The following is a 52,500-nucleotide window of genomic DNA, read 5'->3' on the forward strand; positions in this document are numbered from 1 at the left end:
CCGACCATTGTTCTCACCATAGGAATTCCTTCATTTTTTCTTATCCCTTCCTGGTCCTAGGGTTTACATCTGTTTCCGTGAGCGTATGATGGTGCGCCATTTCGCAGGACCAATCAAAAAGGGAGGCATGGACGCCATGAAGAGAGTATGTGGGCTCTTTTTGTTGCTATTTGCGATTCCGTTGCTTGCGCAGGAAAATTTCACCGAGGGTCCGGTGTGGCGGGTGACCATCGTGAAGATCAAGCCAGCACAGTTCGATGCGTATATGACTACGCTGAGGCAAACGACCAAGCCCCTGCTGGATGAAGAAAAACGCCAGGGCATAATCGTCGATTACAAAGTGTTTCTCAAAGAAACCCAGGCGAGTCCGCACGATTGGGACATCGCCCTGGCCGTCCAGTACAAGAATCATGCCGCGATGGACGGGCTGACGGCTAAGGGGGAAGCCATCCGTGACAAGATTCTGGGAGGCAAACAGCCGGCCCAGCAGGTAGCGGAGAAACGGGTAGAGATGCGTGAAGTCATCAGCTCCGAGTTGTTGCAGGAGATCACATTGAAATAAGAGGGCTTGAGTTCGATGGGCGGCCCCGTTGGCCAATGAAACGGGGCCTTTTTATAACTTTCCCGAAGCGCCGTAACCTTTCTTTGGCTCGGCAGTTTACCTGAATGAGAGAGGATGATGGCGGCCGGCAAATCTGCACCGACGATCTCCCGCGGAGAAGCTGAGGAGCGCCTTCTTGTGGAGGCCGCGCAGAAGGATCCGACCCGTTTTGCCGAGCTCTATGAAGACAATTTTGAACGGGTTTATGCCTTCATTCGGCGGCGTGTCCGCCAGCGTGAGGTTGCGGAAGACCTTACGGCAGATGTGTTCCACAAAGCGCTGGTGCATCTTCCCAAGTTTGACTGGCGAGGCATTCCGTTTTCGGCATGGTTGCTGAGGATTGCTTCTAATGTGATTGTCGATGAATGGAAGCGCTCCCGCCGTGAGGTGGTGGAAGACCCTCCCGAGCAGGCAGGCGGCGAAGTCGATGTGGAGGAGTTAGAGAACCGTGCCCGCCTCTTTCGCCTGGTGGAGCAGCTCCCGTCTGATCAGGGGCGTGTAATCGCAATGCGCTTCGCCGATCAGAAAAGCATTCGTGAAATTGCTCACGAAATTGGACGCAGCGAAGGGGCAGTGAAACAGCTGCAATTTCGCGGGCTGAAGATGTTGCGCACTCTGTGGGGTAGCAAGCATGGCTAAGCGACCCTTGTCGGAACAACTCGATGAGCTGGTACAGGCGATGCTGGACCGCCCAGATTCCTCGCCTCCGCAAGTGGACGCCAAGGTAGCTCCGTTGCTGCCAGTGCTGAAGGAGTTGCGAGAGCTGCCACGCCCATCATTCAAAACCCAACTCAAGTCCGATCTGCAAAGGAGGATTACCATGATGACGCAATCATCGGCTGTAACTGCTGAGGCAAAGCGTACGATCAACCACCTACCCGAAGGTTTCCACACTGTGACGCCCTATCTGATAGTGAGCGGGGCAGCGCGACTGATGGATTTCCTGAAGCAAGCTTACGGTGCGCAAGAGAAACTGCGGGTGCCAAAGCCGGACGGCAGCATCATGCATGCCGAGATGCGGATTGGCGACTCTGCACTCGAGTTGGCGGACGGCAACGAGCAGCATCCGCCACAAGCGGTAGCCTTGCACTTCTATGTGGAGGATGCTGACGCGGTCTATGAGCGTGCATTGCAGGCGGGAGCTACGTCCTCACACGTGCCCGTGAACCAGGAATATGGCGATCGCGAAGCGTCGGTGAAGGATCCTTCCGGAAACTCCTGGTATATCGCCACCCATCAGGGGGCTCGCTATATTCCGGAGGGGTTGCATAGCATCACGCCTTACCTGCACCCTCGCGGAGCGGCAGCGATGATCGACTTCCTGAAGCAAGCGTTCGGAGCGGAAGAGGAAGCCCGCTATCAGAGTCCGGACGGCGTTATTCAGCATGCGAAAGTCAGAATTGGCGATTCCGTTATTGAGATGGGCGAGGCGCACGGGGAATATCAGCCCGTGCCAGCTACGCTGCATATGTATGTCCAGGATTGCGATGCCCTCTACGAACGCGCTCTGGGCGCAGGGGCCAAGTCGCTGATGGCGCCGAAGGACGAACCTTACGGAGATCGCGCCTCCGGAGTGGTGGATCCGTTCGGGAACCGCTGGTTCATTGCCACGCACATCAAGGATGTGCAGTTCTAGATTGGCAAAGGGCGGTAACAGGCGTACCCAGGTTAGCGCCGGACTGCATGGCGCGAACCTGGGGCACCTTCTGGGGATGCTAATGCCGGTGGGTCAGGCTCTTGAAGAGAGTCGGCCAGTATTCCTTCATCAGGTTGGCGCCAGCGTGCGTAGCCAGCAAGACTCCATAACGGCTAAAGGTCCTGCCAACGGTCCGCTCATTCTCCGGGAGGTAGCTGTTGGCCAGCCCCGAGGCCATCAGGGGTCCGACTAATCCTCGCCAGTTGACAGCATTGCCGCCGCTATCGGTGCGCGTCACTACGACTCGGTACAGCGCATACTTCAGGCTCTGGCCGAAACTGCCGTTACCCATCACGAAGAAACGGGGATCCTGGTGCAGGGCGGAGCTGATTATGAAGGTTCCGAAAAACTGGTCGGAAGAGTTCAAGGCCAACCCAGCTCCAAAGCGTTTGAAGTACCCGCTCGCTCCCTGCCCGTAGCCGCTGGGCGAATTGGTGGCTTGCGCGATTCCCGCCCCGAGCGCCGCCCCGACAAATGCCGCTCCGGAGGTGCTATTGCGAAGGAATAGTCCAAATTTTTGTCCGCTGGTCAACGGCTTATCACTGGTGGCGAGGTCGGGGAAGAACATGGACTGTTTCGTCAAGAATTGGAATTCCCTGGGCACCGGCAGATTGGACTTCTGTTTACTGCTGGCTGCGGGGGATGGCGGGTCATTCACGGTGCGGGAGCTATCCTGAGCGACAAGCGAGCAATTCGCGAATAACACTCCCACCGCCAGAAAACGCAAAAGTGTCAGAGGCCCTGCTTTCATAGTTGGCACCTTTGACCGCCTTAGCGGTCCTTGGGAGATTTCATCCGACAAGCGAAAACGTCTTTAGAAGAAGACTCCTGGCCTAAGTAGTTCGGGGCACGTTCTTACTATATCTGCCGCTAAAGGAGGAGTGGCAAGCCTACCACAGCCCGGCAATGAGCATGCAAAATTCGTGATCTTCGGTTGCGACTCAACCTAGCAGGGCAATGCGAGAGTTGGGCAGGCGGAATGCTGTCAGTACGGAAAGCAGGCGTGAACGAGTGAGCGGTTTGTGCAGGAAACAGCTGGCGCCAGCAGCAAAGGCCCGCGACAACGCCCCCAGTTCGTCCTCCCCAGTCACAACAACGATGTGAGCTTTACTGTTGGTGATCGACTGACGGGCGAGCTTGGTCAGATAGAGGGCGTCAGGCCCAGGTAAGCGAAGGCCGATCAAGATCAAGTCGAAAGCTCTGGCCTGGATTTCTTTGGCTGCAGCCCAGCCTTCGTCCGCTTGCACACAATGAAATCCTTCACCTTGCAGGCATTCGCGAAGAAACTCCAGGGTTGCTGTATCGTCCTCTATGAGGAGAGCGGTTGTGGGGGCTTCGGCGCGGGCTGGAGGTTTTCGCAACCGCTCATATCGAGCGCGCCTAAGGCTCGACCAGACCTCGCTGGTCAACGATTCGAGCAGCACAAAACCGTAGCGAGTGCCGCGCCGGTTTGCCACCAATGCCGGGACTTTGCGGCGAGTAGCGGCACTTTCAGCGTCGTAATATTCGAGACTAACGCGTTCGCTGATGTCCAAATCAGCGCTGATCACGATTGCGCCGACGCCGCCATCACTGACATCGCGGCAAAGTGCGCGGTAGCGTTGGCCGCTGGCAGTGATAACCAGCATGCTCTCGCGCGTCTTTCGCCTGGGGAATTTGCGTCGATCGCGGCGTGCCACCGGCATTCGCAGTGGTCCTCGTGAGTGGTTAATTATCCGATATCAAAGGGCCCAAACTGCTTATGTGAATTCTTCTTCTTCTCGGCTTGACGGCCTGAGATCGCCGAAGATATCAGCTCGCGGGTCCCTCATCCGGTTCCCTGCGAAGCAGGTGATGTCGGCGGAGTCAAATATCAGTTCGCGGACTGGGGGGAGGTTCTGAATAGGGAACGCTGCCCGCCCGCCTTCTTGCTCAGGATTTTGCGGCGAGAACCGAGTTCTGCAAAGTAAGGTGACCCGCAGCCAGTGCATAGCATGCTCTTTTTCCAGACGCCGTACAAGATAGGACGCTAGCGTCGAAGCAATTCTAATCCGGTCAGGATTCGTTTTGCTTACGAAGCGGCTGCTTGATGAAGACCACCTTCTGATCGATCCCCTGCTCTCCGCTATCGATATGTCTTTGAATGGTCAGCTCTTTACCATCCCCGGACAGCGACCATCGGCTGGTCCAGCGAACACTGGGCGTTTGCTTCAGACCCCGAGGCTTGACGCGCGACTCATTAACCAATGTCCGACCGTTCCAATAGCTACGGGTCAAGGTATCCCCGTCCTCGTTAGAGTCTGTAACCCTCTCCTCACCATCAGCGGTTAACTCTGTTCGGGTGCGGCGGCCATCCTGGATGTAGTCAAATTCCAGCTTGGCTCCAATATGTCGAATCACGTACTGTGCCGCCATTGGGGGTGTAACTGGACCAAAAGAGCTTTTGTCTGGATCGAGGTTCCAGATGCCGGAGAAGTTCGGCTTGGTCGTATCCTGAGCGATGGCAGGCAGGAAAACAGCCAAAAGGAAGAGCAGGCCGACTACCAGGGACAGCGCATACCTGGCCGGAAAGAAACGGGAATGCCAAACAGCCTTGAGCATCAACACTCTATCGTACCGTATTCTCGCGCAGTTGCGCACTTGTCTGCCAGCGAGGCCGGCAACTTCCTAATGGGTAGGATGAGCGTGAAACGACCCAGCTAATGGCGTCCAGCAGTTGGGCGAGCAACTTTGCTCTTTGTTGATAACAGGCTAAGGATTTCCTGCAGCTGCTGACGGACTCGGCGCAGGCCATCCTGCTTGACAATGGCTTGAAAGGGCAAGGCTGGCTGCGACTTCGACGGCTTGCCTTCCGCCTTGAGCAAATGACGCGCGCCCGCGATAGTGTAGCCATCCTCGTACAGCAGCTTGCGAATTCGTACCACGAATTCCACATCCCGACGCCGATACATGCGCTGGCCAGTGCTGCCCTTGGCAGGCTTGAGCTGAGGGAACTCGGTCTCCCAAAAACGCAAAACGTAGGGTGGCAAGTGACACAAGCGGCCAACTTCGCCGATTCGAAAATAAAGTTTGTCCGGAATATCGATCTCTTCGCCCTTTTTTCTGTTGTCGGATTTCCGGGTGGCAGTGCTCATGAAGATACCCTTCTAGCGAAGCTCTGGCGCGCAGCGGTGAAGAAGTCTACGTCAGACCACAATCGTATCCGCTTCTTCTAGCACGGAGTCACTCGCAAGAACAACTTGAAAACCGGACAGGCCCACAAAAAAGAAGGACAGGTACCGATTTCCACCGCAAAAAGGGCCCCCAAATGGAGGCCCAACCCTTTTCCGAGTTTCGGATGACCCTGTACAGTCGGGCTCCGGTTATTACTTCTTTTTCTTTGTGGCCTTTTTTGCTTTCTTCTTTGTAGCCATGGTCAAGCCTCCGTTTTTTGTCCCTGACACGCGGTCCGCATGTAAAGGAAGTTTTCTTGCTTCTCCCAATCTAGGGCCCTGAAAAGCTGCACCTTCGCCCCATTACTTGGAGCAGAGGTCGCACTAACGCAAGATATTGCGGTGTATCAATTGAGCTTGTCAAGAAAAATGTATTGTCAAGTCTGACGCTTTCTGCTAAGTCGGCCCGATTTCGTGGCTGCATTGGGTAGTTCAAATCGCGCGCGTGCCCGGGCGGGAGTTTTTCTGGCTACAATCTGAAGCTGATGCCTCGCCGCGATCCCGTCGAGCTTGAGATCTTCAAGAACCTATTCCACTCTATCGCCGAGGAGATGGGCGCCGCACTTCGCCGCACTGCCTTTTCTCCCAATATCAAAGAACGCCGCGATTATTCGTGCGCGGTATTCGATGCTCAGGGCGATGTGATCGCAATGGGCGATCACATGCCCGTTCATCTCGGCTCCATGCCCATGTCGGTACGGGCGGCAATCGAACAGCTGCAGCTGGGGCTGGGCGATGTGGCCATGCTCAACGATCCTTTCCGGGGCGGCACGCACTTGCCCGACATTACCCTGGTGGCTCCTGTTTTTATCGGCAGACGCGGCGAAGGCAATGGCAGGAGTCAACCACTGAAGAGACTGCCAGAGCGGAAGAATAATCGGGCTAAGCCTGACTTCTACGTCGCTTCGCGCGCGCACCACGCCGATGTTGGCGGGACCTATCCCGGCTCGATGGGGATTTGCCGGGAGGTGTATCAGGAAGGGTTTCGTGTTCCTCCGGTCAAGCTGATCCGTGGTGGGACGATTGACCGTGATGTCCTCTCATTGCTGCTGGCGAATGTGCGGACGCCTGGCGAGAGGGAAGGAGATCTGAGCGCACAAATCGCTTCCTGTCACACGGGCAGGGTGAGGCTGGAAGAGATCTGCTCCCGCTACGGGCTGGCGCGTGTACGCCGAGCTGCCCAGGATCTGCTGGCGTACTCTGAGGAGATCATGCGGGCGTTTCTGGCCCTGGTCCCTGCTGGCACCTATAGGGCGGAGGATTTTCTTGATGACGATGGAGTCAGCGATCAGCCGGTCCGCATTCGAGCCTCGATAGCCTTCCGAGCGGCTGCACCGGTTGGCCGCTATTCCGCTTCAGGCAAGGCTGGGGAGAAAATCGTAATTATTGATTTCCAGGGCAGTGATGCACAGGTTGCAGGCAGTCTCAACGCAGTGGAAGCGGTCACGTGGTCCGCCTGTTTCTATGTGTTTCGGTGCTTGCTATCGGAGGATGTTCCAGCGACAGCGGGATTGATGCGTCCCATCCGCGTGATTGCTCCCGCAGGGACGATAGTCAATCCTGGTCCTCCTGCCGCGGTGGCCGGCGGCAATGTCGAAACTTCGCAAAGAATTGTGGACGTTCTGCTGCGAGCGCTGGCCCAGGCGCTGCCACAGCGCATCCCGGCGGCCGCCTCGGGAACGATGAATAACCTGACGGTTGGTGGCATTGATCCGAGAAGCGGCGAACCTTTCGCGTACTATGAAACGGTCGCTGGGGGGATGGGGGCACGCCCCTCTAAGGCGGGAGTCTCGGGCGTGCATACCCACATGACAAACTCTCTAAATACACCGATAGAGGCGCTGGAATACGCGTATCCTTTCCGGGTAACCCGCTACGCCCTGCGGCCCGGCAGTGGCGGTATTGGAAAGTACCGGGGCGGGGAGGGCATCATCCGCGAGATTGAAGTGCAAGTCGAAAGCGAGGTTACGATTCTTTCTGATCGCAGGAAATTCGCGCCTTACGGTCTGGTGGGCGGAGGGGACGGCACTCTCGGAGAGTCTGTGATAGTGCGTCGAAACGGCGCGAAGGAACCCCTAGCGGGGAAATCGCATGTCCGGCTGCTTCCCGGAGAGCGCATCCGCATCGAAACTCCAGGCGGGGGCGGATGGGGGTCAGCCTGACAGTGCAAGCGTTCTGTCAAAAAGGAACCACATGACCGACATTGCCGCTCACTATCTCGATGAGGCTCTTCGCCAACTGCGTGGCTACAAGCGTCTAGGGGACAGCGCTTTTGCGCAGCTCCGGGATGAAGAATTCTTTCGCACTCTTGATTCCGAATCGAACAGCGTGGCCATCACGGTGAAGCACCTGGCAGGCAACATGCGCTCCCGCTTCACCGATTTTCTCACCAGCGACGGCGAGAAGCCCGATCGCCAGCGCGACCAGGAGTTTGAGCTTTCCACTGGCACTACGCGCGAGGAAGTAATGCGATGGTGGGAACAGGGCTGGGCCTGGGTCTTCGATGCTATTAACCCTCTTAAGCCTGAAGATCTGGGGCGCACGGTGACCATTCGCGGCGAGCCGCACAGCGTGTTGCAAGCCATCAATCGACAAATCGCGCATTACGCCTACCACGTCGGGCAGATCGTTATCCTGGCAAAGCACTTCCGCGGGCGGGATTGGAAATCGCTGAGTATTCCCCGCGGCAAATCCGAGGAATATAACGTTCGCAAGGCCGCCAAGGACCCTACTGCGCGACAAGAGATCAGCGCAACTCCCGCGGGCTCGAAAGAGTGAACCGGTCATGGGTAGGCGAGCAAGTACGCTGTTGCCGGCTGTAGCAGGTCTTCTGTTGTTGGCGGCGAATCTTCAGGCCGAGTTGAACCCTCCTTAGCGTCCGCAGCGCCGAGCGGACGCCAGTGCAACCAGCGAATGCCGACTCGTTGTAGAATTTTTGTTCTTGTGCCGTCCGGAATTCAATGCGTGGAGCTTTGATGCCGACCCAGACGCCGACTCGCACCAATCCGCTCTCCTATCTTGGTGATCAACTTCAAGAGCTGAAAGTTAAGGGCACGTACTTCCGCCTGCGAGTGCTGGAAGACGAACAAGCGCCGGTCTGCACCTTCGATGGCAAGAGGGTGATCAATCTGGCTTCCAACAACTACCTGGGATTGACGACGCACCCGAAGCTGCGCGAGGCGGCGCTGGAGGCCACCCGCAAATATGGAGTGGGATCAGGCGCGGTGCGCACCATTGCGGGGACGATGTCGCTTCACATGCAGCTCGAGGAGAAGATCGCGCGTTTCAAGAACGTGGAAGCCTGCGTCGTTTTCCAGTCGGGGTTCACGGCCAATGCGGGCACGGTTTCAGCGATCCTGGGCAAAGAGGATTTCATCATCTCCGACGAGTTGAATCATGCCTCGATCATCGATGGCGCCAGGCTCTCACGGGCCAAGATTCTGGTTTTCCACCACAAAGACATCGCTCATGCGGAAGAGCATCTTGCCAGCGTCAAGGACGAGCCGGGGCGAAAGCTGCTGATCAGCGATGGGGTTTTTTCCATGGACGGCGATATCGCGCCGTTACCTGGGCTTTGCGATCTCGCGGAAAAGTACGGCGCCATCATGATGGTGGACGATGCGCACGCCTCCGGGGTGCTGGGACGCAATGGCCGTGGCACAATCGATCACTTCAACGTGCACGGACGGGTAGATGTGCAGGTGGGCACGCTTTCCAAGGCCATCGGCGCGCTTGGGGGCTACATCTGCGGATCCCGCGAGCTGATCGAGTTCCTGTACCATCGCGGGCGTCCGTTTCTGTTTTCCACCTCACATCCGCCGTCGGTTGCTGCTACCTGCATCGCCGCCTTTGAGGTGTTGGAGCAGGAGCCAGAGCGCATCGAGAAACTCTGGGAGAACACACGGTATTTCAAGAAGGAGCTGGGCAATCTGGGGTTCAATATCGGTGGACGGAACACGCCCGCCAGCGAGACGCCGATTACACCCGTCATTGTTGGAGAGGGGCGACTGGCAATGGATTTTTCCCGCGAGCTCTTCCAGGAAGGTGTCATGGCAACCGGCATCGCTTTCCCGACGGTGCCCGAAGGCAAGGCTCGCATCCGCACCATCATGACCGCGACCCATACCCGACAGGAATTGGACCAGGCGCTGGAAACATTGAAGCGGGTTGGCAAGCGATTGGGAATCATCTCCTGAGCTTGTGACTACGACGATACTTCGAAGTAAGAATCTCCAACTCGCAAGTTTCGCAGGGATGTTGGCCATCGCAGCCGTGGCCGCACCCGTGCTGCTTCATTTCAATTTCCCATTTGCAGCCGTGAGCTTGCGGCTCTTCTTCGCGAGCGTGTGTCATCAGGATGCAAACCGCTGTTTCGCTGTTTTCGCCATTCCGATTGCGGTTTGCGCAAGATGCCTGGGGATCTATGCGGGAGCGGTGGCGGGCTTTTTGCTGAAAACCGAGCGCACGACAGCGGTTCAGGCATTGATCGGTTTCGCAGTCATCAATCTGGTCAGTGCGTTGGCAGAACTGGCTGGACTGACAGTAGGGAACAGGTTGCGCTTCTGCCTGGGAGTTGGATTGGGAGCAGCAGCAGCGAATCTGCTGGGGAGCAGGCCGCGGATTACGCGGATAGAAGCGGTTGAGAGTCAATTCATTGGGAATTGAATCATTAGAGCTCGGCATCTTCCTGCATCTGGTCCTAACTCTTGGAGACGAACTGCAAGCTCAGAATGAAGTTTCGGACCTGAGAACACGGCTAGAAAGTCGTTGGCCACCGATGACACGGATCTCCACGGATTTCTAGAAGTCAGTCGTCGACCCGGTACACGACCTTCCCGCCCACGATTGTGGCTACCGCCATGCCGGTGAGCTTCCAGCCGTCGAAGGGACTGTTTCTCGATTTCGAGCGCGAGCGAGCGGCTTCGAAGGTCCAACGCTTCCGCGGGTCGAAGAGGGTGAGGTCGGCTCGGGCGCCTTCTTCCAGGCTGCCGCGATCGCGGCAGCCGAGAATGCGAGCCGGATTTGTGGAGAGTAGTTCCACAATTCGCTTCAAGGAAACATGGCCGGGCACGTAGAGCTGAGTGATGGCCAAAGCCAGTGCCGTCTCCAGTCCGGTGATTCCGAAGGCAGAGCGCTCGAATTCGACTTCCTTTTCGTGCATGGCATGAGGGGCATGGTCGGTGGCGATGGCATCGATGATGCCGTCACGCAATCCCGGAATGAGCGCATCCCGGTCGGCACGCGAACGCAGAGGAGGATTCATTTTGAAGCGCGTGTCGTAGTCGCCGACGTCCTCGTCGATGAGGGTGAAATGATGGGGCGTGACCTCGCAGGTGACATGAATGCCCTGGCGCTTGCCGCGACGTACGGCATCCATCGCTTCTGCCGTGGAAAGGTGAGCCACGTGCACATGGCCGTCAGTCTGGCGGGCAAGTTCGATATCGCGCTCGACGATGCTCCACTCCGAGCGATTCGAGATGCCCCGCAGGCCCAGGCGAAACGCTACTACTCCGGCATTCATTACCCCGCCGGTGCTAAGACGGGTATCCTCGGCATGTTGGATTACCGGGAAGTCCACTCGGCGGGCTTCCCGCAGAGCCATCTCCATAATGTTGTCAGCCAATACCGGGTGTCCGTCGTCAGAAACGGCGACAGCTCCAGCCTGGCGCAAAGCTGCATAGTTGGTAAGCCGTTCGCCCTTACTCTCAACCGTAGCAGCAGCGACCGGGAATACAGTGACGATCGCGTCTCGGCCCGGCTCCTGCATCCAACTCGTGATCTCGGGCGAATCATTTACTGGAACGGTATTCGGCATAGCGCAGACCGCGGTAAAGCCGCCAGCTGCGGCTGCCGCGGTTCCAGTGGCAATGGTCTCCTTGTAGTCCTGACCGGGCTGGCGCAAGTGAACGTGCAGATCGATAAAGCCCGGCGCCACGATAAGCCCACGCGCCTCGAAAACCTCGCCCGCGCTCTGCTGCAGGTTGCGGCTGGGATTGATGGCGGCTACCTTGCCGTCGCGCAGCAACACATCCACAAGATCGTCGAGATCGGAGGCGGGATCGATCACGTGCCCGCCGCGAATCAGCAGCGAGTTCGCGCCTTCACTGCTGGACGTTTTCCTGGCCACGCGTTTCGTCATCTGCACCACAGGTGTCATCGTACGTGGCTGGCTCCGAGCGCTCGCGCCAGAATCGCCATCCTCACCGCCACGCCATTGTGAACCTGATCAAGAATTACCGACTGTTGGGCATCGGCCACGTCGGAAGTCAGCTCGAGACCGCGAATGATCGGCCCGGGATGCATCAGTAACACACCCTTTTTGGCCCAGGCGAGCCGGTCGAGCCGTATCTGATAGCGCTCGATGAATTCGTCGAGACTAATTTGCAAGCCAGCCAAACGTTCTTTTTGTATTCGCAGAGCAATGATGACGTCTGCGCCTTCCAGGGCGGTCTTCAACTCGCGCGTGATGCTGACGTGTGGCGCCAGACTGGTGGCCAGCTCTGGTACCAGCTCCTGTGGGCCGCAGAGCACCACTTCTGCCCCTGCCTTGGTAAGCAGATGTACGTCAGAGCGCACCACCCGGCTGTGGAAGATGTCCCCCACCATGGCAACTCGCAGTCCTTGCAGTTTTTTCTTCTGTTGGAGAATGGTAAAGGCATCGAGCAGGGCCTGTGAAGGATGCTCGTGCATTCCATCTCCGGCGTTGATGACCGGCACGGGAACGTGGCGCGCCAGCAAATGCGGCGCCCCGGATGACGGATGGCGGATCACGATGGCCTGTGCTCCAAGGGCGGTCAAGGTATAGCCGGTATCGATCAGGGATTCCCCTTTTTCAATGCTGGAAGCGGCGGCAGAAACCAGGGATGTAGTAGCACCAAGAGCCTTGGCCGCGAACTCGAAGGAGACTCGAGTGCGAGTAGAAGGCTCATAGAACAACAGGACGAGCCGCTTGCCTTGCAAGAGCGATGACCGAGGAGAAGTCTTGAACTTAGCCGCCTGATGGAGGATGGCCAAAATCTGGTCCCAAGAGAGCGGTTCGATTCCGAGCAGGCCTCCAGGGTGCACAGTGCGAGGGTGAAGAGCGTTGGAGGAATCGCGAGCGGCAGGAAGGGTGGGGGTTTTTCGCGAACTACGCGCTGGTTTAGAAGCAGTGCGTCCAGTCGCCTTCATGCCCTTCTAATCCTTGGGAAATGCAGCAGGATAAAACGAGGGATCGAACAAAAAAGGATTCTTAAACGGAGTGCCTGCCTTACCAGCAATGCACGCTGCACGGTCAGACTTGCTTCTCCACGAGCAAGACTTTTTCCATATTGTCAGTCTCATTCAGCTTGACTTCGATAATTTCGTTATCGGACGTTTGTACGTATCGGCCCACGAATGCAGCTTCAATAGGCAGCTCGCGGTGACCGCGATCGATGAGCGCGAGCAGCTGTACACGACGCGGGCGTCCGTGGTCGAACAAAGCATCCAGTGCCGCCCGCGTGGTTCGCCCGGTGTAGAGGACGTCGTCGACGAGGACTACGTTCATCTCCACGATATCGGCTCCGAGGTCACTCTTCTGTACCAGTGGCTTAGGGCCCACGGTGGAAAGGTCATCGCGATAAAGGGAAATATCCAGAGTTCCGACCGGAACTGGCTTGTTCTCGATGCGGCCGATCAGCTTAGCGATGCGCTGGGCGATAGGTATGCCGCGGCGCTTGATGCCGATCAGGACAAGCCGTTCGGTGCCATTGTTCTTTTCGATGATTTCGTGGGCCAGCCGCACAAGCGTGCGCTCAATTTCGGAGGCGGACATCAGCTGGGCTTTTTCGCGCAGATTAGCTCGGATCGCAGTCTCGGGGGTCATCCCGCGCATGATACGCGTTGGGCAGGGAGGCGAGCAAGGCAGAGCGCCCCGCAATTGACTTACACGAAGACCCGTCCCGATTTAAAACAAAAGGCCACCTTATCGGGAGGTGGCCCTCTATCAGTCTTTAGTCCTTGGTCGCGTTGGAGATTACTGCGGCTTAGTCGTAGCGGGCGGCGTAGTCGTCGGCTTTGAACTACTGGTTCCCGGGGTCGCAGGCTTGGCACCGCCGGTCGCCGCTCCACCACCAGGTGTGGGCCGCACGGCCGAGGTTGGCGGTTTTGCGCTGCTGGAAGCCCCGACGGGAGCGGCAACCCCCGATTGCGCGTTATATAAATCAACGATCTCTTTCGTGATGTTGGTCGACTGGCCCGCCCAAACTACCGGGCTCTGCTGACCGGAAACGTCCAGAATAAGGCCGTAGTTGTTCTGCTTGGCGAATTTGTCCACTACGTCCATGAGCTTGACGCCAATTTTTTGCGCCAGTTCGTTCTGCTGGGTCTGGTATTCGTTTTGGGCATCCTCGAACGAGCGCTGCAGATTCTTTTGCTTGGATTCGATATTCTTGACCAGAGTGGCGCGGGCGTCATCGTTCATCTTGTCGCCCTGGGTGTTGAGCTGCTTCTTCAGGTCGTCGATTTCCCTATTCAGGTTCGCCAGTTCAGTCTGCTTAGGTTCGAATTTCTTTTGCAGCTGTTGGAAATCGCGCTGGCCCTCATTAGTCGCCAGGATCGCGTCCTGAATACTGATAATACCAATCTTGTTGGACAGCTGAGATGCTGACGGCGCTGCAGGCGAAGCCGCCTGCGCAAAACCGGCAGCCGATAACAGCAGCAAGGGCAGAAGTGTGCGTTGAGCGTAACTAGTCATTGGTTGTGTCGTGGACTCCTTGGAGAAACCCATCCCGGGAACGTCGAACCTTCAGAGGCGGACCTGAGTCCGCCACTACCCTCTGATTTGGAGGTGTGGAATAACCGAGCAATTATAGGTTGCGCAATTGTCCAGCGTCAAACCAAGGGAACCCTCTGGCTCACTTCCGGAGAGCGCTAGAACGTGGTGCTCACAGTAAAGCGGAAGGTCTTTTTGGGCTCGCTGATGGTGTAGTTGGGATTCAGGTTTCGCTGCACCAGTTGGAACGTAGTGTCGCCTGCGCCCCCAACCGGGAACATGCTGCGAGTAATGGCGTTGGGAGTCACTGTGACCTGGTCGATACGTAGCGGGTTATAAGCGTAGTAGATGCGGAACGGGGCATTGATTACCGGCATAATGACTTGCAATTCGAGCCCGGTGGACATGCGGGGAGCGTAATTGGTCCCAGAAGCAATCTTCAGTTGGCCATTGAAGTTCAGATTGGAGCCGCCAACGCAGTTAAACGTAACATCGAGCGAAGGACAACCAAATGCGGTGGAATTGAGGCTTGCCAGTTGGGTCTGATTGATCTGCAGCTGGGATTCGCGCACCACGAAGTTCATGCCGAAATCGACAAAGGGCGCCAGGGTCACGGGGCCGGCAATGGGCATCCGGTATTCCAAGTTGCTGACCAGGCTGGTGTCGCCGCCCGGAAAAATGATGCGGCTTACGGGCAAGGGTATGGCGACCGTACCCCGCCGGGGATTATTTGGATCCTTCAAGACTCCAGTGCAGCCGGTGGGATAAGTTCCCTGGCTGACGCAGGGATCGCTGGCGTTCACCAGGGGAACGTCCTGCCGCTCGACGAAAAAGGCAACCGGGGAAACGGTGCGGATGTCGAACCCGCGAAGGTCAGTATCTCCACCAAGGTAGAAGCGCTCAAAAGGCGGGGCTACACGTCCGCCGTAGCCGGTCAGGAAGCTGCCCTGCAAACGAAATCCCAGCGCCTGCCTGGCATCCTGCCTGGCAACATGCTTCAGACCACGCATGGGAATGAACTGCTTGTATTCGACGATCGGCCGTATGGCCGAGACATTACCCCCAAGCCCAGAGATTTCCCCGCCTAAGAAAATGCTCCTGCCATACATGGGGTGCTGTGGATTGTTGATGGTATTCATGGTGAAGCTGGGAACGACTTTGCTGGTGATGATCCCTTTCAGAGCATCCGGACCAGACACGTTGCGGAAATTCAACTCCTGGAAATAGAGGCGTGAGAAGTCGCTGAAGACTTCAATCGATGATGAGGAGAACGAATAAGTGATGCCCACGCTCTTCAGGGAGCGACGCAGTGGATAGCTCGCCGACACGGTGAATCCGGTGCTCGACTGGCTGTAGTTCTGCAGAGTCTGCAAAACGCTTTCTGGAAGATTGACTTTCTGCCCGGCAACGACCTCGGTCTGTTTAGCCTGGTTGTAATCATAGCGGTTGGTGAAAACCGTGAAGCCTAAGCGCAGCGGCCGATCGAACATGTAAGGTTCGGTGAAACCAAACAGAACGTTGCGCGAGAGGTCGCCTACCGAGGCTTGGACTGTGAGGGTCTCGCCCAAACCAAGAAAATTGTTGGTTTCATAGGTGATTCCAATAAACGAGCCGGACAGACCACTCACACCGCCATTAAGACCGATGCTGTTTTTGCCTTTTTCCTTCACCTTCAGGGTAAGGTCGACGGTGCCATTCTGATTGTCCTGCTTGATCTCAGTGTCCTGCTCGGGTTTGAAGGGTTCGAAATAGCCTAACTGATTCAAGCGAAGCAAGCTGAATTCCCAGCGCTTGCTGTTGTAGACGTTGCCCTCTTCCAGCGCCAACTCACGGCGTATCACTTTGTCGCGAGTGGTGGTGTTGCCCTTGAACTCAATGCGGCGGACGAAATACTGCTTTCCCTCATCCAAGTCAAACTTCAGGTTGATTACTTTCTTGTCTTCGTCTATCTCAGTATCGGGAACCGGGGTGAAGTTGATGTATCCCAGCTCGCCGTAGGCATCGCGCAGGTTCTTGATGCCTTTGCGCATCAGCTCCACATTGAAAATGTCACCATCTTTCATGGGAATCAGTCTGCGAAGCAGGTCAGTGTTAGTGACTGCCTTGTTGCCACTAAAGCTGATCGTGCCCAGGCGGTAGCGGTCCCCCTCCTCTATAGGCATGGTGATATCAACTGCCTTGCCGCCGCCTTTCTGAACGATGGGGAAGTGGAATCCACTGGTGTCGTGAATCTCGGTTTTAGGGGTCTGCACTACGGCTTTGAAATAACCCTTTTGCTGGTAGGCATCTCGTACCCGCTCGGCGTCCTCCTCCAGCTTGGAGGCGTCGTAGGTTTTGGAAAATAGATTTTCCAGGAAGATGCTATGCGGGATGCCGATGGGCTTCAGGTTTTTCATCGAGCTACGCAGGTAGCGCGAGCTCTCGTGGGGGTTACCTTCAAACTTGATGTTGCCCACCTTGACCTTGGGGCCTTCCTTGATGACGAAGGTCAACCCGACAGCGGCGGGGGGTATAGGCCGCACTTCCGAGCGGATGGTGGCAAATTGGCGGCCGTGCTCGGCCAGGAGCTCCTTCAGCACCACTTCCGCTTTTTTTACCTTGGTCGGATCGTACTGGCTTTCCTGGGTAAGACTGACCTTGCGTTCCTTGAAACGATCCAGGACGTCGGATTGTGAAACCGAACTGAGACCTTCGTACTTGATTTCGCGGATCGTGGGTTTTTCTTTTACATAGACGTGAAGAATCCAGCCGCCCTCAGGCGCTTGTTCCCGCTCGATGCGGATGTCCTCAAAATAGCCGGTGTTCCAGAGCGAATTGAAGTCACGCTCTACTTCGATTGGGTCATAAATATCACCTCGCTTCACGGTGAGCCGGGCATGGATGGTTTCCTGCGGAATGCGGCGGCTGCCGTGGATCACGATATCGCGAATGACGTCCTGTTGGGCGCCAGCGAACTGAGCCAGGAGAAGCAAGACGCTCAAAAGGAGGGGAGCGAGGCAGCTACGCTTCTGCACCCGGAGAGATGCGAGGGCGACGCTGAGTAAACCGCTTGAAGGCTTGGGAGCGCAAACCTGCGCGCTCTTCTCTTCCTCGCTGGGCAAACTTCGGGAGCTAAGAATAAAACCCACCCTCACGGAACAGCCGGGATGACAGAATTGTGAATTATAAAGTCCCGCCGCCTCTCACGCCAAAGAGAACAAACACAAGGAGTAACAGAAATCCCCGGCGGGCCAAGACGTAGCGATTGTGGGCTGCAGCGCGCAGTCCGCGAAATAGTTTTTGTAAGTTGGAAGCGAGGCGAAGGTCTTTGGGATGCCCGAGGCAATCAGGATAGCGAATCGCTAGCTGCCTGGCTGAAGCGCCCGCAGGTCGAATCGATGGGCATGTTCCTCGATGGCGGATTGCACGAGCAGGGCCACTTCCAAAGCGCGCCGTCCTTCCGCAAGCGAGACTTCTGGCTGGGTACGGTGGCGAACTGCCTCGAGAAAAGAGCTTAACTCCGCTCGTAGCGGTTCCTGCTGCTCCACAGCCGGCTTGGAGAAGGTGATCCCCGCTTGTGCCAAGACCGCGGCGCCGGTGAGCATTGCGGAAGCCGGCCCGAATTTCTGCCCAGCCATGGCCGGGGTTCCCGCGGCCGAGGGCGAGTTAATCCTACTGGCTGAACCGGCCGGTTGTGCGCTGTCGATTAATGAATCAGGGCCAGCGGTAACAGTGAATGCCAGAACCTCCTGTCGCGAGTAATCGATGGAAATATACTGTCGCGGCTGAAAAAATCTCAGCTTGCGCACTCTCTCCGTGCTTACCCGGCTGGCGGTGAAGTTGGCAACACAGCCGGACTCAAACTCCATTCGCACATTTGCGATATCCACTTTGTGGGAAAGAATTGGCAATCCCACAGCCCGTATCTCGCGCACCGGCGACTTTACGAAAGCCAGCACAATGTCCAAGTCGTGGATCATGAGGTCAAGCACGACGTCCACATCCAGTGAGCGGGGACTGAAGACGCTGAGCCGATGCACCTCGAAGAACATCGGCTGGGTCAGCAGAGGCAAGGTGGCGCGTACCGCTGGGTTGAATCGCTCCAAATGCCCAACCTGCACCAGACGTCCGGTATGTTTAGCTATGGCCGCGATTTCGTCAGCCTGTGCGAGGGAGGCGGCCAGTGGTTTCTCGATAAGAACGTCAATGGAATTTTCCATCAAGGCACGAGCGACCTCGAGGTGGCGGTCAGTGGGAACTGCCACCGAGGCAGCGTCGATCTTTGCAGAGCGAAGCGCTTCCCCGAGAGATCCGAATGCCAGAGCCCGAAATGGTGCGGCAACAATCTGAGCACGAGGGAGATCCGTGTCCACCACCGCAACCAGTTCGACTGGATATCCCGATTCCTGCAGTTCGTGATAGACGCGGGCATGGTTGCGCCCGAAAGCGCCGGCTCCGATGACTGCGACAGGCAGGTTTTCAGCTTCCATAGAGGCAAATGTGGGAACGGATGTCTCGTCCGTTCAGGTTGATGTCCCGCCTCGACAATCTTGCGGCGGCTTACCAGCGCTCCAGAGAGCTGGCCTTCTTCAAAAGTGCGATCTGTCCGGCGTGATAGAGATCGTGCTGGACCATGCCGTGCAACATAAACCAGATGTTGTGAGGACGGTTCGGCACTGGATCACTCAAACGTGCCTCCGGTAGAGCTAAGGTTGCCTCATGTAGCCCGCGATGGGCGGTCTTCAGATTGTCCAACGTCGCCTGCCACGCCGATTCGCCGACGTCTTCCACCGGAGGCCAATCCTGCTCGCCTCGCAGTTCGATAGCCTCCCCCCGCATGCGAACCGGGATGGCACGCTTCCAGGCGGTCAGGTGATAAACGATCTCCCAGATGCTGTGGACCTCATTCACCGGATGAGCTGCCGCGGTAGGTGCATCCACATCCCCGAGCAACTCCAGGAGCGACGGACCATGCCAGGCCTCGCGCTCGAAGGCACGCTGCATCTGATCGGCAATTCGCTTTACTTCGCTCATGTTTTCCTCCCACGGGTGCCGCGACCATGATCAATCGGCCTGGATAGCTATTCCCGACAGGTTGGCAGCATTAAGGACGTTATCTCCATCGATCAGCAAACATTTTCCGGCATCCACGGCCAAGCAAGTAGCCCCAGCTCGCTGCATTACCTCCATTGTCCTTACGCCGATTACCGGGACGTCAAAGCGCATATCCTGTTTTGGTTTGGCCACTTTCACCACCACCAGGTTGCGATCCAAAGTGGAGGCTGCTCCTGCTGGGGCCAGTGTCGCCATGATCTTTCCAGCTCGCTCTATGGTAGCGTCGGTTCCCTCCATGGCTTCGAGGGCAACGCAGGCTGCTCCTGCAACCACCACGGTCTGCCCGATGTCATATTGCGCCAGGTGGCGTGCGACCGCACGTCCGTACTCGATATCGGCGCGCTCCTGTTGGCTGGGGCTGCGGGCTGTCAGGATTCCGGCTTTGGCCAGCAGCGGCTCGAGCATCTCGGCGGAGTTGACCAGCGTGATGCCTTCGTCGGCAAGTACGCGAGCCACAGCGCCAATAAGGGCATCGGTATTGCGGGTTCGCAATCCCAGAAGCAGCTTAGCCAGCCGCCAATCAGGACGAATGCTGGAGAAGATCTGCTTATGTTTTACCTGCCCAGCCATTACAGCGCGTGCGATGCCCGCCTGCTTGAAGGTTTCGATCAGGCGGGAGAGCTCCCCTAGCGAGAGCCAGTGCACTGCCGCCGCACCCTGTTGTTCAATCTCGGGAGAGGCCTCTTCCTTGATGGCCGCTACCACTACCTCCAATCCCCGAGCCTTGGCAGCCTCCAGGACGAGAAAAGGGAAACGTCCATTTCCGGCAATCAGACCCAGCCTGTCCATGCCTGTCATTATTTGATCACGCCACGCTCAGAGGTTTCGATGAAGCGGATGAGCATCTCCACATCTTCGCCACGATCCGGCTCTGCCTTGAGCTTGGCCAGCGCCTGGGAAGTGTTCATCCTGGAAGCCAGCAGGATCTTGTAGGCATGATGAATTTTGCGGATCCTCTCGGGCGAAAAGCCCCTCCGTTCCAATCCTACCGAATTCATGCCGAAGGCATGCACGTCACGAACGGCGCTGGTCCTGGAAAAAGGCAGCACGTCCTGGGTAATGGTGGTTCCTCCGCCGATGTAGGAATGTGCACCGATACGCACAAACTGGTGTACCGGGCAAAGCGCGCCTACCACCGCCCACTCTTCCACGGTGACATGGCCAGCCAGGGTAGCGGCGTTGATCAGCATGGCATGATCTCCGATCTGGCAATCGTGGCCGATGTGGGTGTATGCCATGATCAGGACATCGTTCCCGATGCGCGTGACCCCGCCACCCTTGAGGGTTCCGCGGTTGATGGTCACCGACTCGCGAATCACGTTGTTGTCGCCCATATCCAGCCGTGTGGCCTCTCCGCGATAGCTGATGTCCTGCGGTTCGATGCCTACCACGGCAAAGGGAAAGATTCGATTGTTCGTGCCCATACGAGTGGGGCCGTGGAGCACGACATGGGAGATGAGCTCGCAGGATTCACCTAGCTCCACGCCAGCACCTACGATGCAGTATGGACCGATTGTGCAAGATTGCGGGATCATCGCATCCGAATCGACTATCGCTGTAGGATGAATGGGCATCAGGAGCGCGAGACAGGCAGCATTGACAGTTGCAAGAGTAGCGCAGGTGCGAGACAGGTGTTCATTCGTAATTTGGATGCGTGATCGACGGTTTCATCCGTGGACGAGATTGGTTATTCCGTTTCCCTGGAAGATTCCGGTTCCCGGGGCACCACACGGCAGGTGACTACGGCTTCTGCGACCAGTTTGTCGTCCACAAAGATGTCTCCCTGCATACGCACGGCCACGGTACGCCAGGCCAGCACGGTAACAACGATTTTCAGCTGGTCTCCGGGAATTACCGGCCGCCGGAAGCGAGCCCGCTCGATACCGGTGAACACCATCAATTTGGCGTCGCGGTCGGGAATCTCAGTCAACAACAATGCTCCGCCAGCCTGCGCGATGGCTTCCACCATCAACACTCCTGGCATGATAGGAAAGCCGGGGAAATGGCCGGCGAAGTAAGGCTCATTGATGGTCACGTTCTTAAGCGCGACGATGCGCTGCTTGCGCGTCAGCTCAGTTACCCGGTCAATGAGCAGAAACGGATAACGATGAGGCAGGATTTTTTGGATTGCATTTATGTCGAGCACAGTCTTGCCCTCACCGCTGTGGTTGACCGGCGGAGCTGGCGCCATAGTCACGGATTCAGAATCGGACGGCATTGCGAGATGGATGCTTTCGCGACGCTATGCCTGAACCCGGCTGGCGCACAGCGCGTGAAACGGGCATTATAGCGAATCCAATATGCCACCTCGCAAAAGCAACTCGCCCGAAGGGCGTCCCAAGCTGGCGAAAGGCAAGACGAGGACGTTGAATCGCTTGGCCCTTGCGGGCACAGACCGTGGCTGCGGAGGCGGCTCCGAGGCGTCAAGCAAGCTCCTGAGATACGTGGAAAATCGCCAGGGGGCGATGATCGAGACCATCCGGCACCTGGTGGAACTGGAGTCGCCCAGTCATGAAAAACCGGCACTGGATCGTCTGGGCGAACGGTTAGCACAGTCATTTCAGAAGCTTGGCGGGAAAACGCAGTTCCATTCAGGCATAAATTCCGGCAACCACCTGCAGGTGGATTTTTCGGGCTCTTCCCTGCACCGGCATGGAGAACCCCTGCTGCTCCTGGGTCATTTTGACACCGTCTGGGAACTCGGGACGCTCGCAACCATGCCCTTTCAGATCGCCGAAGAACGCCTGTGGGGCCCCGGCGTTTACGACATGAAAACCGGTATCGCGCAGATGATCTTCGCAATCGAGGCCATTGACGCTTGCGGATATGGTGTACCACGGCCGATCACTGTGCTGCTGGTCAGTGACGAGGAGGTTGGCAGCGAGAGTTCACGTCAGATCACGGAGTCGGTCGCCAGAAAATGTGGTGCCGTGCTCGTACTGGAGCCATCGTTTGGACTGCAGGGCGCACTGAAAACTTCCCGCAAAGGGGTTGGCACTTACTATCTCACTGTAAAAGGCAAAGCCGCGCATGCGGGGCTCGATTTCGAAATGGGCGCCAATGCCATCGTAGAAATGTCTCGTCAGCTGATCGCGATATCTGAGTTCACGGATGCGAAACGCGGGGTGAGTCTCAGCCCCGGCATTGTGCAGGGGGGAACGCGTTCCAACGTGATACCGGCGGAGGCTTCGGCCGAAATTGACGTTCGCGTGACTACCATGCGCGATGTCCCATACTTGCAGAGGAAGTTCAAGAGCCTCAAGCCATTCAATCCGCGTTGCGAATTGCAGATAACGGGCGGGGTCAACCGGCCGCCGCTGGAGCGCGCGAAGGAGGTCGTAAGCCTGTTGGCGAAAGCGCAACAGATAGGGCGCGAGCTCGGCATGGATCTAGGGGAAGCGGCCGTCGGAGGTGGTTCGGACGGCAACTTCACGGCGGCGATCGGTATTCCCACCCTGGATGGATTGGGCGCGGTCGGGGAAGGGGCGCATGCCCGTCACGAGTCCGTGTTGATCGCCGCGTTGGCTCCGCGCACGGCCCTTTTAGCGCGACTTATCCAGGAAATTTGAATCCTGCATCTGGTCCAAGGCTGCCAAACCATGTAGTGCGCGATTCGTGGTTTTGACTCGCGGCAGCCAAGAGCCTAGAATCTAGTTAACGGATAAGCTCTGAAGCTACGTTTCGCACCCCGGCTACGGGTGGTGAGACTGACTGGAGTCTTTCATGCTTGGCAAATTGGGTTTGCCGGAAATTCTGGTGATTCTGGCGATCGCCCTTCTCATCTTTGGCCCTGGCCGGCTCTCCGAGCTTGGTAAAGGTCTGGGCGAGGGCATTCGCAACTTCAGGTCGTCCCTCAAGGATGGCGAGGCTAACGCCGAAAAAGCGGAGAAGAAAGAGTAGGATCGCCCTATCTATCTCTTCTGATCGTCCAGTTTCTCTGCGTTCCTGCCCATCAGGAATCCTGCAATCTCTGCTTATGTCACGAATATTTTCGCCAAGAGACCGGCGTGCTTCCCTCAATCGCCGCAGACGAAGGAATTGGCCGGTAGAAATCAGCAGTCAGAAGCTATCTCCCGCAGGGGCGTAAAGCCCGCGTCTTTTGAGTACCGACTGCTACTTCACGTGCTTACAATTTTCGGCTTACTCTACGATTGCCAGGACCTCTCCGGCGCTGACAGAGGCTCCTTCGGCGGCCAGAATCTGTTTTACTGTTCCCTGCTTAGGGGACTTCAGCTCGTTCTGCATTTTCATAGCTTCGATGACCACCACCCCGTGACCGGCTTCCACTGGGGTCCCGGCGCCGGCCACGATGCGAACAATTCTTCCAGGCATGGGGGCCAGCACTTTGACCGGGCCTTCTCCCGCCCCAGCGGCTGCCTTGCGGCTGCGGAGAGACCGTGGATCGCGCACCTCCACCGCGAAGCGCGCATTTTTGACCCACAGGTGCAGGTCGGTAGGCGTGCGCTCGCGCTTGACCTCGTATGCTACGCCGTCGATGATGAGCGAAATCACATTGGGACGCGCCAGAACGGCATCGACCTGCAATTCTTCGCCGTCAAGCTTGCAATGCCAGGCGTGTTCGCCGCGCGCCAGCTCAAGCTTGTGGGATTTGCCGTCGACGATGACTTCGTAGGTCACGAGTGGCTCCCCCCGAGAGCCTCAATGCGCCCCGCCTGCTTCCACCGTGAGGCGGCTGCTTCGCCGTTTCCGTGAGCGGCCGTGCGGTTGCCGCTGCCATTCAGAGAGCCCGGGGGGTCCAGGGCCGCGAACAACCCGCCCGCAAGGGCTGCGATCTTTGCTTTGCCGTCTTTTTGCATGTCGGGGTCGGCATCCGCGTCTCTGCGATCGCCCGAGAGCAGGCGGTCCAGGAAGCCGGTGTCCAGCTTGCCGGCACGAAAATCCGGATCGCGCAAAATGCGGCGAAACAAGCTGATATTCGTCTTAATCCCACCGACAAAATATTCGTAGAGGGCACGCTCCAGCCGCGAGATGGCTTCCTCACGGTCGAAGCCGTAGCCGATCAATTTGGCCAGGAGGGGATCGTACTCAATGGGCACTGTCCAACCTTCGTACATGCCGCTGTCCCGGCGGATGCCGGGCCCAGAAGGGGCCAGAAGCAGGGTGATCTTGCCCGGGCTGGGGAAGTAGTTGTTGTCGGGATCTTCCGCGTAAATACGGCATTCGATGGCATGTCCGCGAACCCGGATGTCATCCTGTGCAAACGGCAATTTTTCACCTGCCGCGATGCGGATCTGCAGATGCACGAGATCCAGCCCAGTGACCAGCTCCGTAACCGGATGTTCCACCTGCAGACGCGTGTTCATTTCCAGGAAGTAGAAATTTCGTGCCTGATCGACCAGAAACTCTACTGTCCCCGCATTGGTGTAATTGGCGGCTTGCGCCACGCGTACCGCTACCTCACCCATCTGCCGGCGCATTTCCGGGGTGACGATGGGGGATGGGGACTCCTCCAGCACCTTCTGGTGCCGCCGCTGCACGGAGCATTCCCTTTCTCCCAGATAGACAGTGCTGCCATGCTCGTCGGCCAGAATCTGTATTTCAATGTGCCGAGGATTCTCGATAAACTTCTCCAGATACACTTCGCTGTCGCCAAACGAGCGCTGCGATTCGCTCCGAGCGGCTTCAAAAGCGGACTTCAGGTCGCGCGGATCGCGCACCAGCCGCATGCCCTTGCCGCCACCCCCAGCAGCCGCCTTGAGCATCACGGGGTAACCGATTTTTTCTGCGAGTTCCGCGGTCTGGGGGAATTCCATTCCGCTCCTGGATCCCGGAACCAGGGGAACGCCAGCATCGCCCATCAGCTGACGAGCACGTGTTTTTGAGCCCATTGCGTCCATCGCGACCGCCGTCGGGCCAATGAATTTCAATCCTGCATCTGAACACGCCTGTGCGAATCGCGAGTTTTCGGAAAGAAATCCGTAGCCGGGATGAATCGCTTCCGCACCGCAATGCCTGGCGACCTCCAGCAGCTTGGGAATGTTCAGGTAGGATTCGGAGGCACCGGGGGGTCCGATGTGATAAGCCTCGTCCGCTTTGCGAACGTGGAGAGACGCGCGGTCGACGTCAGAGTACACAGCAACCGAGCGAATACCGATCTCGCGGCAGGCACGGATCACGCGGACAGCGATTTCGCCACGATTCGCGACGAGTATTTTCTTGAACATGGTGCGGGTGTCCGCTCCGGGGCAGCAGGCAATTCGATTTTACTTCAGAGATGCCCGGACGACCTTGGGTGCGCTCCCGACTCTAGCAAGGCTCAATCGCAATGCCTGTGAGGAGGATCACAAGGGATCGAATGCGGGCGGCATACGGTGGAGCCAGGTCCGCCGCAAGAAATAAAAGACCCCATCCAGATCCCAGCCCGGATGAGGTCGGATGGGAACGGCCACGAGAGGCTATTTCTGCTGACCACTCATGGTGATGCCGCCCGGGCCTTGCTTCTCAGCCTTCGACTTCTTGGTTGCCAGGGTCTTATCCACCCACTCATCGGCTTTCTTGAGATCAGCCTCGCGGGCTGCGGCGTCGCCACACTCAATGTCGGCCTTCTCGCGCCACATCAGGTTCATGTAGGCCATGGCATCGTCGTAGTCGGGGCGCAGTTGCAGGGCTTTATCCAGCGCTGTCATCCCCTCTTCCACGTAGGGGGTGTTCTTTTGCTTGACGGCCTCGCAGACCTTCTTGTCTTTGATCGGCTCTTCCGGCTTCAGCCCGAGTTTGTTGCGCTCTTCCATGCGTGGCTGATAGGCCTGGGTCCAATCGATCACAGCAATCGAGTAATAGGGCTCGGGATCGTTGGGATCGATTTGGGTCGCCTTGCGGTAATATTCTTTTGCGTCCTCAAACTTCTTCATCTGCAAATACAAATAGGCGATTCCCTTGGCACTGTTCAGGTTCTGCGGGTCCTTAACCAGAACTTGCTTGTATTCTTCGATCGCCTGCTCGGCCATACGGTTATTCTCAGGCGTATCGGCTCCCGGGATGTACTGCTGGGCGTAAGCTGTGGCCAGGTAGAGTCGGGCATTAATCAAAGCTGGATCCAATGCGACCGCATCCTTGAATTTCTCAATGGCATCCTCATACTTAGCGTTCTTGTAGGCCTGCACGCCTTTGTTGAGCCTATCGCGTGCCTTGAGTTTATTGCACCCAGCAGTTGTGATGAGCGCTGTCGCGAGTGCCAGGAAAGCGATCACCTTTATGCTTCTATTCATTGCTTTATTAATCCCCCTTTTTACAGGGCTTAGATACGAATTGCGGATGAATTAACCGCGCGGCCTGTAAACGAACTTCGGATGCAGCTTCCCGACCGAACAGGAACCCTCGCCAGCTGATGCTGTACAGAAAAACTCGCGCTGACAATTCCGCGGACAATTGTCGCCCGGCCGGCTGACCAGAGACCAGCCGGGACTCAGGTATTGTATTCCTTAACCGCCTGCTTCAATCTTCGCTGTGATCAGTCCGACCTTGTCCACCCCAGCCGCATGGGCAATATCGATTACCTGGGCCACATCCGCGAATGGCAGATCCGTGTCAGCCTTTACGAACATGACTTTCTCAGCACGGGTCTTGTAGATATCCGAAAGCCGGCCCTGCAGGTTCTCCCAGGTCACGTCTTCCTGGTTGATCTTAAGCGCAGGTTGACCACCACCAGACTTCAACAACTGCACGACCACCGTCCGATCCGTAGGCTCGTTCTTCGGCGCATTGGGCGGCGGTGGCTGAGGCACCAGGGCCTCCAACCCTTTAGGGGTCAGCGGCGTGATCACCATAAAAATGATCAACAGCACCAAGAGCACGTCGATCAACGGAGTTACGTTGATGTCCGCGCTCTGACCACCGGTCGAAACTCCCATTCCCATAGTCGATCTCCTCTATTGCCCGCCACTCGGGGTTGCCGCTCCCGGCGGAGGCGGGGCCGTTGTCTTGCGTTGTTCTGTGAGGAGGCCAAGCTGATCCACACCGGCAGCGCGGACGTTGTCCACCACTTCCGCCACGACTCCGTAGCGTGCCCTGGCATCAGCACGCACGAAAACGCGCTTATCCACGCGATTGGCCAGCCGATCTTTGATTTTTGGCGTCAACTGGTCAGCCGGAATCTTGTCCGTGCCGAAGAAGACGCTGCCATCCCGGGTGATCGCCACCAGCAGCGCATCTTCCTTGTCGGCATCCGGCATCTGGATCGGGTTATTGGTTTTGGCCAAATCCACGCTGATGCCCTTCTGCAACATGGGCGTTACCACCATGAAGATGATCAGCAACACCAACATAACGTCCACCATCGGCGTGACGTTGATGTTGGAGTTGACCTTCGCCCCTTCATTCCGTTTTGCTAATGCCATAGGAACCTGTTCCTTCCTCGCGGCTGTCAAATTGAGAGCGGCAGTTGCTCGCTGCCAGCCGACAGCCGCTTACCTTTTTCACCGAGCTCGAGCAAAGCCCGCCGGAAGCTGAACGCCTACTTGCGGACGACGTTGCGCCGCTTCAGGAAGTAGTCGAGCAGTTCGCTGGAGGAGTTGTCCATCTCCACGTCGAACGCCTCTACACGCCCGGTGAGATAGTTGAACATCATCACGGCCGGGATGGCGACGAACAATCCGACGGCGGTGGTCACCAGAGCTTCTGCGATACCGCCGGCGACCGCGCCCAGACCGGTAGCCTTCTGCTCGGAAATGCCGCGGAACGCGTTCAAGATTCCGACCACCGTTCCGAACAGTCCGACGAAGGGAGCGGTGGAACCGATCGTGGCAAGACCACCCAAGCCACGCTTCAGCTCGGCGTGCACGATGGCTTCAGCGCGCTCCAGCGCACGTTTCGAGGCCTCAATCTGTTCACCGGGAATTTCGCTGGATTCGCCGTGAGCTTTGAATTCCTGAAGTCCGGCGGTTACGACCTTGGCCAAGTGGCTCTTCTTGTTCTTTTCGGCGATACGGATGGCTTCGTCGATCTTGCCTTCGCGCAGAGCTCCGGCTACCTGGGGTGCGAAGGTGCGCGATTGCTTGCGGGCGGCGCTGAATGCCATCCAGCGGTCGATCATGACGCCAATCGACCAACCGGACATGATGAACAGAATGATGACCACGATCTTGGCGAGGACGCCCATCTGTTTCCAAAGTGAGATCGGGTCCCATCCCACCGGTTGCTCCTGGAAAATCCACACGGCAGCGGTGGAAGCGTGTACGAGCAGGGCTGATGCCAGATTTGCTACGAGCATGAGTTGCTTGTTCCTCCTCAGAACTTATTCAGGCGTGAGCTGGCGTGAATTCGCGCAGGGCTGAATTTGAGAACGCTATGCTCCGCGTCCCGCCGCCTAACCCAGGTTCGCCTGAGAGCCGAGTGTTGGCAGCGTTTCTTTGTTTCCTGCGGCTATGGGGAGGTGGCGAACTCCGGAGAGGATCTCCGCCACCATACCCGCAATGAAAAAACTCCAGGAGACCCTGGCTTTAACCGCCAGAGAGGTTGAAGTTGACGGTTATCTGCGTGTCCACTTCTACCGGCTCTCCATTCAAGAAGTAAGGCTTATATCTCCACTGTTTTACCGCGTCAATTGCTGCTGGCGCCAACATCGGGTGCCCCGATACCAAGCGCAAATTCTGGATCGCACCATCCTTCCCGATGACCGCCTGCAGCACGACTTGCCCCTGAATCCGAGCCTGGCGAGCAAGGGGAGGATACTGGGGCACTACTTTGTGAACCAGCAGGCCCTCTGAAACACCCTGGGATACCCGAACTCGTTGCGGGGTTGCCACTTTGGGGACGGCGGTGGTTGTGCCTGTGCTGCCAATGATGCCGCCGATCACGCCACCCATCGACCCGCCGGGGACGCCACCGGGCACTCCCCCCACGACACCACCAGAGGCCGTCATCGGAGGGGGAGCCTCCTCTTCTTTGATCATCTGCACTTTTTGTGGAATCTTGGTCGGAGTGCGCAACTGACCGTTAAGGAGATCGCTCTGCACCTTCACTACCTTGACCGGGGGCGTCGCAGCTGGCGGCGGCGGAGGCGGCGGGGGTGGAGGCGGAGCTACCAGGAATGTCATTAATTGTTGTTTGGGCAAGGCCTCGGTGTAGATGAGGGGGATCAACACCAGAATTCCCACCAGGAGGACTTGCAGAATGAAGGAAACTATGGTGGTGGCACCACGTTTCGTCCTCAGTCTGCCTCCAGACTCCAGAAGGCTATCTTCAAACATGGCCTATTCTCCATCGCTGACTTGCCTGCGAATGTTTAGACACCAACTAGCCCGATTTTGCTCCCATTCCCCAAATATGCTCGAAAACTCCGTAAAACCCGTGCACGAACTAAGCCAGTTAAGATGCAAATTCTACACTTGGCGGCAACGGTGGCAGGGGACATCGTGCCGCAGACGGCATTCATCACCTAAAGATCGCTTATGACCCGGCTGCCGGGGCGCAGCCGACGGAACTTAGCGAGCGCGAATCTTCTCCCGCCGCGCCGCCGGCAGTGCCGCCACCTGAACCCGCTGGCCCTTACGCTTCGCCTGCCATTCCTGGTAAGCCACCAACATGGGCGCTGCTACCGCGATCGACGAATACGTCCCGATGAGGATTCCGATCACGAGCGCGAACGAAAATCCATGCAGCACCTCACCACCGAACAGAAACAGCGAGAGTACTGTCAGGAACGTCAGACCCGAGGTCAGAATGGTTCGGCTCAGGGTCTGATTAATGCTTTTGTTGACGATGTCCGCCAGGTTCTCGCGCCTGAGCAGTTTTATGTTCTCACGTATGCGGTCGAAGACCACGATGGTGTCGTTCATGGAGTAGCCGACCAGGGTCAAAATCGCTGCGATCACCGTTAGCGAAATTTCCTTGTTGGTTAGCGAGAACGCCCCAACGGTGATCAAAGTGTCGTGGAATACTGCCACAACCGCAGCCACTCCGTAAATCAATTCGAACCGGAACCACAAATAAACCAACATCCCGGCCAAAGAGTATAAGATAGCGAGTTTGGCCTGGGTCTGAAGTTGCCTACCTACCTGCGGGCCTACGATCTCGACATTTCGGACACTAAAGTCCGAGAGGTAAAAGCCCTCCCCGAGCGAGGTGACCAGGGCGGGGTCCACTGGACCTTTCAGTTGATCCAGTGAAGTCAGGGTTCCGTTATTCTGCCGGTCGCGTATGTTCACGATCTGTTGGGCAATTGCCTGATAGCGTTGGTTGGCATCAGATCCCAGCCGCAGGGGATCCTTCTCCAGCAGATACTCAAAAATTGCCTGCGAACTGGCATTGTTCAGATCCTTGCGGTTAGGATCGGGGGTCTTCTCCAGCGCCTTGACAATCGCTACCTTGCCGGCATCCAGGGCCGCCTCGCTGGTCTCTTTCTGATCCAGCGAGATGAGGACCTCGTTAAGACTGGGGTCGCCGTAGCGCTGGATACGGAAGTTCTTCAAGCCCGCGCCGTCCAGCGCCGATCGAATGCGACCGTCGTTGGGAACGTGGGTGAACTTAACGTAAACCAGGGTGCCGCCACGAAAATCAACGCCCAGAGGAATGCCATGCCAAAACAGCATGGACAGCACTCCTGACACGCTGAACACCAGCGAAAAGGCGAGAAAGTACCACTTCTTGCCTAGAAAGTCGATATTAGTATTGCGAAAAAACTCCACTGTTTCTGGCCTCGAATTTGTCTATGCGCAGGTAACCAGCCTCAGAGGTTACTCTGCTAGTACTGTTAGATCGACAGCGGTTCTCCTGCGCGATGCCGCTGCAGATTGGAATCGAAGATCACGCGCGATACAAACACTGCTGTAAACAGATTTGCCAGCAGACCAAAAGTCAGGGTGACAGCAAACCCGCGCACCGGTCCGGTTCCGAAAATGAACAGGATGACTGCGGAAACGATGGTGGTCACGTGGGTGTCGACGATGGTCAGCCAGGCACGGCCAAACCCCTGCTCAACCGCCGAGGGCGGTGTTTTGCCATTGCGCAATTCCTCGCGAATGCGCTCGAAGATCAGCACATTGGAATCTACGCCCATGCCGACAGTGAGGATCACTCCGGCGATGCCGGGCAGCGTTAGCGTCGCACCACTGAATCCAAGAAAGCCGAGCAGGATGACAAGGTTCAGCAGCAGCGCCAGGTCAGCATTGATCCCAGCACCGTGATAGTAGATCAGCATGAACACCATCACGGCCGCCAGGCCAATCGCTGCAGCCATCACGCCGTGGCGGATCGAGTCCGCACCCAGGGACGGGCCAACAGTGCGCTCCTCCAGGTAGCGGATTCCGGCGGGAAGCGCGCCCGATCGCAGCACCATGGCAAGATCCTTGGCCTGCTGCTCGGTGAAGCTGCCAGTGATGCGGCCTTCGTCGTGAATCTGCTCCTGAATGGTGGCGACTTCCTGCACTTTGTTGTCGAGGACGACTGCCAGGTAGTCGCCAACGTGGCTCCCGGTAAACGCGGCAAAGCGGCGGCCCCCCTCACCGGTCAGCAGGAAACGAACCGCCGCGCGGTTGTTCTCGTCACGAGTCGGCTGGGCATCACGCAGGTCGCGGCCAGTAACCGCAGAGGAGCGTGAGATCAGGTAATAAACGTCGGTTCCTTCGGGGATGCCTTTGCTGCCGATGCTGCGTCCTTTCATCAACACCGCATCCGCGGGAAGAACTCCGCCATGCGCGGCCAGGGCCTCCTGCTCGCTCGCATAGGGACCACCCAGGGACTGGCGGATTTCAAGCATCGCGGTGGACTGCATGATCTCTTTTACGCGCGCAGGATCATCCACTCCGGGCAGTTGCACCAGAATCTGGTACTGCCCAAGCCCGTGCTCTTCGATGACGGGCTCGCTTACTCCGAGACTGTCAATGCGGTTGCGAATCGTTTCAATGGCTTGGGCTACGGAGCGGTTCTTGAGATCAGTGAGGGCCTGCGGTTTCATAAACAAAACCCAGGAATTCTCCGGACCCGAGGCCAGGTTGTATTCAGGCAATCGGTCGTTTACCAGGTTGCGCAATTCGCTGCTCGACTCGGGTGGAACGCCCTTCAGCAGAACCCGGTCGGGCTGGTTTTGCGGGTCGGGCTGGCTGATTTCGGCGTAGCTGACATTGCGTGAACGCATGTCTTCTTTGAGGCGCTCTACGGCGCGATCCGCGTCGGCCTTGACGGCATCGTTCACCATTACCTGGAGGATCAGGTGGGTGCCGCCTTTCAGATCCAGGCCAAGATGGATCCGCTGCTGCATGGCGGAGATCAGTCCGCTCTTGCTGAAACTGGAGGGAATGCCGAAAATCCCAAAGAAGAAGACCAGCAGCACCGCAACAATGAAGACCGTTTTCCAGAGTAGGTTCTTTTCCATAACTATGAATCCATAACTGTGAGCTTCGCCCTTCCAGTTCCCTTGCCGATGCAGGGGATAGGTTACGACGCCGCTTTGGTGGTCGCTTCCTCCCCGCTGCTGACGGCCACAATCGCGCTGCGAGCTACCTCCAGACGAATGTTGTCGGGCGGCACGCGGAGATGAACGTTATCGTCGCGCAGAGCGATGATCGTTCCCTTGAGTCCGCCGCTGGTGGTCACCCGGTCGCCGGTCTTCAGGTTACCGAGCATCGACTTCCACTGTTTCTGACGCCGTTGCTGGGGCAGGATCAAGAGAAAGTAAAAAATGACGAAAATGAACAGCAGCGGCAGCCACATGATGATGCCGCCCCCGGCGCCACCCGGCGAGCTCTGCAAAAACATTCCGAACAGGGCAAAATTGATCGTGCTCATTCTCTCGCACCACTCTCCCGGCCAGAGACGCACCTTATGCCTACATGGTGCAATCCGGGCCTTTCATTGTACCTGCGGGAACTGAATGGATCACACTCAGAACGGGGGACCCGACACCTCTACCTCCGGCATTCGGGGACGCCTTCGGGTCTTCCCTTTAGGTATGAGCAGGGGAGCTCAACGCTCGTGACCGGACACCGGAAATAAACCTGGAGAATTCCCCAAGTTCTATAGATTGCCGCACCCTCTGCATAGTGTCAAGGTAATAGGCCAGGTTGTGAACGGTATTCAGGACCTGGGCCAGGATCTCGCGCGAGGAATACAGGTGGCGGAGGTAGGCGCGCGAATATCGCGCACAGACCCGGCAGCCGCAAGCGGGATCCAGGGGACCCTCGTCCAGCGCATATCGCGCCTGTTTGATGTTGATCCTGCCTTCGGAGGTGAACAATAGGCCGTGGCGTGCTGCCCGCGTGGGAAGCACACAATCCATCATGTCAATTCCCATGGCCGCGTACTCGACGATCTCCTCCGGCGTGCCGACTCCCATCAGGTAGCGAGGTTTGTGCGTCGGGAGATGACGCACCGTTTCCTGGACCACTTCGTAGGTCACAGACCGCGGCTCGCCAACACTGAGTCCGCCGATCGAATATCCAGGGAAGTCTATTTCCTGGAGACGCTCGGCACACTCGCGGCGCAGTTCCGGGTGCATTCCGCCCTGCACGATGCCGAACAGAGCCTGGGTAGCGCTTTTGTCGGCGGATTCCAACTCAGAGGTCTGGCTCCACGGGACCTCCCGTTTATGCTGCTCGAAATATCCCTTGCACCGCTGAGCCCAGCGGAGGGTCAGCTCCATGGATTGTCGCGCTCTGTTCTCTTCTGCGGGATGTTCGGTGCACTCGTCGAAAGCCATGATGATGTCGGCGCCCAGCGCAATCTGGATTTCCATCGACTTTTCGGGGGTGAACAGATGAGATGAGCCATCCAGATGGGAGCGAAACGACACGCCTTCTTCGCTGATCCTGCGCAACTCGGTCAGGCTGAAAACCTGGAACCCGCCGGAGTCGGTGAGAATCGCGCGCTCCCAGGACATGAAACGATGCAGCCCGCCAAGTTTGCGGACTTGCTCATGTCCCGGCCGCAGATAGAGATGATAGGTATTCCCAAGAATGATCTGCGCGCCAAGCTCCTCCAGAAGCTCCTGCGGTACGCCTTTTACCGATGCCACCGTGCCCACCGGCATGAACACGGGCGTATCAACTGTCCCGTGCGGAGTGCGAATCCTGCCTAGCCGCGCGTCGCCCTCGCGCTTCTCGACGTTGAACTGGATGGACACGATTGCGATTGTAGCGAATCGGCTTACTGCGGCGTCGAGGGGGTTCACAGGAGGAAACAAAAGGGCGGCCATTGGCCGCCCCGATTTCGTAAATGTGCTTCTGCTTACGCCGGACTCGGATGCTCTCCCGGCACGATTCCAGGCTTGGTCTGTGGCGCCGGCTTCAGCACCTGCTGGACGCCGCCATCGTCGTGCGGCGCAACCTTCACCGGCAGCTCCTTGCCCTCGATAATCATGCGGATTTCGTTAGCATCGAGGACTTCCCGCTCCAGCAGCGCCATGGCGATGGTGGTCAGGATTTCACGATTTCCCACCAGTAGATCGTGGGCAGTCTGGTAGGCGGTGTCGACCAATTTCTTCACTTCCTGATCGATCTTGATGGCGGTGTCTTCGCTGTAATCGCGATGCTGAGCGATTTCGCGGCCCAGGAAGATCTGCTCGTCCTTCTTGCCGAAGGTGATCGGTCCCAGGTCGCTCATGCCGAACTCGCACACCATCTTGCGGGCCAGTTCGGTGGCCTGCTCGATGTCGTTGCCGGCGCCGGTGGTCATGGTATCGAGGAACAACTCCTCCGCCAGACGGCCGCCCATCATGATGGCCAGCCGCGTGGTCAGATAGTCGCGGGTATAGGTGTGCTTGTCGTCGATCGGCAACTGCATGGTGACACCCAGCGCCATACCGCGCGGGATAATCGTCACCTTGTGCAGCGGATCGGAATCCTTGCTCATAGCTGCGACCAGTGCGTGGCCAGCTTCGTGATAAGCCGTGACCTTCTTCTCCTCGTCGGAGAGGATCATCGACTTGCGCTCGGCGCCCATCAGTACTTTGTCCTTCGCCAATTCGCAATCGTACATAGTGACGACTTTGCGATTGGCGCGAGCGGCCAGCAGAGCCCCCTCGTTCACCAGGTTCGCCAGATCGGCGCCGGAGAATCCAGGTGTGCCGCGGGCCAGGACGGAAAGATCCACATCATCCGCCATGGGAATCTTGCGGGTATGCACGCGCAGAATTTCTTCTCGGCCGCGGACATCGGGACGCGGGACGACCACTCGGCGGTCGAAGCGGCCGGGGCGGAGCAGAGCCGGATCAAGAACGTCCGGACGGTTGGTGGCGGCGATAAGAATCACACCTTCGTTGGATTCGAAACCATCCATCTCCACCAGCAACTGGTTCAGGGTCTGCTCGCGCTCGTCATGACCGCCGCCGAGACCAGCGCCGCGGTGGCGACCAACAGCGTCAATTTCATCAATGAAGATGATGCAAGGTGCATTCTTCTTGCCCTGCTCAAACAGATCGCGCACGCGGCTGGCGCCGACACCCACAAACATCTCTACAAAATCGGAGCCGGAAATGGAGAAGAACGGAACATTGGCTTCTCCGGCCACTGCCCGGGCCAGCAGAGTCTTACCGGTTCCGGGAGGTCCAACAAGCAGTACTCCCTTGGGAATGCGTCCGCCCAATTTCTGGAACTTCTGGGCTTCACGCAGGAACTCGATGATTTCGCGCAGCTCCTCTTTGGCTTCATCGACGCCGGCCACGTCCTTGAAGGTGACCTTTTTTTGCTGCATGGAGAGCAGCCGGGCGCGGCTCTTGCCGAAGGAAAGCGCCTTGTTTCCGCCGGTCTGCATCTGGCGGATCATGATGAACCACAATGCACCCAGCAGAATCAGCGGCGCCAGATTCAGCAGCCAGGTCGGCCAGTTGCCGCTCTGAACATCCTTTACCGTTACGGTGACGCCCTTATCTTGCAGGGCCTTGTACATATCGGGATAGTTTGGGGGAACAGTGGTGTGGAAGGTCGACTTGTCTGTGTAGGTACCGCGAACCTCAGTGCCGATGATGGTAACCTCAGAAATCGCGCCCTTGTTCACATCAGTCATGAACTGAGAGAATTTAACGTCCTTTTCTTTAGAACTGGTCCCGCCCGCCTTCACGACCTGCCAAAGCAGGACACCCGAAAGCACAATTACCAACCAGAAGACGACCGTTTTAACCGTTGAATTCACCGAAAGCTCCTGAAAGTGTTACCCAGCGAACAAAGGCGCTTGACTAGCGAATATTAACCTACACCTCGCCCACCCATTAGATGCGGACGGGCAAGATCCGGCTCACGAAGTGTTGCCGCGCACCTCATTGTAACCCCATCGGCGGGCATTCTGTCCTTATCTGAATGTACTACGCCGAAATATCTCTCAGCATGGCAGTTGCATATCGAACCAATCCAAAGTACGTGCTTGCCAACTGACCGGATGGAGGCAGGCAGAATTGCCTGTCCTACGAGAGCAGCCAAATCGAGACAGGAAAGCCCCGATTACTCAGGGAGCTCCTCGATGAGTATCGCCTCCGTCGAGCCCGGCTGGGCAAAATAGTTCGCAGAGATAGAAAAGCCTCTCATCCAGATGATCTCCGTGCCGCTGGTGACGACTGGCCATAGGGGCCTTGTGGCTCCGCTTATTTTCCGTTGTTGCAGCAATTCCTTCACTTTCTTCGGAGACTTGGTATGCACCGGCCAGAAGCGGTCTCCCGGGCACCAATTTCTCACTCGCAGCTCATGCAACCGATCGGACGCAAGCAGGCATCGGGCAAGTCCTTGCTCTTCCTGGTTCGGAACCACATGCCGAGCGCGAAAAACTACGCCCAGCTCCGGTACCCGAACTTCGCCTGGAACCGGCAGCACATAGTCATAGCCATGGCCGCCAGGCTCCTGCATTCTCTTTGGACACCTTTTTTCGATCCGCAGTTCCCCGCCCGAGAGCTCTGCCAAGTGCCCCGAAGGGAGTTCAATTCCTTTGGTGGCAATCGATGACCGTTGCCCCATCAGGTCCAGGATTTCTTGAACGTGGCGGAACTCCAGGCTAAGTCCGAGATCCTCCGCGGCAGCTCGAATCAGGCGACGCTGCATGGCCAGCGGAGCTAGCCGCAGCTCCCTGGCGTTCAGGACGACCGCTTGCTGGGAGCCGATTTCGCCCGGAGATGTTGTTTTTGCAGCGCGAGAGATCTTCAGTCGCGCTCGAACTTGTGCCGATGCCAGCTCACGACTCCAGAAACTCTCCTCTTCACGCGCCACGTCAGCCAGCTCGGCCAGGGTGCTAACGATCCCCGGCTGGAATTCCTGCTCGAGTGTCGGAATGAGCCGATGCCGCACGCGGTTGCGCAGAAAGCGGATATCGAGGTTACTTGTGTCTTCCCGCCACGGCTGGCCAATCTGCGTCAGGTATTCAGCAAGCTCGCTGCGGCGCACCCCCAGGAGTGGGCGAACGATGGTTTTACCAGGGGCAACGAACAGTTGGGGATAAATCCCTGCCAGCCCTCGAGTGCCGGCGCCGCGCAGGATGCGCAGCAACACCGTCTCGGCCTGATCGTCCATGGTGTGTGCCGTGGCGATCTTGTCGAGAGCACTTTCTGCAAACAGCTGCCGAAAGAATTGATGGCGTAATTTACGACCCGCTGCCTCCAGACTCATCCGACTCTGCTGCGCAAATTCGCGGGTGTCGGCGGAGGTTGAATGAAGGTGGAGGTCATGCTGGTGGGCAAGTGCCGCGACGAAGCGCTCGTCCTGTTGGGCGTCGTGGCCACGGATTTTGTGATTGAAGTGGACCACCGAGAGCACGATGCCGAGCTCATCTCTGGCATCGAGCAAAAGCCGCAGAAGGGCGACGGAATCCTTTCCTCCGGAAACGGCCACGCCGAGGCGATCGCCCGCATGCAGCAACTGGTGCTTGCGAGTGGAGTTAAGGAGGGATTCGAGGAGCATGGCAGATCCGACGCTTGCTCCCGCAGGAGATTGGCATCGTCACGAACTGAGTGTAGGACAGGGAATCCTGCCTGTCACGGGCAGGACTGGCGATCTCTCATTTGTGGGGCTTTTGGCTGGCAGTGTGCAAAGGGTTCGAATTGCGCTGTCTCATCTGCATAGAAATAACGAACCGGCTGCCTTTCCTCCCCTGTTGATTCCAGGCAGCCGGCTGAATCAGACCCCATCAGGAGGCCAACACCAGCTTTAGTATCGAACTCGGAAGAAGACGAGGCGTAGATTTTTTCAATCAACAATGCGGATGTCCCGATGTGGAACGCTGCAGGGCTAGTGCACAAACCCGAAACGGAACCAGGCTGGCCTAGTCCGCTGGATCGCAGCGTGGCTCCAGCTTTGGTGAGCGCTGGGTGAACCCTTTAAGCAGGCGCGGCAGAAGCTCCGCCGAAAGCATCGCCAGCAGTATCAGGAGGGCTCCCACTAATTGCAGGGGCAGCAGGACTTCTTTGAGCCAGAGCACGCCGACTACCAGAGCGGTGAGCGGCTCCAGGCTGAAAATCATGTGCCGAAAACGCGCAGGCGAGCTTCGCTCGCCCTGAACGGACGAGGACGTCCGTTCCCACGTGGTTCTTTCTCCTGTCCTACACTTTTGCGGCCTTGTTCTCGATCAGTCCCCGGATCTTGGTCAGGAATTCAGCGGTGGCCATCGTCTCGGTTTTCTCCTGGCCGCGGGTGCGTACGTTGACCTGGTCCGATTCTGCTTCTTTGTCGCCGACTACCAACAGGAAGGGCACCTTTTGGAGCGCATGTTCGCGGATTTTGGCGTTCATCTTCTCGTTACGCTCGTCGATGTCGACCCGAACCCCCGCTGAGCGCAGTTGCTCCGCAACTTTGCGAGCATATTCCACGTGCCGCTCGGCAATGGGTATCATCACCACCTGCACCGGCGCGAGCCACACCGGGAAGGCTCCGGCGTAGTGCTCGATCAGCACGCCGAAGAATCGCTCCACCGACCCGTACAGAGCGCGATGCACCATTAAGGGCTGATGGCGCTGGCCGTCTTCGCCGACGTACTCCAGCGCAAAGCGCTGCGGCAGGTTGAAATCGAACTGCACGGTGGAGAGCTGCCACAGGCGGCCGATGGCGTCCACCAGCTTGATATCGATCTTCGGTCCATAGAAGGCCGCTTCGCCGGGGATGACTTTGTAGCCGATCTTGCGTTCCTTGAGCACTTTCTCGAGCGAGTCAGTGGCCATGTTCCACTGCTCTTCGCTGCCCACGAAATTCGCGCGATCATCAGGATTCCAGGTGGAAAGCTCGACCTGAAATTCGTCGAAACCGAAATCGCGCAGCACATCAAGAGCGAAGTCGAGGCAGCCGGCGATCTCACCCTCGATCTGCTCGCGGGTGCAGAAGATGTGGGCGTCGTCCTGGGTGAAGCCTCGTACTCGCATCAGGCCGTGCATCACACCGGAGCGCTCGTAGCGGTAGACAGTGCCCAGCTCTCCCAGGCGGATGGGCAGATCGCGATAGGAGCGGAGCGTGTCCCTATAAATGAGGATGTGGAAGGGACAATTCATCGGCTTCATGCGGTATTCCGCGTCGTCCAGTTCCATCACGTCAAACATGTTCTCGGCGTAGTAACCCTCGTGGCCGCTGGTTTGCCATAGCTGACGGCGCGCCACGTGCGGCGTATAAACGAGTGAATAGCCGCGCTTGAGGTACTGCTCGCGCATCCAGTCTTCCATGATCTTGCGGACCATTCCGCCCTTGGGATGCCAGAAGATCAGCCCCGGTCCGGCGAGCTCCTGGATTGAGAACAAGTCGAGCTGTTTACCAAGCACGCGATGATCGCGCTTCCTGGCTTCCTCGATGTGCTTGAGATGTTCCTCGAGCTCTTTCTTCGAGTAGAACGAGGTGCCGTAAATGCGTTGCAGCTGGGGATTATGCTCATCGCCCAGCCAATAGGCGCCGGCGATATTAGTCAGCTTGAAAGCTTTGATCCGGCCGGTGGAGGGGATGTGCGGTCCGCGGCAGAAATCCAGGAACTTGCCGGTGCGGTAGATGGAAACCTTTTCGCCGGGCTTGGTGAATTCCTCGATGAAGTGGCATTTCATGAAGTCGCCTTCTGCCTTGAAGCGCTCGAGAGCCTGCTCGCGGGGAAGAAATTCCTGGCCGTAAGGCTCGTCTTTATCCACCAGCTCCTGCATCTTCTTTTCGATCTTCTCCAGGTCTTCGGGAGTAAAGGGCGCGGGGCGGTAGAAGTCGTAGAAGAAACCGCTTTCGGTAGCCGGCCCGTGACCAAGCTTGGTCTCCGGAAACAGCTCGAGCACCGCTGCTGCCATCAGATGCGCGGAGGAATGGCGAAATACCTGAAGAGCTTCAGGATCCTTCTCGGTCAAGATTCGGAGTTCGGCATCTTCCTCCAGCGGACGATTGAGGTCGATCAGCATGCCATCGGAGGGTACCTTGGCAGCGTCAAGACCCGGTTTGTGGCCGTTGGATGCGGGCGCAATCTTCGCTACCAAGGCCGCCTGCGCCAAGCGAGGGCTGATGGCTTTCGCAATGTCGAGGGCGGTGGTTCCCCTGGGGACTTCCTTCACGCTGGCGTCAGGAAGCTTGATGTGGATAGTTTCTGCCATGACAAATTCCTCTTATCGAATCAATGAGTCTAATGAACGGTTTTGGGGAGGGTCAAACCGCTTACGGGAGGGATGTTCGTGTTTTCGAGGCGAAGGCGACGGGGAGCCGGCTCTGCCGGCGGATCTCATACACGAGCATGGCAACGAAGGTCACGATTGATCCGCACACGGCGAGTGGTGCGGCCACAAAGCGGTAAGCCACGGTCATATCGGGACGCACGCCGCGGATGGCTCCAACGGTCACAACTCCTATGATACCCAAGAGCAATCCCAGAGCAAAGCTGGCCAGGGTAAACAGAACGGTCACGATCAGCACGCGAAGGGCGATCGCCACACCGACCTGGAATTTGCTTTTGTGCCTCGGCTGCTTCATTGATGCACCTGAAGAGCGGATGAGCCGGGTGAGTATCTTGCCTGGTCTTGGCGGCGAAACCTGCGCCTGGCCAAGGCGAAGCAGACGGCAAACGCCACGGCGGCCAGCGGGATTCCCACCATGCGCACTGCCCAGGCCGGATCTACTACTACCGATTGCTGATTAATCCGGGTGGTGCTGCGCGCGATAACCGCCAGAGTGGGAATGAGCGCCATCATGAAGAAGAAGGAGAACACTCCGGCTCCGACCAGTCCCAGCGCCGCGCTTTTGAGCAGGTTCTTCACTTCAGCAGAGAAACATTCTAATCCGAGGCTGGAGAAGGGGGCAGAGCTGGCTGCGGAGCTTCGCTCCGCCTGAACGGACGGGGACGTCCGTTCCCACGGGGTCCAATACGTTAAAATGCTGCTACATGGCCGAGGCAGCCCAAGCCGCTACACTTACACCTTCCGAGGTTGTGCGCCAGACTCCAGTCTCGCAGGCGGTCAACGGGATCTGCTATGCACTCCGGGACGGCTCCAGTGTGAACCTTGCCGACGTCGAGCGCATGGTGGCAGCGGTGCCTCGCCCGGTAGCTTCAGCCCTCGACCGCAAAGCCTACTACTTCGTTCCGCTGACGGTCAGCCAGGGTGAGGAAACCGTTATCGCCGACCGCTACGACGTGGCGCTGAGCGATCACGCAGTGTGCCACCGGAACCTGAACCTGGGCACTTCGCAGTGCGTGTTCATTTCCACGCGGCTGATGGACGACCGCTTCTCGCTCGCCTTCGAGTTCTATATCAACGTGGCCCATGCTTTTGTGGAACGCGTGGGTGTGCCGGCGGATTTTGGAGACCTGGTCTGGAAACAGGTGGAGGACAAGCAGCGCGGCGAGACCGGACTAGATGCCTGGGAGTTTCGCAAAGCCGCCACCAGCGGCATTCCGGATGGCGAACGAGCCAAGAACGAATATTTCTCTGCGGCTTTTTCCGATGCTATTGCAATCTACATGCTGTCGATCTTCACCGACGTCGAATACTACGACCTGCGCGAACGCGAGTATCCTCTGCTTGCGCCGCAGGCTCTGGCCGAGCGCCTGCGCAAGGTGGCAGAACTGTTCCCGGTGAATCCGGGATTCGAGTTCAACATTTTTTATCGGCGGCGGTAGGTGGTTGGATACCGATTCAACATCTGCTTCCGCCGCAGATCGTCATTCGGGAAGCCAGAGGCGGAAAATCCGCCTGGTTGTTTCGCCTATCCTCCCGGCGAAACTGCTGTCAGACTCCCCGGCTCAGATCGGGGATGGACCCCATTACTTCGATCCCAGTTCGCGGGAGATTTCGCTGATCAGATGTGACTTCAGGCGTTCCAGAGCCCGGGTCACGGCGCGTTCGATCTGGTCGTCGCCGGGGGGCTGATCCATGCGGGCAGCGGCCGCGGCTGTGGCTTCGGCGAGTGGAGCAAAAGCTGGTGACGCCTCGACAATCGCCTCCGCCGCCGGTTCTTCCGGCACGGGTGTCTTCGCCGCTGATATTTCTGGCGCTGCTTCCTGTAACTCGGCCGCGAGATAGGTTTTAGCCGGCGCTACCTCTGGCGCTTCTTCCTGCAACGGTTCCAGATCGCTGCTCTCTGTTTGGGTGTTTGGCCGGGCCGGAGTGAACCACTCGGAAGCCGGCGGGAGATTCATTTCTGACGTGCTGATGGCCGCCGATTCATTGACTTCGATGAGCTCGTGGATGCGCGCATCCGCGCCCGCTGGTTCAGCCGTAATTTCGCCGGTGTCGTTGGTTTCGGCAAAGGTTTCTGCCGGGTCCGCCACCTCCAGCTTTTCTGCTGCCTGTTCGAAGCTAATGGCAGGAGAGCCACTCACTTCCCACATCATTCCGGCAGCGCTGGTGGAGGCGCTGTCGGCAGCTTCGGTGTCAGTCACGATTGGCTCAGGTAAGGCTGGCTCAGGTTCAGCCGCTTCTGCTGCCGCGGGTCCGGCCACATCGGCCAGCGGAGTGTCTACGACCGGTTCGCAATTCTGCGTCTCCTCCTCACGATCGGCCTGAGGTTGGAGAACGTCGCCAAAAGCGACCGATCCGAAGCTCATGCTTGCGGATGAGGGAGCTTCCGGCATGCTCTCGCCAAAAGAAGTGCTTGCTGGTTCAGGCGGCATTTGCAGGCCAGAGAGCTCAGGCAGGCAGGCCGGCGGAACATCTGTAGCTGCCGTATCGATCAGTGGCTCTGACCAAGCCTCGGCTGCGGGAGATGGCTCGGTGGTTTCTGCGCTCGGCCATTCGGCGGCGGCTTCGGTCGAGATATCGTCGGGAAGCTCCTGCCCGACCTTCACGGCAAACTGCGCCACATCTTCGTCTGTATTGGTGACCAGCGCAGGATCGGTAGCTACCGTTACCTCGCCCAGCGCCGGTGAGCCCGTGAGATCGAGTTCGGGAGCGGTGGCGGCCTGGATCTCGCCCGTTTCCACTGGTGCAGCGGTGAATTCCAACTCGGGCAGGGGAGGCAAGCCGACCGCCTCGGGGGATGCGGCCTGGCTGGACTCCAACTCATACTCCTGTTTTTCAGGCTCGGGCAAAGCGGTGAGCGGCTCAGCTGTTTGCCCCGAAGCAGGGGGAGCCGCGTTCGCGGTATTCGCCTCGGCGAAATCGACTCCAAACGCGGGAATTTCGGTCAGTGGGATTTCCAGCGGCGCGGCTGGCGCAGCGTTGGCGGCAGGGAGCGGGTTCGCGCCCACAGCGAATCCGTAGTCCTCGGTGGGAGGCGCTGCAGGAGGTCCGCTTAACTCGTCCTGGTGGAGCGGAGTTGCCGGATCGACGACTGCCGCGGAAGACGCTGTTTCCGCTGACATCAGGGGCTGTGAAACCTGCGAACTGGACGATGACGGGCCGGTGCCGGCGACGGACGGTTCTGCTGGACTGTATTCCGCGGCTTCAGCCGCGGCGCTGCTCTTCCACTCTTCGTAGTGCGCGTCCTGGATTTCGATTTCTTTGATTTCTTCCGGAGTCAACCGGATGGTGTCTTCGTAATCCCGCAGAACCGCAGGCAGGCTCAGCTTTTGCCCATTACCGTTGGTCTTAGGAGGCGGGGCTACGGGCGCACTCAGAGCCGCAGGGAGTGCGCCGCCATGAACTTTCTCCAAGATGGTGCGCACAGCGGCGGTGAGATCGGTGGCTTCGAAGGGTTTGATCATGACCCCATCGGCGCGTACGCGGTTGGCTTCTTCCGGGCGGAAAGGCTCCATCTTGCCGACGGTTAAGAGCACGGGCGTAGACGAGGTCTCGAGGGAGTTCTTGATGCGCTCGCAAACCTCGAGCCCGGTATAGCCGGGCATGTAGACGTCCAGGATGATGATGTCGGGCTTGTCAGCGGCCACTTTCTTCATGGCGGCGGCGCCATTACTGACGGCCACCACGTCAAAACCGGCATCAGTGAGAATCTTCTTGCCCATGTTCTGGGCGGTCATGCTGTCATCGGCCAGCAAAATCTTCAACGCCACGGACACTAACCTCGTTACCGGCGGGAGTGACAGGAACGTTACTTGTTCTGTAGAGGCAAGTCAATCGAACGGGTACCCTAAAGGTCATAGCACCAGTGGGTTGGGAATTCAGATTCGAACTTCCCATTTGCGGAAAAGCGAAGCGCGGCTACTGCTCCGGAGCCAGTTGCTTTTTGAAGGCAGCGTGCAGGCGTTGGATTTGTGCGCGCATCCTAAGTTTCTCGCGAGGCGAGATGCTGTAGATACCCATGCAGAACTCGAGCATCTTGCGATCCAATTCGAGGATCAGGTCCAGATTCCTGGTTGGATTCGCGGCGGTGGCAGCGTTGCTTAGTTCGCGCTGTTTCTTTTCCTGCTGGGTCATGGGTTGCACTCTGATTGACTCTGTCCTTCCACAAAGGGCGGCTGGATGTGGCAGGCGCGAGCGCCTTACAAGCATCCCTAATTGAGAGTACTTATAACGAAACCAATGCAATAGTTAAAATTCAAAGAATTTATGGGTTGGATAGAAGGAATCGAGGGTATTGTTCGTCATTATTGTAATAAGTACTCGGGATGGAGGGGCTGTCTACACAACCCGTGAGGCAAGATTGCCTGCCCTACACCCGCCTGCTGAGCTGATGCCCGTTAGAAGGGATTCAGCTTGCCCAGGCCCTTCTTCTTTTTGATCTTGCTGGTGGAGGTGCTCTTGTCATCAGCAGGCGGCGCGGCGGACGAAGATGAAGCAGCCTGTGCGGCAGTCGAGGAATCTTGAGCTGTGGACGAAGAAGAGGATGAGGAAGATTGTGCCTGATCGGAAGGCTGTGCTGCCTCGTTAACCTGCGGCGGCGGCGTGTTGGAACCGCTCCCCTGAGTGGTGGCATTGGGGTCGGGGAGAGGCGTGAGCTCAGGAATTGCGGAATCCGCCGGCGCGCTGCTCGCCGAACGCGGGGGTTCCTGGTTGGGTGGAGGAGCGCCCTGTTTTACCACTTCTCCACTGAGTGCGCCGGTGCCTGCTTGTGAACCCTGGGTGACAGCTTTCTGGATCAACTCCTGGTTGTGTTTCACGATCTCCGGCGCGCTGACTTGCTCGGGATCTTTCAGCGAGGGCTCGCCATACTTTGCGGAATGAGCCACGTCCGGGCCCTTGCGGAAATTGCCCATGACTTTGTCAACCATGCCGGCGGCACTGCGGCTTTCCTCCTCCTTCTTGTTCTGCGCGATGGCCTGGGGCGTGGGCGTGGGCACGGGACGCTTCATCTCCTGCAGGCGGGCGCGGGCGTCGCCCGCCCGTGGCATGATCGGATAACGGGTAATAATGCGAGAGTAGGCTTCCGCCGCCTGATCCTGGAGTTGGTGGATCAATTGCCCTTTCACGTTTTCCGGAAGACCACGCGCCGCCCGCACATTGTCGAGCTGGCGCTGATAGGAACTTGCGAGCAGGAACAGAGCCTCGTCGGCCTGGCTGTAGAGCGGGTAGGTGTCGACCAGTGATCTCAAGCGTGCGATGGCCGCCGGATAAGATTCGCGGTTGAAGTAGAAGCGTCCGATGCGGAACTCACGCTCGGCCAGGACTTCCTGCACTTCCAACAATCGCTGCTTGGCTTCGGGAATCAGCTTGCTGTCGGGGTAGGTTTGAATCAGGTTGCGGTACTCATCCTCGGCGCGCATGGCATGGGTGAAGTCGCGATCCGGCTTCTCCATTTCGTGATAATGAATGTTGGCAACCTTCAGCTGAGCTTCGGCAGCTTCCGGCATGTTGGGGAAGAAGGTGATGAAATCCTGGTACTCCTTCTCGGCCTGGGTGAGCGCAGCGGTGCCGCCTTCGGCATACCAGGAATCGCCGACCGCTAATTTGGCACGGGCGATATATTCGGAATCCGGGTAGGTGTTGATGAGGGTCTGCAGCGTCAGGCGGGCCACGTCGAACTTGTTGTGCTTCATGGCATCCATGGCGCGGTCGAACAGCACCTTGTCGGGCTGCTTGGAGTTAACGTCAGCGATCGGATTGTTAACCTTCTTGTTGGTGCAGGCGCCTAACGCCAGCACGAGTGCGATTATCCCGATCACCGGCAGCCGTTTCTGCATCATGTCCTACCTGTCATCTAAGTTGAACCTGGCGCGTTCCCAGGTGGTGCGTGTCGCTTACACTTTCTGCCAGCTTGCCTCGTGGGCGGCCTTCAGCAGCTTTTGAGCGTCGCCTTTGGGATCGCGCTTGCTGAACACCGCGCTGCCCGCCACCAGGATCTCAGCCCCGGCACGAACCACGTCGCCGACAGTCTCCAAGTCAACCCCGCCATCTACTTCGATGCGGAAATTCAGGGCTCGAGAGGCGCGAATCGAGGCCAGCTTGGCGATCTTGCCGAGCGCTCCGGGAATGAATTTCTGGCCGCCAAAGCCAGGATTGACCGACATCACCAGAACATAATCCGCGATGTCCAATACTTCGCTGAGCATCTCGACCGGGGTAGCCGGGTTGATCACTACTCCGGCCTGCGCGCCTCGTGAGCGAATGGATTCCAGGGTGCGATTCAAGTGCCAGCAGACTTCCTGGTGCACGGAGATCCAATCTGCGCCAGCATCGACGAACGCCGGAATATAGAAGTCCGGGTCCTCGATCATAAGATGACAATCCAGAGGCAGCTCAGTGATCTTGCGCACAGAGGCGACTACGGGCGGCCCGATGGTGAGGTTCGGAACGAAATGGCCGTCCATCACATCGAGGTGGAGCAAGGAGGCTCCGCCCTCGGTAGCGAGGTGGATGTCATCGGCCAGATGGGCGAAATCTGCCGAAAGAATGGAGGGGGCCAGCTCGATCAAAAGAGACTCTCGTGACCAGCGATTTGCCAGAGGAAATTCTACCATCAGGGAAGCAGCAATCAGTAGTCAGCAGCAGCCAGACCACGGAGCTCCCGCTGCGCTCACGCCCGCAAAGTGGCTCAACATCAACTCGGCGCCTGCGCCCATACGATTTGTGTGTGATAACTTTCCGTGCGTGCACACGACCGAAGATCGCGTCGACGAGCGAAAAAGCAGCGCTAGTGAGGGCATTTGGATCGCATGGGTCCTGGCGGGGACAGCCATCGTGATCCAGATGCTGACCAACGGCAGGTACGGTTATTTTCGCGATGAGCTGTATTACCTGGCCGCAAGCGATCATCTCGCGCCGGGCTATGTTGATTTTGCTCCCCTGATCGCCTGGCTGGCGCGCGCCAGCCGCATCGTTTTCGGCGATTCACTGCATGCGATTCGTCTGCTTCCGGCGGCGGCCTTGTGTATGGAAGTCCTGCTGACAGGCTTCATCGCCCGCGAGTTTGGCGGCCGGCGCTGGGCAGTGCTGCTGGGATGCGTGTCGGTGCTGCTCTGTCCAACAATTCTGGCGAATGCAGACCGTCTTTCCATGAATCCGCTGGAACCGGTTTTCTGGATGGGCTGCGTGTACTTCCTGGTGCTGGCCGTGAAGCGACAGGAGCCGCGGCTGTTGCCGTGGTGCGGAGTGATGCTCGGCCTGGGTCTGGAAAACAAGCACTCCACGGTGTTCTTCCTGGGGGCGCTGGTCGCGGGACTGCTGTTGAGTCCGGAGCGGCGGCTGCTGGCAACGAAATGGTTCTGGATCGCGGCGGCGATCGCGTTGCTGATTGCATTGCCAAATTTTGTGTGGCAGTACCAGCATGGATTTCCCACGCTGGAAGATCTGCGCAACGTCAAAGCAACGCACAAGAACATTGAGTTGCCGCCGGGATCGTTCCTTTTGCAGCAAGTAATGATGCTGAATCCGGCAACGGCCCCGGTCTGGATCGCAGGACTGGGGTTCCTGCTGTTCCACCGCGAGGGGAAGCGGTATCGGTTCCTGGGCATCAGCTACCTGGCTTTTCTGGTGGTGATGATGGTTCTCCACGGCAAGGATTACTACGTCGCGCCGATCTATCCGATGTTGTTTGCGGCGGGTGGCGTCTTCTGGGAGACGCTGGCGCAGGAGCGCCCGCGGCTGCGATGGGCGCGCACGGTGGTGCTGGTTACGGTGCTGATCGGGGGTTGCCTGTCGGCGCCGGTCGTTCTGCCCATTCTTCCGCCGGATAGGGTTCTGCCTTATTTCAGCGCCCTCGGAATCGGCATATCCCGCACTGAGACCGGGATGAAATCGCTGCTGCCACAGTATTTCGCCGACGAGTTTGGCTGGCCGGAGATGGTGGAGACGGTGGCCCAGGTTTACAACTCGCTGCCGCCGGAACAACGAGCGAAGACTGCGATTCTCGCCGGCAACTACGGTGGAGCAGGGGCAATCGATTTTTTCGGTCCGCGTTACGGCCTGCCCAAGGCAATCAGTGCTCACCAGAATTATTACTATTGGGGGCCGAGGGAGTACACCGGCGAGAGCGTGATTTTGCTGGAGTGGAGGCTCAAGGATGCCGAGTACTGGTGCGGCAGCGTGGAGCAGGGTCCGGTGAACGCTCCCTACTGGGGCATGGGCTGGGAGCACTACACCATCCTGATCTGCCGCGACTTCAAGAAACCGCTGGCGGAAGCCTGGCCGCGGCTGAAAACGTGGAATTAAAGCGTTATTTTTTGTACCCCAATCTGAGAGATCCATATGGACAGGTCTTATGCCTGAATGGGGAAGCGGACGCGTTCCCGTTTCGGTAAATCGGCCCGGCTTTTCCTTAGGTTTCCACAGGTAAGTCACGAAGCGCACAAGTTCTGCACAGCACCGGCATTGACGGCTATTGCGTGGCTCATTGCATTCCGGCAAAGTGCACTGCATCGCGAGTGCAGATACTTGCATGCTAAATGCGGTCCTCAGCGCACCCTCGGCGCGATGAGGGCTAATGGGTCGAACGCCGAAGCCACTCTGCGATGCGGTGGCGTCTCGCGGCACGCCGGTGCCGGAGGGCAGCAAGCAAAGCCTCTCGAGGCTTCTTACTGCTGTAGGCGTTGGGTTCGCTGGCAGTTGGTTGGCTTTCTGGATACGGGAAAGGCGCTGTGCGGTTTGCTGCCGCCTCTGGGACACCTCAGGAGAGATGGCGCCCGGTCAGTACTCAATGGGATGACTGGCCCCGGCAGAAGGCTGGCTGGCAGGTGGCTTGAGCCTTGTAACTCATTGATACGCTGGAGCGTCGGTTGACATCGGCCAATCGGAAGAGTTCTGGCGAGCAGAAGAGCATGTAAAGTGTTCTGCAGTCTGCGCGGCCACGTGGCTGGCGTGGCCGCGCCCTTCTTCCCGGTTCGGAACCCCCTCGGACTATTCATCAAGCTTGCAGAGCAGGCACTTCCCAAGGGCGGGGTCGAACGATATCATTTGCAGCGTATGCAAACCAACTCAGACCCAGCCAAGATTCAGTCGGCAACCCGTCAACCCATCTGGATCAACCCCCCCAAGTTTTGGGCGGCGACCCGCAACATGAGTCCTGACGAGGTCGGGAGCCTGATGGAGCGCATCGAGCAGATGGCCGCCGCAGGCGATAAGGAAGCCCTGCGCAAATTCGACTTCGTCTACCTGGAGAATCCTCGTCCTGCGCGACGGGCGAGCTAGCCTGCCGTCTTTGTCGGTTGTTATATTCGTTTTTTCTTCGCCTTTCAAAATCTCTTATGACATAATCCCCAACGCGCCTCCGCAAGAGGCGCTTTGTGTGCGCGAGCACATTTTGGTGGCCGGGAATTTTTTGTTTACGGCTGCTCTTTCCTCAGCCCTTTTCCACATCGCCGGATGAACCCGTCCGCGGGTCCGTGTAGCTTACCTTTCACAAACGGGGGTTCCCTCAAGCAATGGCCACAACCGAATACAGCCTGGAGCGGGGGCTGCCCGCCAGCGTTGATGCCGAGCGCGCGATCCTGGGCGCGATTCTTCTCGACAATGATGCTTATTGGCACGCCTCGGCGTCGCTTCGTTCGGACAAGCTTTCGCTGGATTCGCACCGCCGCATCTACGCGCGCATTACCGAGATGCTGGAGCAGAACCGGGCGGTGGATATCATCACCCTGTGCGAAGAACTGCGGCAGCAGCAGCAACTGGAGGCAGTGGGGGGAGTGGCTTATGTCGCCTCGCTGACGGACGGGGTGCCGGCGCGAAGCAGCATTGTCAATCATGTCCGCATCGTGAAAGACAAAGCGCTGCTGCGCGGTTTGATCAACCTTTCGAATCGCTCGATCGCGCGGAGCTACGAGCAGTCGGAGGCGGTCGAGCTGATCCTGGGGGAAACCGAGAAGGGGCTGCTGGAACTCTCGGAAGACGCGGTCAGAACGGGCTTCGCGGATGTGAAGACCATCGTCGAGCGCGACTTCAAATCCATCGATGCGCTGGTCAACCAGGGCCATGAGATCACGGGGCTGCGGACGTACTTTGCCGATCTGGACCGGCTTACCAATGGTCTGCAGAAATCTGACCTGGTGATCATTGCGGGCCGGCCTTCCATGGGGAAAACCGCGTTTGCGATGAATGTTGCCGAGAATGCGGCAGTGAATGACCGGAGGATCGTTGCCATCTTCTCATTGGAGATGTCGCGGCAATCGTTGCTGCAGCGCATGGTGTGTTCGCATGCCCGGGTGGACTCGCACGCCATGCGCACCGGGTTCCTGAACCGCGAAGACCGGCAGAAGGTGATGGACTCGGTGGGGGAGCTGATGGAGGCGCCAATCTACATCGACGACACGCCGGGAATTTCTGTGCTGGAGATGAGGGCGAAGTCGCGCCGGTTGCAACAGCAGGCGAAGGGGCTGGATCTGATCGTGGTGGATTACCTGCAGTTGATGGCGGCCAGCCAGACCGGCGGCAATAAGCGCTATGAGAATCGGACACAGGAGGTGTCCGCGATTTCGCGCGGACTGAAGCTGCTGGCAAAGGAAGTCGGGGTCCCAGTGGTGGCGCTCTCGCAGTTGAGCCGCGCACCGGAGAGCCGTACCGGCGATCACAAGCCACAGCTCTCAGATCTGCGGGAGTCGGGATCGATTGAGCAGGATGCGGATTTGGTGGGCTTCATCTATCGGCCTGAAGTCTACGAAAAAGACGAAAACAAACGCCGAGAACTGGATGGGGAAGCGGAACTGATCGTCGCCAAACAACGTAATGGCCCTACGGGTGTGGTGAAGCTGGCTTTCATCAAGAAGAGCACGCGCTTCGAGACGCGAGTCGGGGATGATGAGTTCGTGGAGTAGGGCTGACTGGCTAAAACTTCGGCTGACAATATACCTGACGAATCAGACTCAGTCATATCGGCCTTGGCGGCGTTTGCTGAATGACTCCCGTGAAAGGGGCTTTGCTTGTGATTTACGCCTATGGCGATGATGGCTCAGATGCCAAACACGAGCGCGTAATCGCCGTTTCGATCATCGCCGGATACGAGGAATGGTGGCAAGAACTGGAAGACCAATGGACGGTGAGATGCGGAGGCATCCCCTTCCATGCCACTGACTGCGAGAGCGACTGTGGAGACTACCAGGGTATTCCACACGATCAAAACAAGGCGATGTATGCAGATTTAACCGGAATTCTCGCGTCCAGCAGCGTCGGAGGCATCGGAATTGGGATTGATCTAGTCGCTCAAACAAAGATTTTCCCAAACGCATTGCCGATGGCATACCACAGAGCTTTTATCGAATGCCTTGAACGTGTGGCGAATGTAGCCGAGAGAGAGAAAGATGTATGTAAGGTCGCGTATGACATCAGCAAAGAGAATGAATATAACGTTAGACAGCTGTACACATGGATGAGAGAGGGGGACGAGCGACTCTACAGATTGCTACACCCAGAACTCTCATTTGTTTCATGGCGCGACTCTGCACGGGTTCAAGCTGCCGACCTCGTGGCATTCGAGGCGTGGAAAGCCTTAGATCACACGGTTGGCTCAGTTAGGAGAAAGCGGAAATCATGGGAGCTGCTTCGGTCAACAGATCG

At 57.9% G+C, this 52,500-nt stretch carries 48 protein-coding genes and 1 pseudogene; 14 read left to right on the plus strand and 35 right to left on the minus strand.

The features are described from left to right. Positions 1–136 precede the first annotated feature (136 nt). The 3 genes from VEG30_13295 to VEG30_13305 all read left to right on the plus strand — a co-directional run bounded on the left by VEG30_13295 (position 137) and on the right by VEG30_13305 (position 2,237). Positions 137–562, plus strand: a complete 426-nt coding sequence (locus VEG30_13295; protein ID HXZ80899.1) for a hypothetical protein — start codon at positions 137–139, stop codon at positions 560–562. Between the two features lie 114 nt (positions 563–676). Further along, positions 677–1,240, plus strand: coding sequence for a sigma-70 family RNA polymerase sigma factor (locus VEG30_13300; protein HXZ80900.1), 564 nt, complete (start codon positions 677–679; stop codon positions 1,238–1,240). Beyond that, on the plus strand, positions 1,233–2,237 hold the full coding sequence (locus VEG30_13305; GenBank protein HXZ80901.1) for a VOC family protein: 1,005 nt from the start codon (positions 1,233–1,235) through the stop codon (positions 2,235–2,237). The genes VEG30_13300 and VEG30_13305 overlap by 8 nt, the downstream gene beginning before the upstream one ends. 79 nt (positions 2,238–2,316) lie before the next feature. Here VEG30_13305 and VEG30_13310 read toward each other — a convergent pair whose 3' ends face one another. The 4 genes from VEG30_13310 to VEG30_13325 form a co-directional block, all read right to left on the minus strand. After that, positions 2,317–3,048 (minus strand): hypothetical protein, encoded by a 732-nt coding sequence (locus VEG30_13310; GenBank protein HXZ80902.1) that lies wholly within the window; start codon positions 3,046–3,048, stop codon positions 2,317–2,319. 190 nt (positions 3,049–3,238) lie between these two features. Further along, entirely contained in the window at positions 3,239–3,982 is a 744-nt protein-coding gene (locus tag VEG30_13315; protein ID HXZ80903.1) for a response regulator, read from the minus strand. 349 nt (positions 3,983–4,331) lie between these two features. Then, positions 4,332–4,880, minus strand: a complete 549-nt coding sequence (locus tag VEG30_13320) for a hypothetical protein (GenBank protein HXZ80904.1) — start codon at positions 4,878–4,880, stop codon at positions 4,332–4,334. 95 nt (positions 4,881–4,975) lie between these two features. Beyond that, on the minus strand, positions 4,976–5,410 hold the full coding sequence (locus VEG30_13325) for a MerR family transcriptional regulator (GenBank protein HXZ80905.1): 435 nt from the start codon (positions 5,408–5,410) through the stop codon (positions 4,976–4,978). 563 nt (positions 5,411–5,973) lie between these two features. Between VEG30_13325 and VEG30_13330 the strand changes: the two genes are divergently transcribed. From VEG30_13330 to VEG30_13345, 4 genes are all read left to right on the plus strand, one after another. Further along, positions 5,974–7,650, plus strand: coding sequence for a hydantoinase B/oxoprolinase family protein (locus VEG30_13330; GenBank protein HXZ80906.1), 1,677 nt, complete (start codon positions 5,974–5,976; stop codon positions 7,648–7,650). A 31-nt stretch (positions 7,651–7,681) separates the two neighbouring features. After that, complete coding sequence (locus VEG30_13335) at positions 7,682–8,266, plus strand: DUF1572 family protein (protein ID HXZ80907.1); 585 nt, start codon at positions 7,682–7,684, stop codon at positions 8,264–8,266. A gap of 197 nt (positions 8,267–8,463) precedes the next feature. Further along, positions 8,464–9,684: a glycine C-acetyltransferase gene (locus VEG30_13340; GenBank protein HXZ80908.1), complete on the plus strand. Its 1,221-nt coding sequence runs from the start codon at positions 8,464–8,466 to the stop codon at positions 9,682–9,684. Positions 9,685–9,742: 58 nt separating this feature from the next. Then, positions 9,743–10,153, plus strand: coding sequence for a DUF2085 domain-containing protein (locus VEG30_13345; GenBank protein HXZ80909.1), 411 nt, complete (start codon positions 9,743–9,745; stop codon positions 10,151–10,153). Positions 10,154–10,295: 142 nt separating this feature from the next. Here VEG30_13345 and VEG30_13350 read toward each other — a convergent pair whose 3' ends face one another. The 10 genes from VEG30_13350 to fabZ all read right to left on the minus strand — a co-directional run bounded on the left by VEG30_13350 (position 10,296) and on the right by fabZ (position 21,507). Beyond that, the gene (locus VEG30_13350) at positions 10,296–11,645 is read right to left on the minus strand and encodes a dihydroorotase (GenBank protein ID HXZ80910.1); all 1,350 of its coding nucleotides are present in this window, start codon (positions 11,643–11,645) and stop codon (positions 10,296–10,298) included. Beyond that, positions 11,642–12,658, minus strand: coding sequence for an aspartate carbamoyltransferase catalytic subunit (locus VEG30_13355; protein HXZ80911.1), 1,017 nt, complete (start codon positions 12,656–12,658; stop codon positions 11,642–11,644). The genes VEG30_13350 and VEG30_13355 overlap by 4 nt, the downstream gene beginning before the upstream one ends. A gap of 103 nt (positions 12,659–12,761) precedes the next feature. Continuing rightward, complete coding sequence (gene pyrR, locus VEG30_13360; GenBank protein ID HXZ80912.1) at positions 12,762–13,334, minus strand: bifunctional pyr operon transcriptional regulator/uracil phosphoribosyltransferase PyrR; 573 nt, start codon at positions 13,332–13,334, stop codon at positions 12,762–12,764. Positions 13,335–13,484: 150 nt separating this feature from the next. Next, complete coding sequence (locus VEG30_13365; protein HXZ80913.1) at positions 13,485–14,204, minus strand: OmpH family outer membrane protein; 720 nt, start codon at positions 14,202–14,204, stop codon at positions 13,485–13,487. Between the two features lie 176 nt (positions 14,205–14,380). Next, the gene (gene bamA, locus VEG30_13370) at positions 14,381–17,194 is read right to left on the minus strand and encodes an outer membrane protein assembly factor BamA (GenBank protein ID HXZ80914.1); all 2,814 of its coding nucleotides are present in this window, start codon (positions 17,192–17,194) and stop codon (positions 14,381–14,383) included. A 369-nt stretch (positions 17,195–17,563) separates the two neighbouring features. After that, the gene (locus VEG30_13375) at positions 17,564–18,691 is read right to left on the minus strand and encodes a Gfo/Idh/MocA family oxidoreductase (GenBank protein HXZ80915.1); all 1,128 of its coding nucleotides are present in this window, start codon (positions 18,689–18,691) and stop codon (positions 17,564–17,566) included. 70 nt (positions 18,692–18,761) lie between these two features. After that, positions 18,762–19,235, minus strand: coding sequence for a DinB family protein (locus tag VEG30_13380; GenBank protein HXZ80916.1), 474 nt, complete (start codon positions 19,233–19,235; stop codon positions 18,762–18,764). Positions 19,236–19,265: 30 nt separating this feature from the next. Continuing rightward, positions 19,266–20,105, minus strand: coding sequence for a UDP-2,3-diacylglucosamine diphosphatase LpxI (gene lpxI / locus VEG30_13385; GenBank protein ID HXZ80917.1), 840 nt, complete (start codon positions 20,103–20,105; stop codon positions 19,266–19,268). 8 nt (positions 20,106–20,113) lie between these two features. Then, positions 20,114–20,890: an acyl-ACP--UDP-N-acetylglucosamine O-acyltransferase gene (lpxA, locus tag VEG30_13390; protein HXZ80918.1), complete on the minus strand. Its 777-nt coding sequence runs from the start codon at positions 20,888–20,890 to the stop codon at positions 20,114–20,116. A 113-nt stretch (positions 20,891–21,003) separates the two neighbouring features. After that, on the minus strand, positions 21,004–21,507 hold the full coding sequence (gene fabZ, locus VEG30_13395; GenBank protein HXZ80919.1) for a 3-hydroxyacyl-ACP dehydratase FabZ: 504 nt from the start codon (positions 21,505–21,507) through the stop codon (positions 21,004–21,006). Between the two features lie 109 nt (positions 21,508–21,616). Between fabZ and VEG30_13400 the strand changes: the two genes are divergently transcribed. Together VEG30_13400 and tatA are read left to right on the plus strand one after the other, a co-directional pair. Next, positions 21,617–22,885 (plus strand): M20 family metallopeptidase, encoded by a 1,269-nt coding sequence (locus tag VEG30_13400; protein ID HXZ80920.1) that lies wholly within the window; start codon positions 21,617–21,619, stop codon positions 22,883–22,885. A gap of 154 nt (positions 22,886–23,039) precedes the next feature. Then, entirely contained in the window at positions 23,040–23,216 is a 177-nt protein-coding gene (gene tatA, locus VEG30_13405) for a twin-arginine translocase TatA/TatE family subunit (GenBank protein HXZ80921.1), read from the plus strand. A 240-nt stretch (positions 23,217–23,456) separates the two neighbouring features. Here the strand turns inward: tatA and VEG30_13410 are convergent, their stop codons facing one another. The 17 genes and pseudogenes from VEG30_13410 to VEG30_13490 form a co-directional block, all read right to left on the minus strand. Beyond that, positions 23,457–23,954 (minus strand): biotin/lipoyl-containing protein, encoded by a 498-nt coding sequence (locus VEG30_13410; GenBank protein HXZ80922.1) that lies wholly within the window; start codon positions 23,952–23,954, stop codon positions 23,457–23,459. Beyond that, the gene (gene accC / locus VEG30_13415; protein HXZ80923.1) at positions 23,951–25,501 is read right to left on the minus strand and encodes an acetyl-CoA carboxylase biotin carboxylase subunit; all 1,551 of its coding nucleotides are present in this window, start codon (positions 25,499–25,501) and stop codon (positions 23,951–23,953) included. The genes VEG30_13410 and accC overlap by 4 nt, the downstream gene beginning before the upstream one ends. A 231-nt stretch (positions 25,502–25,732) precedes the next feature. Next, on the minus strand, positions 25,733–26,545 hold the full coding sequence (locus tag VEG30_13420; GenBank protein HXZ80924.1) for a tetratricopeptide repeat protein: 813 nt from the start codon (positions 26,543–26,545) through the stop codon (positions 25,733–25,735). Between the two features lie 213 nt (positions 26,546–26,758). Beyond that, positions 26,759–27,193 carry a biopolymer transporter ExbD gene (locus VEG30_13425; protein HXZ80925.1) on the minus strand — a complete coding sequence of 145 codons (435 nt, stop codon included), beginning with the start codon at positions 27,191–27,193 and terminating at the stop codon, positions 26,759–26,761. Positions 27,194–27,205: 12 nt separating this feature from the next. After that, complete coding sequence (locus VEG30_13430; protein ID HXZ80926.1) at positions 27,206–27,673, minus strand: biopolymer transporter ExbD; 468 nt, start codon at positions 27,671–27,673, stop codon at positions 27,206–27,208. A 116-nt stretch (positions 27,674–27,789) separates the two neighbouring features. Continuing rightward, entirely contained in the window at positions 27,790–28,545 is a 756-nt protein-coding gene (locus VEG30_13435; GenBank protein ID HXZ80927.1) for a MotA/TolQ/ExbB proton channel family protein, read from the minus strand. A gap of 229 nt (positions 28,546–28,774) precedes the next feature. Then, a complete protein-coding gene (locus VEG30_13440) occupies positions 28,775–29,524 on the minus strand; it encodes an energy transducer TonB (protein HXZ80928.1) in 750 nt (249 codons plus the stop codon). A 234-nt stretch (positions 29,525–29,758) separates the two neighbouring features. Next, on the minus strand, positions 29,759–30,961 hold the full coding sequence (secF, locus tag VEG30_13445) for a protein translocase subunit SecF (GenBank protein HXZ80929.1): 1,203 nt from the start codon (positions 30,959–30,961) through the stop codon (positions 29,759–29,761). Positions 30,962–31,026: 65 nt separating this feature from the next. After that, entirely contained in the window at positions 31,027–32,646 is a 1,620-nt protein-coding gene (secD, locus tag VEG30_13450) for a protein translocase subunit SecD (GenBank protein HXZ80930.1), read from the minus strand. Between the two features lie 62 nt (positions 32,647–32,708). Then, on the minus strand, positions 32,709–33,059 hold the full coding sequence (yajC, locus tag VEG30_13455; GenBank protein ID HXZ80931.1) for a preprotein translocase subunit YajC: 351 nt from the start codon (positions 33,057–33,059) through the stop codon (positions 32,709–32,711). Between the two features lie 157 nt (positions 33,060–33,216). After that, entirely contained in the window at positions 33,217–34,464 is a 1,248-nt protein-coding gene (gene tgt, locus VEG30_13460; protein ID HXZ80932.1) for a tRNA guanosine(34) transglycosylase Tgt, read from the minus strand. A 32-nt stretch (positions 34,465–34,496) separates the two neighbouring features. Continuing rightward, positions 34,497–36,398, minus strand: coding sequence for an ATP-dependent zinc metalloprotease FtsH (ftsH, locus tag VEG30_13465; protein HXZ80933.1), 1,902 nt, complete (start codon positions 36,396–36,398; stop codon positions 34,497–34,499). Between the two features lie 305 nt (positions 36,399–36,703). Further along, complete coding sequence (tilS, locus tag VEG30_13470; GenBank protein HXZ80934.1) at positions 36,704–38,146, minus strand: tRNA lysidine(34) synthetase TilS; 1,443 nt, start codon at positions 38,144–38,146, stop codon at positions 36,704–36,706. A 361-nt stretch (positions 38,147–38,507) separates the two neighbouring features. Continuing rightward, positions 38,508–38,729, minus strand: a pseudogene (locus tag VEG30_13475) (EamA family transporter). Positions 38,730–38,784: 55 nt separating this feature from the next. Continuing rightward, the gene (thrS, locus tag VEG30_13480; GenBank protein ID HXZ80935.1) at positions 38,785–40,785 is read right to left on the minus strand and encodes a threonine--tRNA ligase; all 2,001 of its coding nucleotides are present in this window, start codon (positions 40,783–40,785) and stop codon (positions 38,785–38,787) included. A 61-nt stretch (positions 40,786–40,846) separates the two neighbouring features. Then, on the minus strand, positions 40,847–41,158 hold the full coding sequence (locus tag VEG30_13485; protein HXZ80936.1) for a hypothetical protein: 312 nt from the start codon (positions 41,156–41,158) through the stop codon (positions 40,847–40,849). Continuing rightward, entirely contained in the window at positions 41,155–41,442 is a 288-nt protein-coding gene (locus tag VEG30_13490; GenBank protein HXZ80937.1) for a hypothetical protein, read from the minus strand. The genes VEG30_13485 and VEG30_13490 overlap by 4 nt, the downstream gene beginning before the upstream one ends. Before the next feature lie 125 nt (positions 41,443–41,567). On the opposite strand from VEG30_13490, the gene VEG30_13495 reads away from it, so the two are divergent. Then, a complete protein-coding gene (locus VEG30_13495; protein HXZ80938.1) occupies positions 41,568–42,302 on the plus strand; it encodes a hypothetical protein in 735 nt (244 codons plus the stop codon). Positions 42,303–42,446: 144 nt separating this feature from the next. Here VEG30_13495 and VEG30_13500 read toward each other — a convergent pair whose 3' ends face one another. The 4 genes from VEG30_13500 to rpe form a co-directional block, all read right to left on the minus strand. Beyond that, complete coding sequence (locus VEG30_13500) at positions 42,447–44,633, minus strand: response regulator (GenBank protein ID HXZ80939.1); 2,187 nt, start codon at positions 44,631–44,633, stop codon at positions 42,447–42,449. A gap of 148 nt (positions 44,634–44,781) precedes the next feature. Beyond that, a complete protein-coding gene (locus tag VEG30_13505; protein HXZ80940.1) occupies positions 44,782–44,997 on the minus strand; it encodes a hypothetical protein in 216 nt (71 codons plus the stop codon). Between the two features lie 263 nt (positions 44,998–45,260). Next, positions 45,261–46,703, minus strand: coding sequence for an outer membrane protein assembly factor BamD (locus VEG30_13510; GenBank protein HXZ80941.1), 1,443 nt, complete (start codon positions 46,701–46,703; stop codon positions 45,261–45,263). A 54-nt stretch (positions 46,704–46,757) separates the two neighbouring features. Then, complete coding sequence (rpe, locus tag VEG30_13515) at positions 46,758–47,432, minus strand: ribulose-phosphate 3-epimerase (protein ID HXZ80942.1); 675 nt, start codon at positions 47,430–47,432, stop codon at positions 46,758–46,760. A gap of 175 nt (positions 47,433–47,607) precedes the next feature. Here rpe and VEG30_13520 point away from each other — a divergent pair, with 175 nt between their 5' ends. The 4 genes from VEG30_13520 to VEG30_13535 all read left to right on the plus strand — a co-directional run. Then, positions 47,608–49,167 (plus strand): glycosyltransferase family 39 protein, encoded by a 1,560-nt coding sequence (locus VEG30_13520; GenBank protein ID HXZ80943.1) that lies wholly within the window; start codon positions 47,608–47,610, stop codon positions 49,165–49,167. A 612-nt stretch (positions 49,168–49,779) separates the two neighbouring features. Continuing rightward, positions 49,780–50,142 (plus strand): hypothetical protein, encoded by a 363-nt coding sequence (locus VEG30_13525; protein HXZ80944.1) that lies wholly within the window; start codon positions 49,780–49,782, stop codon positions 50,140–50,142. Between the two features lie 233 nt (positions 50,143–50,375). Next, the gene (gene dnaB, locus VEG30_13530; protein ID HXZ80945.1) at positions 50,376–51,761 is read left to right on the plus strand and encodes a replicative DNA helicase; all 1,386 of its coding nucleotides are present in this window, start codon (positions 50,376–50,378) and stop codon (positions 51,759–51,761) included. 80 nt (positions 51,762–51,841) lie between these two features. After that, positions 51,842–52,500 (plus strand): hypothetical protein (locus VEG30_13535; protein ID HXZ80946.1); only part of this gene is annotated, 659 nt, incomplete at its 3' end.

Source organism: Terriglobales bacterium (assembly GCA_035624455.1).
In the GTDB taxonomy this organism is placed as follows: domain Bacteria; phylum Acidobacteriota; class Terriglobia; order Terriglobales; family Acidobacteriaceae; genus DASPRM01.

What these genes read in the sequence shown, in the direction of transcription:
- VEG30_13295 (HXZ80899.1), top strand. Translation starts at nt 137, where the DNA reads ATGAAGAGAGTATGTGGGCTCTTTTTGTTGCTATTTGCGATTCCGTTG.
- VEG30_13300 (HXZ80900.1), top strand. Translation starts at nt 677, where the DNA reads ATGATGGCGGCCGGCAAATCTGCACCGACGATCTCCCGCGGAGAAGCT.
- VEG30_13305 (HXZ80901.1), top strand. Translation starts at nt 1,233, where the DNA reads ATGGCTAAGCGACCCTTGTCGGAACAACTCGATGAGCTGGTACAGGCG.
- VEG30_13310 (HXZ80902.1), bottom strand. Translation starts at nt 3,048, where the DNA reads ATGAAAGCAGGGCCTCTGACACTTTTGCGTTTTCTGGCGGTGGGAGTG.
- VEG30_13315 (HXZ80903.1), bottom strand. Translation starts at nt 3,982, where the DNA reads ATGCCGGTGGCACGCCGCGATCGACGCAAATTCCCCAGGCGAAAGACG.
- VEG30_13325 (HXZ80905.1), bottom strand. Translation starts at nt 5,410, where the DNA reads ATGAGCACTGCCACCCGGAAATCCGACAACAGAAAAAAGGGCGAAGAG.
- VEG30_13330 (HXZ80906.1), top strand. Translation starts at nt 5,974, where the DNA reads ATGCCTCGCCGCGATCCCGTCGAGCTTGAGATCTTCAAGAACCTATTC.
- VEG30_13335 (HXZ80907.1), top strand. Translation starts at nt 7,682, where the DNA reads ATGACCGACATTGCCGCTCACTATCTCGATGAGGCTCTTCGCCAACTG.
- VEG30_13340 (HXZ80908.1), top strand. Translation starts at nt 8,464, where the DNA reads ATGCCGACCCAGACGCCGACTCGCACCAATCCGCTCTCCTATCTTGGT.
- VEG30_13345 (HXZ80909.1), top strand. Translation starts at nt 9,743, where the DNA reads ATGTTGGCCATCGCAGCCGTGGCCGCACCCGTGCTGCTTCATTTCAAT.
- VEG30_13350 (HXZ80910.1), bottom strand. Translation starts at nt 11,645, where the DNA reads ATGACACCTGTGGTGCAGATGACGAAACGCGTGGCCAGGAAAACGTCC.
- VEG30_13355 (HXZ80911.1), bottom strand. Translation starts at nt 12,658, where the DNA reads ATGAAGGCGACTGGACGCACTGCTTCTAAACCAGCGCGTAGTTCGCGA.
- pyrR (HXZ80912.1), bottom strand. Translation starts at nt 13,334, where the DNA reads ATGACCCCCGAGACTGCGATCCGAGCTAATCTGCGCGAAAAAGCCCAG.
- VEG30_13365 (HXZ80913.1), bottom strand. Translation starts at nt 14,204, where the DNA reads ATGACTAGTTACGCTCAACGCACACTTCTGCCCTTGCTGCTGTTATCG.
- VEG30_13375 (HXZ80915.1), bottom strand. Translation starts at nt 18,691, where the DNA reads ATGGAAGCTGAAAACCTGCCTGTCGCAGTCATCGGAGCCGGCGCTTTC.
- VEG30_13380 (HXZ80916.1), bottom strand. Translation starts at nt 19,235, where the DNA reads ATGAGCGAAGTAAAGCGAATTGCCGATCAGATGCAGCGTGCCTTCGAG.
- lpxI (HXZ80917.1), bottom strand. Translation starts at nt 20,105, where the DNA reads ATGGACAGGCTGGGTCTGATTGCCGGAAATGGACGTTTCCCTTTTCTC.
- lpxA (HXZ80918.1), bottom strand. Translation starts at nt 20,890, where the DNA reads ATGCCCATTCATCCTACAGCGATAGTCGATTCGGATGCGATGATCCCG.
- fabZ (HXZ80919.1), bottom strand. Translation starts at nt 21,507, where the DNA reads ATGGCGCCAGCTCCGCCGGTCAACCACAGCGGTGAGGGCAAGACTGTG.
- VEG30_13400 (HXZ80920.1), top strand. Translation starts at nt 21,617, where the DNA reads ATGCCACCTCGCAAAAGCAACTCGCCCGAAGGGCGTCCCAAGCTGGCG.
- tatA (HXZ80921.1), top strand. Translation starts at nt 23,040, where the DNA reads ATGCTTGGCAAATTGGGTTTGCCGGAAATTCTGGTGATTCTGGCGATC.
- accC (HXZ80923.1), bottom strand. Translation starts at nt 25,501, where the DNA reads ATGTTCAAGAAAATACTCGTCGCGAATCGTGGCGAAATCGCTGTCCGC.
- VEG30_13420 (HXZ80924.1), bottom strand. Translation starts at nt 26,545, where the DNA reads ATGAATAGAAGCATAAAGGTGATCGCTTTCCTGGCACTCGCGACAGCG.
- VEG30_13425 (HXZ80925.1), bottom strand. Translation starts at nt 27,193, where the DNA reads ATGGGAATGGGAGTTTCGACCGGTGGTCAGAGCGCGGACATCAACGTA.
- VEG30_13430 (HXZ80926.1), bottom strand. Translation starts at nt 27,673, where the DNA reads ATGGCATTAGCAAAACGGAATGAAGGGGCGAAGGTCAACTCCAACATC.
- VEG30_13435 (HXZ80927.1), bottom strand. Translation starts at nt 28,545, where the DNA reads ATGCTCGTAGCAAATCTGGCATCAGCCCTGCTCGTACACGCTTCCACC.
- VEG30_13440 (HXZ80928.1), bottom strand. Translation starts at nt 29,524, where the DNA reads ATGTTTGAAGATAGCCTTCTGGAGTCTGGAGGCAGACTGAGGACGAAA.
- secD (HXZ80930.1), bottom strand. Translation starts at nt 32,646, where the DNA reads ATGGAAAAGAACCTACTCTGGAAAACGGTCTTCATTGTTGCGGTGCTG.
- yajC (HXZ80931.1), bottom strand. Translation starts at nt 33,059, where the DNA reads ATGAGCACGATCAATTTTGCCCTGTTCGGAATGTTTTTGCAGAGCTCG.
- tgt (HXZ80932.1), bottom strand. Translation starts at nt 34,464, where the DNA reads ATGGCCGCCCTTTTGTTTCCTCCTGTGAACCCCCTCGACGCCGCAGTA.
- tilS (HXZ80934.1), bottom strand. Translation starts at nt 38,146, where the DNA reads ATGCTCCTCGAATCCCTCCTTAACTCCACTCGCAAGCACCAGTTGCTG.
- thrS (HXZ80935.1), bottom strand. Translation starts at nt 40,785, where the DNA reads ATGGCAGAAACTATCCACATCAAGCTTCCTGACGCCAGCGTGAAGGAA.
- VEG30_13485 (HXZ80936.1), bottom strand. Translation starts at nt 41,158, where the DNA reads ATGAAGCAGCCGAGGCACAAAAGCAAATTCCAGGTCGGTGTGGCGATC.
- VEG30_13495 (HXZ80938.1), top strand. Translation starts at nt 41,568, where the DNA reads ATGGCCGAGGCAGCCCAAGCCGCTACACTTACACCTTCCGAGGTTGTG.
- VEG30_13505 (HXZ80940.1), bottom strand. Translation starts at nt 44,997, where the DNA reads ATGACCCAGCAGGAAAAGAAACAGCGCGAACTAAGCAACGCTGCCACC.
- VEG30_13510 (HXZ80941.1), bottom strand. Translation starts at nt 46,703, where the DNA reads ATGATGCAGAAACGGCTGCCGGTGATCGGGATAATCGCACTCGTGCTG.
- dnaB (HXZ80945.1), top strand. Translation starts at nt 50,376, where the DNA reads ATGGCCACAACCGAATACAGCCTGGAGCGGGGGCTGCCCGCCAGCGTT.